At 73.5% G+C, this 55,644-nt stretch carries 53 protein-coding genes and 5 tRNA genes (1 of these 58 only partly in view); 9 read left to right on the top strand and 49 right to left on the bottom strand.

The features are described from left to right. The 9 genes from lepB (ABTX81_RS31110) to proS form a co-directional block, all read right to left on the bottom strand. A protein-coding gene (gene lepB, locus ABTX81_RS31110) for a signal peptidase I (protein WP_350552549.1) crosses the window boundary here: on the bottom strand, nt 1–427 show its beginning. Its footprint begins 557 nt before the window's first position; 427 of the gene's 984 nt are visible here — the first part of the coding sequence; it begins with the start codon at nt 425–427; the stop codon falls past the left edge of the window. After that, on the bottom strand, nt 411–1,268 hold the full coding sequence (gene lepB, locus ABTX81_RS31105; RefSeq protein WP_350552547.1) for a signal peptidase I: 858 nt from the start codon (nt 1,266–1,268) through the stop codon (nt 411–413). Before lepB (ABTX81_RS31105) ends, lepB (ABTX81_RS31110) begins: the two co-directional genes overlap by 17 nt. A 77-nt stretch (nt 1,269–1,345) precedes the next feature. After that, entirely contained in the window at nt 1,346–1,696 is a 351-nt protein-coding gene (rplS, locus tag ABTX81_RS31100) for a 50S ribosomal protein L19 (RefSeq protein ID WP_030306736.1), read from the bottom strand. A 154-nt stretch (nt 1,697–1,850) separates the two neighbouring features. Continuing rightward, entirely contained in the window at nt 1,851–2,669 is an 819-nt protein-coding gene (trmD, locus tag ABTX81_RS31095) for a tRNA (guanosine(37)-N1)-methyltransferase TrmD (RefSeq protein ID WP_350552638.1), read from the bottom strand. Between the two features lie 95 nt (nt 2,670–2,764). Next, nucleotides 2,765–3,385: a ribosome maturation factor RimM gene (rimM, locus tag ABTX81_RS31090; RefSeq protein ID WP_350552543.1), complete on the bottom strand. Its 621-nt coding sequence runs from the start codon at nt 3,383–3,385 to the stop codon at nt 2,765–2,767. Between the two features lie 179 nt (nt 3,386–3,564). Continuing rightward, nucleotides 3,565–3,804 (bottom strand): RNA-binding protein, encoded by a 240-nt coding sequence (locus ABTX81_RS31085; protein WP_030056773.1) that lies wholly within the window; start codon nt 3,802–3,804, stop codon nt 3,565–3,567. A gap of 2 nt (nt 3,805–3,806) precedes the next feature. Next, nucleotides 3,807–4,235: a 30S ribosomal protein S16 gene (rpsP, locus tag ABTX81_RS31080; protein ID WP_344337896.1), complete on the bottom strand. Its 429-nt coding sequence runs from the start codon at nt 4,233–4,235 to the stop codon at nt 3,807–3,809. 402 nt (nt 4,236–4,637) lie between these two features. After that, nucleotides 4,638–5,216: a hypothetical protein gene (locus tag ABTX81_RS31075; protein ID WP_350552539.1), complete on the bottom strand. Its 579-nt coding sequence runs from the start codon at nt 5,214–5,216 to the stop codon at nt 4,638–4,640. Between the two features lie 472 nt (nt 5,217–5,688). Continuing rightward, nucleotides 5,689–7,101 carry a proline--tRNA ligase gene (proS, locus tag ABTX81_RS31070; RefSeq protein WP_350552536.1) on the bottom strand — a complete coding sequence of 471 codons (1,413 nt, stop codon included), beginning with the start codon at nt 7,099–7,101 and terminating at the stop codon, nt 5,689–5,691. Between the two features lie 199 nt (nt 7,102–7,300). Between proS and ABTX81_RS31065 the strand changes: the two genes are divergently transcribed. After that, nucleotides 7,301–8,101, top strand: coding sequence for a methyltransferase domain-containing protein (locus ABTX81_RS31065; RefSeq protein ID WP_350552533.1), 801 nt, complete (start codon nt 7,301–7,303; stop codon nt 8,099–8,101). A 124-nt stretch (nt 8,102–8,225) separates the two neighbouring features. Here ABTX81_RS31065 and ftsH read toward each other — a convergent pair whose 3' ends face one another. The 7 genes from ftsH to nsdA all read right to left on the bottom strand — a co-directional run bounded on the left by ftsH (nt 8,226) and on the right by nsdA (nt 18,441). Next, nucleotides 8,226–10,145, bottom strand: coding sequence for an ATP-dependent zinc metalloprotease FtsH (ftsH, locus tag ABTX81_RS31060; protein ID WP_350552530.1), 1,920 nt, complete (start codon nt 10,143–10,145; stop codon nt 8,226–8,228). A 58-nt stretch (nt 10,146–10,203) separates the two neighbouring features. Then, a complete protein-coding gene (locus ABTX81_RS31055) occupies nt 10,204–10,743 on the bottom strand; it encodes a GNAT family N-acetyltransferase (protein WP_350552527.1) in 540 nt (179 codons plus the stop codon). Between the two features lie 105 nt (nt 10,744–10,848). Next, nucleotides 10,849–12,408 carry a signal recognition particle protein gene (ffh, locus tag ABTX81_RS31050; protein ID WP_350552636.1) on the bottom strand — a complete coding sequence of 520 codons (1,560 nt, stop codon included), beginning with the start codon at nt 12,406–12,408 and terminating at the stop codon, nt 10,849–10,851. A gap of 134 nt (nt 12,409–12,542) precedes the next feature. Beyond that, complete coding sequence (locus tag ABTX81_RS31045) at nt 12,543–14,990, bottom strand: [protein-PII] uridylyltransferase (RefSeq protein WP_350552524.1); 2,448 nt, start codon at nt 14,988–14,990, stop codon at nt 12,543–12,545. A gap of 12 nt (nt 14,991–15,002) precedes the next feature. Further along, the gene (locus ABTX81_RS31040; RefSeq protein WP_350552522.1) at nt 15,003–15,341 is read right to left on the bottom strand and encodes a P-II family nitrogen regulator; all 339 of its coding nucleotides are present in this window, start codon (nt 15,339–15,341) and stop codon (nt 15,003–15,005) included. Then, on the bottom strand, nt 15,338–16,762 hold the full coding sequence (locus tag ABTX81_RS31035; protein ID WP_350552520.1) for an ammonium transporter: 1,425 nt from the start codon (nt 16,760–16,762) through the stop codon (nt 15,338–15,340). The genes ABTX81_RS31040 and ABTX81_RS31035 overlap by 4 nt, the downstream gene beginning before the upstream one ends. A 224-nt stretch (nt 16,763–16,986) precedes the next feature. After that, nucleotides 16,987–18,441 carry a transcriptional repressor NsdA gene (gene nsdA / locus ABTX81_RS31030; RefSeq protein WP_350552517.1) on the bottom strand — a complete coding sequence of 485 codons (1,455 nt, stop codon included), beginning with the start codon at nt 18,439–18,441 and terminating at the stop codon, nt 16,987–16,989. Nucleotides 18,442–19,018: 577 nt separating this feature from the next. Here nsdA and ABTX81_RS31025 point away from each other — a divergent pair. Next, the gene (locus ABTX81_RS31025; RefSeq protein ID WP_350552514.1) at nt 19,019–19,690 is read left to right on the top strand and encodes a bifunctional DNA primase/polymerase; all 672 of its coding nucleotides are present in this window, start codon (nt 19,019–19,021) and stop codon (nt 19,688–19,690) included. 185 nt (nt 19,691–19,875) lie between these two features. Here the strand turns inward: ABTX81_RS31025 and ftsY are convergent, their stop codons facing one another. From ftsY to ABTX81_RS30995, 6 genes are all read right to left on the bottom strand, one after another. After that, nucleotides 19,876–21,075, bottom strand: a complete 1,200-nt coding sequence (gene ftsY, locus ABTX81_RS31020) for a signal recognition particle-docking protein FtsY (protein ID WP_350552509.1) — start codon at nt 21,073–21,075, stop codon at nt 19,876–19,878. 66 nt (nt 21,076–21,141) lie between these two features. Further along, complete coding sequence (gene smc / locus ABTX81_RS31015; RefSeq protein ID WP_350552506.1) at nt 21,142–24,708, bottom strand: chromosome segregation protein SMC; 3,567 nt, start codon at nt 24,706–24,708, stop codon at nt 21,142–21,144. Between the two features lie 178 nt (nt 24,709–24,886). Then, nucleotides 24,887–25,090, bottom strand: a complete 204-nt coding sequence (locus tag ABTX81_RS31010; protein ID WP_270143783.1) for a hypothetical protein — start codon at nt 25,088–25,090, stop codon at nt 24,887–24,889. Between the two features lie 414 nt (nt 25,091–25,504). Further along, entirely contained in the window at nt 25,505–25,804 is a 300-nt protein-coding gene (locus tag ABTX81_RS31005) for an acylphosphatase (RefSeq protein WP_350552503.1), read from the bottom strand. Between the two features lie 122 nt (nt 25,805–25,926). Next, entirely contained in the window at nt 25,927–26,073 is a 147-nt protein-coding gene (locus ABTX81_RS31000; RefSeq protein WP_350552501.1) for a hypothetical protein, read from the bottom strand. A gap of 108 nt (nt 26,074–26,181) precedes the next feature. After that, nucleotides 26,182–27,543, bottom strand: coding sequence for a hypothetical protein (locus ABTX81_RS30995; RefSeq protein ID WP_350552498.1), 1,362 nt, complete (start codon nt 27,541–27,543; stop codon nt 26,182–26,184). A gap of 313 nt (nt 27,544–27,856) precedes the next feature. On the opposite strand from ABTX81_RS30995, the gene ABTX81_RS30990 reads away from it, so the two are divergent. Then, complete coding sequence (locus ABTX81_RS30990) at nt 27,857–28,780, top strand: DMT family protein (RefSeq protein WP_350552495.1); 924 nt, start codon at nt 27,857–27,859, stop codon at nt 28,778–28,780. 13 nt (nt 28,781–28,793) lie between these two features. On the opposite strand, the gene mutM is transcribed toward ABTX81_RS30990, so the two are convergent. The 10 genes from mutM to ABTX81_RS30940 all read right to left on the bottom strand — a co-directional run bounded on the left by mutM (nt 28,794) and on the right by ABTX81_RS30940 (nt 38,657). Beyond that, nucleotides 28,794–29,672, bottom strand: coding sequence for a bifunctional DNA-formamidopyrimidine glycosylase/DNA-(apurinic or apyrimidinic site) lyase (gene mutM, locus ABTX81_RS30985; RefSeq protein ID WP_350552493.1), 879 nt, complete (start codon nt 29,670–29,672; stop codon nt 28,794–28,796). 57 nt (nt 29,673–29,729) lie between these two features. After that, nucleotides 29,730–30,518, bottom strand: a complete 789-nt coding sequence (gene rnc / locus ABTX81_RS30980; RefSeq protein ID WP_350552490.1) for a ribonuclease III — start codon at nt 30,516–30,518, stop codon at nt 29,730–29,732. Between the two features lie 20 nt (nt 30,519–30,538). Beyond that, nucleotides 30,539–30,712 carry a 50S ribosomal protein L32 gene (rpmF, locus tag ABTX81_RS30975; protein ID WP_097236113.1) on the bottom strand — a complete coding sequence of 58 codons (174 nt, stop codon included), beginning with the start codon at nt 30,710–30,712 and terminating at the stop codon, nt 30,539–30,541. Nucleotides 30,713–30,714: 2 nt separating this feature from the next. After that, nucleotides 30,715–31,359, bottom strand: coding sequence for a YceD family protein (locus ABTX81_RS30970; protein WP_350552486.1), 645 nt, complete (start codon nt 31,357–31,359; stop codon nt 30,715–30,717). A 142-nt stretch (nt 31,360–31,501) separates the two neighbouring features. Continuing rightward, nucleotides 31,502–32,668: a F0F1 ATP synthase subunit B gene (locus ABTX81_RS30965; RefSeq protein ID WP_350552483.1), complete on the bottom strand. Its 1,167-nt coding sequence runs from the start codon at nt 32,666–32,668 to the stop codon at nt 31,502–31,504. 198 nt (nt 32,669–32,866) lie between these two features. Then, nucleotides 32,867–33,358 (bottom strand): pantetheine-phosphate adenylyltransferase, encoded by a 492-nt coding sequence (gene coaD, locus ABTX81_RS30960; RefSeq protein WP_350552480.1) that lies wholly within the window; start codon nt 33,356–33,358, stop codon nt 32,867–32,869. 49 nt (nt 33,359–33,407) lie between these two features. Further along, a complete protein-coding gene (rsmD, locus tag ABTX81_RS30955; RefSeq protein WP_350552477.1) occupies nt 33,408–33,995 on the bottom strand; it encodes a 16S rRNA (guanine(966)-N(2))-methyltransferase RsmD in 588 nt (195 codons plus the stop codon). Nucleotides 33,996–34,104: 109 nt separating this feature from the next. Beyond that, a complete protein-coding gene (locus tag ABTX81_RS30950; protein ID WP_350552474.1) occupies nt 34,105–34,638 on the bottom strand; it encodes a hypothetical protein in 534 nt (177 codons plus the stop codon). Nucleotides 34,639–34,743: 105 nt separating this feature from the next. Further along, nucleotides 34,744–36,984 carry an ATP-dependent DNA helicase RecG gene (recG, locus tag ABTX81_RS30945; protein ID WP_350552471.1) on the bottom strand — a complete coding sequence of 747 codons (2,241 nt, stop codon included), beginning with the start codon at nt 36,982–36,984 and terminating at the stop codon, nt 34,744–34,746. Between the two features lie 41 nt (nt 36,985–37,025). Beyond that, a complete protein-coding gene (locus ABTX81_RS30940; RefSeq protein WP_350552468.1) occupies nt 37,026–38,657 on the bottom strand; it encodes a DAK2 domain-containing protein in 1,632 nt (543 codons plus the stop codon). 300 nt (nt 38,658–38,957) lie between these two features. Between ABTX81_RS30940 and rpmB the strand changes: the two genes are divergently transcribed. After that, nucleotides 38,958–39,143 carry a 50S ribosomal protein L28 gene (gene rpmB / locus ABTX81_RS30935; RefSeq protein ID WP_073813963.1) on the top strand — a complete coding sequence of 62 codons (186 nt, stop codon included), beginning with the start codon at nt 38,958–38,960 and terminating at the stop codon, nt 39,141–39,143. A 135-nt stretch (nt 39,144–39,278) separates the two neighbouring features. Here the strand turns inward: rpmB and thiD are convergent, their stop codons facing one another. The 3 genes from thiD to ABTX81_RS30920 form a co-directional block, all read right to left on the bottom strand. Continuing rightward, the gene (gene thiD / locus ABTX81_RS30930) at nt 39,279–40,076 is read right to left on the bottom strand and encodes a bifunctional hydroxymethylpyrimidine kinase/phosphomethylpyrimidine kinase (protein ID WP_350552465.1); all 798 of its coding nucleotides are present in this window, start codon (nt 40,074–40,076) and stop codon (nt 39,279–39,281) included. Nucleotides 40,077–40,093: 17 nt separating this feature from the next. Beyond that, nucleotides 40,094–41,119 (bottom strand): 6-phosphofructokinase, encoded by a 1,026-nt coding sequence (locus ABTX81_RS30925; protein WP_350552462.1) that lies wholly within the window; start codon nt 41,117–41,119, stop codon nt 40,094–40,096. Between the two features lie 141 nt (nt 41,120–41,260). Further along, nucleotides 41,261–42,226, bottom strand: coding sequence for a thiamine-phosphate kinase (locus tag ABTX81_RS30920; RefSeq protein ID WP_350552459.1), 966 nt, complete (start codon nt 42,224–42,226; stop codon nt 41,261–41,263). A 219-nt stretch (nt 42,227–42,445) separates the two neighbouring features. Here ABTX81_RS30920 and ABTX81_RS30915 point away from each other — a divergent pair, with 219 nt between their 5' ends. Together ABTX81_RS30915 and ABTX81_RS30910 are read left to right on the top strand one after the other, a co-directional pair. Further along, nucleotides 42,446–42,679 carry an Lrp/AsnC family transcriptional regulator gene (locus tag ABTX81_RS30915; protein ID WP_344334132.1) on the top strand — a complete coding sequence of 78 codons (234 nt, stop codon included), beginning with the start codon at nt 42,446–42,448 and terminating at the stop codon, nt 42,677–42,679. A 20-nt stretch (nt 42,680–42,699) separates the two neighbouring features. Beyond that, nucleotides 42,700–43,218, top strand: a complete 519-nt coding sequence (locus ABTX81_RS30910; RefSeq protein WP_350552455.1) for a DUF3515 domain-containing protein — start codon at nt 42,700–42,702, stop codon at nt 43,216–43,218. 66 nt (nt 43,219–43,284) lie between these two features. Here ABTX81_RS30910 and ABTX81_RS30905 read toward each other — a convergent pair whose 3' ends face one another. The 3 genes from ABTX81_RS30905 to ABTX81_RS30895 form a co-directional block, all read right to left on the bottom strand. After that, entirely contained in the window at nt 43,285–44,427 is a 1,143-nt protein-coding gene (locus ABTX81_RS30905) for a D-alanine--D-alanine ligase family protein (RefSeq protein WP_350552452.1), read from the bottom strand. 156 nt (nt 44,428–44,583) lie between these two features. Further along, complete coding sequence (locus ABTX81_RS30900) at nt 44,584–45,585, bottom strand: NAD(P)H-dependent glycerol-3-phosphate dehydrogenase (protein WP_350552449.1); 1,002 nt, start codon at nt 45,583–45,585, stop codon at nt 44,584–44,586. Next, nucleotides 45,582–46,409, bottom strand: a complete 828-nt coding sequence (locus ABTX81_RS30895; RefSeq protein ID WP_350552446.1) for a lysophospholipid acyltransferase family protein — start codon at nt 46,407–46,409, stop codon at nt 45,582–45,584. Before ABTX81_RS30895 ends, ABTX81_RS30900 begins: the two co-directional genes overlap by 4 nt. A gap of 214 nt (nt 46,410–46,623) precedes the next feature. Here ABTX81_RS30895 and cofC point away from each other — a divergent pair, with 214 nt between their 5' ends. Beyond that, nucleotides 46,624–47,319: a 2-phospho-L-lactate guanylyltransferase gene (gene cofC, locus ABTX81_RS30890; protein WP_350552443.1), complete on the top strand. Its 696-nt coding sequence runs from the start codon at nt 46,624–46,626 to the stop codon at nt 47,317–47,319. Between the two features lie 43 nt (nt 47,320–47,362). Next, complete coding sequence (locus ABTX81_RS30885) at nt 47,363–47,584, top strand: hypothetical protein (RefSeq protein WP_350552441.1); 222 nt, start codon at nt 47,363–47,365, stop codon at nt 47,582–47,584. 136 nt (nt 47,585–47,720) lie between these two features. On the opposite strand, the gene ABTX81_RS30880 is transcribed toward ABTX81_RS30885, so the two are convergent. From ABTX81_RS30880 to leuC, 4 genes are all read right to left on the bottom strand, one after another. Then, entirely contained in the window at nt 47,721–48,446 is a 726-nt protein-coding gene (locus ABTX81_RS30880; RefSeq protein WP_350552438.1) for an HU family DNA-binding protein, read from the bottom strand. Nucleotides 48,447–48,579: 133 nt separating this feature from the next. Beyond that, on the bottom strand, nt 48,580–48,927 hold the full coding sequence (locus ABTX81_RS39735; protein ID WP_502892895.1) for an SCO5555 family protein: 348 nt from the start codon (nt 48,925–48,927) through the stop codon (nt 48,580–48,582). Between the two features lie 183 nt (nt 48,928–49,110). After that, entirely contained in the window at nt 49,111–49,707 is a 597-nt protein-coding gene (gene leuD / locus ABTX81_RS30870) for a 3-isopropylmalate dehydratase small subunit (RefSeq protein ID WP_350552436.1), read from the bottom strand. 5 nt (nt 49,708–49,712) lie between these two features. Beyond that, entirely contained in the window at nt 49,713–51,134 is a 1,422-nt protein-coding gene (gene leuC / locus ABTX81_RS30865; RefSeq protein ID WP_350552433.1) for a 3-isopropylmalate dehydratase large subunit, read from the bottom strand. Between the two features lie 231 nt (nt 51,135–51,365). On the opposite strand from leuC, the gene ABTX81_RS30860 reads away from it, so the two are divergent. Then, nucleotides 51,366–52,079 carry an IclR family transcriptional regulator gene (locus ABTX81_RS30860; RefSeq protein ID WP_030306825.1) on the top strand — a complete coding sequence of 238 codons (714 nt, stop codon included), beginning with the start codon at nt 51,366–51,368 and terminating at the stop codon, nt 52,077–52,079. Between the two features lie 159 nt (nt 52,080–52,238). Here ABTX81_RS30860 and ABTX81_RS30855 read toward each other — a convergent pair. The 7 genes from ABTX81_RS30855 to ABTX81_RS30825 all read right to left on the bottom strand — a co-directional run bounded on the left by ABTX81_RS30855 (nt 52,239) and on the right by ABTX81_RS30825 (nt 55,265). Beyond that, nucleotides 52,239–52,313 (bottom strand) — tRNA-Gln (locus ABTX81_RS30855). A gap of 48 nt (nt 52,314–52,361) precedes the next feature. Next, nucleotides 52,362–52,434 (bottom strand) — tRNA-Glu (locus ABTX81_RS30850). A gap of 26 nt (nt 52,435–52,460) precedes the next feature. Beyond that, a tRNA-Glu gene (locus ABTX81_RS30845) sits at nt 52,461–52,533 on the bottom strand. Between the two features lie 27 nt (nt 52,534–52,560). Next, nucleotides 52,561–52,633: transfer RNA gene (locus ABTX81_RS30840), tRNA-Glu, on the bottom strand. Between the two features lie 42 nt (nt 52,634–52,675). Continuing rightward, a tRNA-Gln gene (locus ABTX81_RS30835) sits at nt 52,676–52,747 on the bottom strand. Between the two features lie 228 nt (nt 52,748–52,975). Beyond that, nucleotides 52,976–54,472, bottom strand: coding sequence for a glutamate--tRNA ligase (gene gltX, locus ABTX81_RS30830; RefSeq protein ID WP_350552431.1), 1,497 nt, complete (start codon nt 54,470–54,472; stop codon nt 52,976–52,978). Next, the gene (locus ABTX81_RS30825; protein WP_350552428.1) at nt 54,465–55,265 is read right to left on the bottom strand and encodes a fumarylacetoacetate hydrolase family protein; all 801 of its coding nucleotides are present in this window, start codon (nt 55,263–55,265) and stop codon (nt 54,465–54,467) included. The genes gltX and ABTX81_RS30825 overlap by 8 nt, the downstream gene beginning before the upstream one ends. Nucleotides 55,266–55,644: the final 379 nt, after the last annotated feature.

Genomic DNA, 55,644 nt, shown 5'->3' with positions numbered 1-55,644 from the left:
GCGCGTTCTCCAGCCAGCCGCCCGGGTCCTTGAACACCACCACCTCGCCGCGCTCCGGCTCGGCACCGAACCAGGGGGTGAGCTTGTCCACCAGCACCCGGTCCCCGACCTGGATGGTCTGCTCCATCGAGCCGGAGGGGATCACGAAGACCTGCACCAGGAAGGTCTTCATCACCAGCGCCACGACCAGCGCGACCACGACGATCAGCGGGATCTCGCGCAGGCGGGAGCGTCTGCGGCGGCGGGCGGCCCGGCGGGCGCTGCGCCGGCGCTCGGCGCGCCCGCGCACCACGGGAGCGGGGGCCGCGGCGGGCGCCGGGGCCTCCTCCGTCCCGGTCTCGGGGCCGGGCGGGGTGCCGGTCGGGGAGGCGGGGTCGGGTCCGGCGGGCGGGCGGTCGGCGAGCCGTCCCCTACCTCTGGTCCCCATGGCCACCGGTCCCCCCTGTCGCGGCAAAGGCCGCCGGCCGGTCCACGGTGGTCCAGTGTCCGACCGGGTAGACCACCCAGGCGGCCCGGCCGATCACCTTGGACTCGGGGACGAACCCGCCCCCGGGGTCGCCGAGGTGGTCGCGGGAGTCCCGGGAGGCACTGCGGTGGTCGCCCATCACGAAGAGCTTGCCGGCCGGCACCACCACGTCGAAGGCCACGGCGGAGGGCTCGTCGCCGGGGAACAGGTAGCCGGACTCGTCGACCGGCACGCCGTTGACGGTGAGCGGGTCGCCCGGTCCGGCGCTGGTGACCCGGTCACCGCCGACGCCGATCACCCGCTTCACGTAGACCGAGTCTCCGGCCGGGAGCAGCCCGATGTCCCGTCCGAAGGAGCGCAGCGACTTCCCGAGGCCGTCGCGCTCCAGCGGCTTGCGCAGAAAGGAGCCCGTACCGTCGAACACCACCACGTCACCGCGCCGCGGGTGGCCGCCGAAGGCGTAGGAGAGCTGGTTCACGACCAGCCGGTCGCCCGGGCGCAGGGTGTTCTCCATCGACCCGGAGGGCACCGAGAACGGCCGCGCCACGAAGGCGTTCACCAGCAGCAGCGCGAGCAGGCAGATCCCCACCAGCAGCAGCAGGTCCCGCGAGCGCGAGCGCCCGCCGGCGGACTCCGCCTCCTCCGCCTCCTCGGCCCCCTCCGTGCCGGCCCCCTCCGTGCCGGAGTCCTCGGGGTCGCTCCCGGAAACGGCCGCGGAAACGACCGCGGACCGCGTCGGCGAGTCCGCACCGGTGGGTGCGGGACTGCCGTCGCGGTCCGCGGGTGGTTCGTGCGTGCTCATCGGGGGCTGAGCCTACCGTGCGGCAGCCCGGCCCCCCAGAGCGATCCGATCCCCCGGCAGTGCCGGGGGCCGGTGGATCAGCGGTCGCGCTTCTCCTTGATCTTCGCGGCCTTGCCGCGGAGGTCACGCAGGTAGTACAGCTTGGCGCGGCGAACCGCACCGCGGGTCACGACCTCGATCTTCTCGACGACCGGGGTGTGCACCGGGAAGGTGCGCTCGACACCGACGTTGAAGCTGACCTTGCGAACGGTGAAGGTCTCACCGATGCCGGCGCCGTGACGGCGGATGACGACGCCCTGGAAGACCTGGACACGGGAGCGGTTGCCCTCGATGACCCGGACGTGAACCTTCAGGGTGTCACCGGCGCGGAAGGCCGGGATGTCGCTACGCAGCGAGGCCGCGTCGACAGCAGCGAGCTTGTTGCTCATGTTGCTCTCCATCGCAGGCGCCACGGGCCGCCCACGGAAGTCGTCACAAATGGGGTCTGCTGCGGGCCGCACCGGCTACCGACGATCCCCCCGTGGCGGGGGCGCCGAACCACGTGACCCCTACGGGAGGAGCCCAGCGACAGACAGCAGCGGCCTATTCTTCCACACCACCGGCCGCGGACCGAAATCGGCCGAGCCCCTCGTCCCAGGCGAGGCCGAGCACGGAGAGCGCCTCGCGGTCCTTCTTGTCGAAGTCCGCGTGCCGCCAGCGCGCCACCAGGTCCGGCCGGTTGGCCAGGGTGCGGGCGAAGGCCTGCTCCCGGCGCCAGCGGGCGATCCGGCCGTGGTTCCCGCTCAGCAGGACGTCCGGCACCGTGCGGCCGCGCCACTCGGCGGGCTTGGTGTAGACCGGGCCCTCCAGCAGGTCGGCCATCGCGCCGGGCGCGAAGGAGTCGTCCCGGTGGGACTCGGCGTTGCCGAGCACCCCGGGCAGCAGCCGGGCGATCGCCTCGACCATGACCAGCACCGCGACCTCGCCGCCGGCCAGCACGTAGTCGCCGATCGACGCCTCGACCACCGGCATCCGGGTGGCCGCCTCCTCGATCACCCGCCGGTCGATGCCCTCGTACCGGGCCGGGGTGAACGCCAGCCACGGCCGGCCGGCCAGCTCCTGCGCGAGTTCCTGGGTGAAGGGGCGGCCGCTGGGGGTGGGCACCACCAGGGTCGGCAGCTCCCCCTCCGGCCCCCCGGCGAGCACCGCGTCGAGCGCCTCGCCCCACGGCTCGGGCTTCATCACCATGCCCGGGCCGCCGCCGTACGGACTGTCGTCGACGGTCCGGTGCACGTCGTACGTCCAGTCGCGCAGGTCGTGGACGTGCACGTCGAGCTGGCCGCGGGCGCGCGCCTTGCCGACCAGCGAGATGTTCAGCGGCTCCAGGTACTCGGGGAAGATCGACACCACGTCGATCCGCATCCCGTGCCGCACCGGCGGCGCCGCCGCCCCGACGGCCTCAGCGGTCCCGACGGCCTCCACGGTCCCCTCGGAGCTCACCACGGTCTCCTCGGAGATCACCGCGACTCCTCCGCAGCGTCCCCGGCGTCCCCGGCGTCCCCTGCGTCCCCGGTCTCAGCGGCGCCCCCGGCTCCAGCGGCCTCCCCGGCGCCCGCGACCTCGGCGTGCTCCGGGTCGATCAGCCCGGCCGGCGGGTCGATGACGGCGCGCTGGTTCTCCAGGTCGACGGTCGGCACGATCCTCGTGACGAACGGCACCAGCACCTCCGTCCCGTCCGCCTTCCTCACGGTGAGCAGGTCCTGGTAGGGCAGGTGGATCACCTCGGTGAGCTCGCCCACCGGGGTGCCGTCGAGCAGGACCACGTCCAGGCCGATCAGCTGGTGGTCGTAGTACTCCTCCGGGTCCTCCGGACGCTCCTCCGGGTCGACCTCGGCGATCAGGAGCGTGCCGCGCAGCGCCTCGGCGCCGTTGCGGTCCTTGACGCCGGCGAAGCGCAGCAGCAGCCGTCCGCTGTGCACCTTGCCGGACTCGACGGTCAGCGGACCGGCCGAGGCCGGGTCGGTGAGCAGGACGGCACCGGGGCCGAGCCGGAGCTCCGGCTCGTCGGTGCGGACCTCGACGCTGACGTCCCCCCTGATGCCGTGGGCGCGGCCGATCTTGCCGACGACGAGCTGCACGGTGATCGTTCTCCTGGATGAGTGCTGCGGAGTGTTACGGAGTGCTGCGGAGTGCTACTGACTGCTGCAAAGCGCCGCGGGAACGCCACGGGGGCGCCCGCGAGAACGGCGAAGGCCGGCCGGGACGACATGCGTCCCGACCGGCCTCGAAAACCCTGACGGCTGAACGAGCAGCCTGGTCAGCGAATGTTGTCCACGTCGACCAGGTCGACCCGGACGTTGCGACCGCCGAGGGCGCCGACCACGGTGCGCAGGGCGCGCGCCGTGCGGCCACCCCGGCCGATCACCTTGCCGAGGTCATCGGGGTGCACCCGCACCTCGATGGTGTTGCCCCGGCGCAGGTTGCGCGAGCGCACCTGCACCTCGTCGGGGTGCTCGACGATGCCCTTCACCAGGTGGTCGAGGGCGTCCTCGATCACGCTCAGGCCTCGGCGGCGGCGTCGGCCTCAGCCTCGGCCTTGTCCGACTTCTTGGCCTTCGGGGTGATGGCGACACCGGTGGTGGCGTCCTCGAAGCCGGCGACGGCCTTGGCGAACAGGTGCGAGAAGTCCTCGACCTTCGGCTCGGCGACCTTCAGCGGCTCCGGAGCCGGCAGGCCCTTGAACTTCTGCCAGTCGCCGGTCAGCTTGAGGATGGCGAGCACCGGCTCGGTCGGCTGGGCGCCGACGGACAGCCAGTACTGGGCGCGGTCGCCGTCGACCTCGATCTTCGAGGGGTTGTAGGTCGGCTGGTAGATGCCGATCTCCTCGATCGCGCGACCGTCACGCTTGGTGCGGGCGTCGGCGACGATGATGCGGTAGTGCGGGGAGCGAATCTTGCCGAGACGCTTCAGCTTGATCTTGACTGCCACGGGAGTGGAATCTCCTGGAGTTGACGTGGGTGAGCGGCGCCGACCTCGCGTGGGGTTGCGCGGCGGGCCGTTCAAGGGACACGCCAGCCGAAGGAGAGAGGGGTCCTGCCCGGCTGCCGAGTACTCAGCGGTCCATTCTGCCACACGGGGCGCCGACCCCCGAAAACAGGTCGACCGGGAGCCCCCGCTCCCGGTCAGCCCAACACGCACCTGCGCGGTGCACCTCACTGGCGAATCATCGGTGGATCATCGGTGGTTCTGTACTGAATCTCTGCTGATCTGAGCCGGGTCGCTCCGGCCGGGCCACTGCCCGCACAGCCGCCCGCCGGCTTCCCTCGGTTCCCCGAGCCGCGAGGCTCCCCGAGTTGTACGACGAGTTGTACGACGAGATGCGAGCCGAAGCTACGCGATCTTGAACGGCTGCTGGCACGCGCCGCAGACGATGGACGCCTGCGCGAGCACCGACGGCACGACCCGGACGTTGCGCCCGCAGCCGCAGACCGCCTTGACCCGGACGCCGCCCCCGGAGGAGCCGTGCCGGGCCGCCGGACCGCGGAAGGCCCGCGAGGCCCCGTCGCCGGCCACCGCTTCCTGGTGCGCGCCGAGGGCGCGGTCCAGGCGCTCGATGGTGTCGGCGTACCGCTCGCGGGTCTCCTTGAGCATGGTCACCTGGGAGAAGCCGCTGCTGGCGTGCGGTTCGACCGGGTGCGCCAGGCCCAGCTCGGAGGCCAGGAGCAGGAAGCGCCGGTTGTGGTAGCGGCCGGCCCGCGAGGTGTCCCGGATGTCCCGGGCCGCGGCCAGACCATGGGCAGCCTCGTGGAGGAGCCGCTCGAAACCGAGCCGGGTGCCACAGGCCGAGGAGGACTCGCCGATCAGCGCCTCGGGCGAGGCGAGGTCGGGGAGGTCCTGGTGGTAGGCCTGGATGTCACTCCAGGCGGCGGCCAGTTCGGCCGCGAGAACGAGGGGCTGTGTCGTGCTCACGCTAGACCAACGATGGAGTAGGAGCCGATGTTCCGCGTGTTCCGGTTCCCCGGGATTTCCCAGGAAACTCTCAGGAATGTGTGACCACGCGCGAAATGCGCGTTCCGGATCTGACGCAAGACCAACCCCCTGCAGGTTTGGGCCCGCCGGCTCGGCGGGCGCCTCGTCAATTCCGTCCGGGAGCGGGCTGTCGCCCCCAGGACGTACGGCCCGTGGTCCTGTCGAGTTGACAGGGCCACGGGCCGTACACCGTACCGCTATTCCGTTAATACCGGCAGTTGACCGACCAGTAGGGATGTCGGTATGTGAGACATGTTCGGAACAACGCCGGTCACCGGCCGTCCGAATTTCCCGTCAACCGGGTCGACAACCGTCAGAACACGTCACCGGACCTCGTTTTGCGGCGAGATCCTTCGTGATCGTCCCCTGTCCGGGGAAGCCGCGGGGAAGCCACCGGGAAGCCACCGAACGGTCAGTAGGCACGCGCGACGAGCGCGACGTTGCCCTCCTGGTCGTCCGCCTCGGGCACCGAGCCGTCGGCCGCCACGATGCAGCGCACCGAGACGCCCTGCTCGGCCAGCTTGGCCTCGCCCTCCGGGCCCAGCTCGGCCCAGGAGATCCGGCCCCAGCCGGTGGCGGCGGCCTCGGCGGCCTCCTCGATGGTCTTCACGTCGACCGTGCGGGACTCGCGGCGCTCGCGCGACTGACGCAGCAGCAGGGCCTGGTCCTCCTCCAGGATGGCCGGGAGGGTCGCCGCCAGGGCGTCGATCGAGACCGGCTCCTTGCCGCCCGGGATCCGGCGGGCCAGCATCGCGGTGCCGTTCTCCAGGTCGCGCGGGCCGACCTCGATCCGCAGCGGCACGCCCTTGAGCTCCCAGTCGACGGCCCGGCGGCCGAACGGGGTGTCGGTGCGGTCGTCGACGACCACCCGGATGCCGGCGGCCTCCAGCGCGGCGCCGATCTCGCGGACCTTGGCGATCACCGCGTCGTCGCCCTTGATGGCGAGGACGACGGCCTGGACGGCGGCCAGCCGCGGCGGGACGCGCAGGCCGCTGTCGTCGCCGTGGGACATGATCAGGCCGCCGACCATGCGGGTCGAGACGCCCCAGGAGGTCTGCCAGACGTGCTCGCGCTCGGCGCCCTGCAGCTGGTAGGTGGTGTTGAACGCCTTGGCGAAGTTCTGGCCCAGCTCGTGGCTGGTGCCCATCTGCAGCGCCTTGCCGTCGCCCATCATGCCTTCGAGGGTGAGGGTGTTGATGGCGCCGGCGAAGCGCTCCTTGGCGGTCTTGCGGCCGAGCACGACGTCGATGCCGAGCACGTTGGTCATGAAGTCGCCGTAGACCTGGGTGTGGATCATCGAGGCGTAGTCGCGGGCGTCCTCGTACGTGGCGTGGGCGGTGTGGCCCTCCTGCCAGAGGAACTCGGTGGTGCGCAGGAAGACGCGCGGGCGCAGCTCCCAGCGGACCACGTTGGCCCACTGGTTGATCAGCAGGGGCAGGTCGCGGTGGCTCTGCACCCACTTCGAGAAGTACTCGTTGATGATCGTCTCGGAGGTGGGCCGGACGACGACCGGCTCGTCCAACTGCTTGCCGCCGCCGTGGGTGACCACCGCGAGCTCGGGGGCGAAGCCCTCGACGTGCTCCGCCTCCTTGGTCAGGTAGGACTGCGGGATGAACATCGGGAAGTAGGCGTTCTGGGCGCCGGCCTTCTTGATCCGGGCGTCCATCTCCTGCTGCATCCGCTCCCACAGACCGTAGCCGTACGGTCGGATGACCATGGTGCCGCGCACCGGACCGTTGTCGGCCAGCTCGGCCTTGTTGATGAGGTCCTGGTACCAGCGCGGGAAGTCTTCCGCCTGGGGGGTGAGAACGGGTGCCTTAGCCATGGGCGAATCGTACGGGGAGCGGGCCCCCGACTTCGAATCCGTTCCACCCGGCGGCCCGCCCGGGGGCGCACGACCCCGACACGCGCGCACCACCCCGCACCCCTCTGGACGCCGCGCCCGAGCCGCTGTTCGCTGGAGTGGGGGCGGGACGTCGAGGGGGGTCGGAGCAGCACACCGAGGGACCGGATGGGAGGCCGCGATGGCTTCAGCGCGGGTGACCGGCACGACCGCAGCACCCCCCGGCGCGGGGCGGGCCACCGCCCGGGCCCGGGACTGGGCGGAGATCCAGGAGCGGATGCTGGTGCCGCTCTACGAGGCCGTCCACGACCGCCTGGAGGTCGGTCCGGCGACGAGCGTGCTGGGCCTGGGCTGCCGCTCCGGCCTCGCCCTGCTGCTGGCCGCCGGCCGGGGCGCGCAGGTGGCCGGGCTGGAGCCCGACGACGAGCTGCGCGCGCTGGCCCGGGAGCGCCGGCTGCGGGTGCGGGCGCACCACCGGCCGGAGGCGGACGTCGCCCGCTCGGCCTATTCGCTGGTCACCGTTTTCGAGCAGCCGCCGCCGGGCAGCGAACCGCGCCGGACGGTGGCCGGCGCGGCCCGGCTGGTGCTGCCCGGCGGACACCTGGTGCTGGCCGCCTGGGGGCCGCGGGAGCGCTGCGAGAGCGCGGCCGTGCTGGACGTCGCCCGGCGGATGGCCCGGCGCAGCAGGGCCCGCGACCCGTTCGAGCTGAGCCCGCCCGGCGCGCTGGAGGACCTGCTCGCCGGGACCGGCCTGCGCCCGGCCGGCGGCGGCCGGGTCGGCTGCCCGTTCGCCTACCCCGACCCGGACAGCGCGGTGCGCGGGCTGCTCTCCACCGGGCTGTACGACGCGGCGGCGGAGTTCTCCGGGCCGGCGCTGGTGACGAAGGAGCTGGAGGAGGCGCTGCAGCCGTTCCTGCGGCCGGACGGGTCGGTGCGGATGACGAACGTCTTCCGCTACCTGATCGCCGAACGCCCCCGCTGAGCCCGGGCCGGGTCCACGGCCCGGACCGGCGGGGCGGGAAACGACCCGTGGCACGGGACGACGAAGGGGCGCGCACCACCACGGCGCGCGCCCCTCACAGCGGGGCCCTCAGGCAGCGGGGCCCTCAGGCCTGGTCGAGCGCCTTCCGGGGCACCCCCGCCGCCCGGTAGGCCGCCTCCTCGTCCAGCGTCTCCGCCTCCAGCAGCGCCGCCGCCAGCGCGTCCAGCCGGGCCCGCTGCTCGGTCAGCAGCCGCACCGCGTCCTCGTAGCACTCCGCGACGATCCGCCGGGCCTCCTCGTCCACCGCGTCCAGCGTGGTCGGCGCCGCGGAGAGCCCGTAGGCGCCCTGCGGGTCGGACGGGACGGCGGTGAGCCGGCCGACCCGCTCGCTCATCCCCCACCGCCCGGCCATGCCGCGGGCGATGTTGGTGACCTGCTCCAGGTCGCTCTCCGCGCCGGTGGTGACGACCCCGTAGACGACCTGCTCGGCGGCCATCCCGCCGAGCGCGCCGATGATCCGGCCGCGCAGATAGGGCTCGGTGTAGGAGTACCGGTCGTTCTCCGGGGTGGAGAGGGTGACGCCGAGGGCGCGCCCGCGCGGCACGATGGTGACCTTGCGGACCGGGTCGGCGCCCGGCTGGAGCATGCCGAGCAGGGCGTGGCCGCTCTCGTGGTACGCGGTCCGCTCCCGTTCGGCCTGCGGCATCACCAGCGGCCGGACGGCGCCGAGCTGGACCTTCTCCAGCGCGTCCGAGAGGTCCCGGTCGTTCACCGCGTCCTGGCGGCGCTTGACCGCGAGCAGGGCCGCCTCGTTGACCAGGTTGGCCAGCTCGGCGCCGGTCATCCCGGGGGTGACCTTGGCGAGCCGGTTCAGGTCGGCGTCGCCGGCCAGCGGGACCTCCCGGGAGTGGATGCGCAGGATGGCCGCACGGCCGTCGCGGTCCGGCGGGCTGACGGTGATCCGCCGGTCGAAGCGGCCGGGGCGCAGCAGCGCCGGGTCGAGCACGTCGGCCCGGTTGGTGGCGGCGATGACGATGACGCCCTCGGATCCGCTGAAGCCGTCCATCTCGGTGAGGATCTGGTTGAGCGTCTGCTCGCGCTCGTCGTGGCCGCCCATGCCGCCGCCGCTGCCGCGCTGGCGGCCGATGGTGTCGATCTCGTCGATGAAGACGATGGCCGGGGCGACCTTGCGGGCCTCGGCGAACAGCTCGCGCACCCGGCTGGCGCCGACGCCGACGATCATCTCGATGAACTCGGAGGCCGAGGCGGAGAAGAACGGCACGTCCGCCTCGCCGGCGACGGCCCGGGCCAGCAGGGTCTTGCCGGTGCCGGGCGGGCCGCTGAGCAGCACGCCGCGCGGCATCTTGGCGCCGAGCCGGCGGTACTGCTGCGGGTTCTTCAGGAAGTCGACCACCTCGGTGAGCTCGGCCTCGACCTCGTCGATGCCGGCCACGTCGGCGAAGGTGGTGCGCCGTCCGGACTCGGCGGTGACCGGCTTGGGCGGGGCCTTGCGGCCGAGCGCCCCGCCGCCGAGCCCGCCCGCCATCCGCCGGGCGAGCAGCACCCAGATGACGATCAGCAGCAGCATCGGCGCCAGTGAGATGAGCAGGTTGGCGAGGAAGCTGCGCTGCTGGACGACCGGTTCCGCGGTGACCTCGACGTCCTGTTTCTGGAGGGTGCTCCAGAGGTCGTCCCCGGCGAAGACCGGCCGCTGGGTCTCGAACTCGGTGTACGTCCCCTTGCCGCCTCCCGGCTTGGGCTCGGCGTTCTTGAGGGTGCCCTCGATCGAGTCGCCCTTGGAGTAGATCTTGGTGATGTTGCCCTTGTTCAGCTGGTTGTTGAACTCGGTGTAGGAGATCGTGGTGGCGCCGCCGGGGCCGAAGAAGGACAGCAGCACGTCACTGATCAGGAACACCACCAGGGCGGTGAGGATGAGGCCGGTCCAGCCGCCGGGCATCTTGCGCCGCGGGGGCGGCGGGGGTGGGGCACCCTCCGACCGCCATGGCTGGTCGGGGGTCTGGCGCGGTGGCACGGGATCAGTCACCCATCGGACAATACGGACATCCGCTCGGCTCCTCCAACCGCAACGCCGCCCCGCCGGGTCAGCCCCGCTCCTCCTCGGCGGCCGACCCCGGCCACTCCTCGGCGGTCAGCGCGAACCGCTCGTGGTCCCGCCAGGCCCCCTGGAGGAACAGCATCCGCGGGGTGAACCCCTCGTGCCGGAAGCCCAGCCGCTTGGCCAGGGCGATCGACCGGTCGTTGTCCGGCTGGACGTTGATCTCCAGCCGGTGCAGGCCGAGTCCGCCCGCCGTCAGCGGGGCGAAGCAGCGGTCCAGCACCAGCCGCAGGCCCTCGGTCATCCGCCCGGTGCCGGCGAACGGCAGGAACGAGTCGTAGCCGAGCGCGCCGTTGCAGAACCGGCCCATCACGATGTTGGCCACGTTGACCTTGCCGACCAGTCCGCCGGTCTCCCGGTCGACGATCAGGAAGGTCCGCAGGGCGGGACCCTGGCGCTCCATCAGGTCCGGCAGCGCGTCCGGCTCCACCGGGTTCCACCGGCCGATGTGCTCGGCGGACCGCCGGACCGCCTCGGCGTACGCCACCTCGTCCCCGGCCCGCGGGGCCCTGATCGTCACTCGCATCGGACCATCATCTCGGATGACCACCGGGCGTGCGAACGGCCCGCCGCCCGCAGGGAACCGGGTGGCGGGCCGTTCGCCCCGCACGTTCCGAGGAACGGAGCAGGACTACAGCAGGTCCTTGAACTCCTTGGGCAGCTCGAAGTCGGCCGGGCCCTTGCCCGCGCCGAGGCCGAACGCGCCGCCCTCGGCGGGTGCCTGGCCGGCGCCGAGTGCGCGGCGCTCGGCGGCCGCGGCCTCCTCCTGCGCCCGCTTCAGCGGGTTGCCGCTCTTGCGCTTGCCCTTGGCGACCGGGGCCTTCTTGGCGGACTTCTTGCCGCCGCCGCCCATGCCCGGGATGCCCGGCATGCCGGGGACGCCCTTGCCGGAGGCCATCGCGGACATCATCTTGCGGGCCTCGAAGAACCGCTCGACCAGGTTCTTCACCTCGCCGACCTGGACGCCCGAGCCCTTGGCGATGCGGGCCCGGCGGGAGCCGTTGATCAGCTCCGGCTCGGCACGCTCGGCCGGCGTCATCGACTTGATGATCGCGCCGACGCGATTGACGTCCTTGTCGTCGATGTTGTTGATCTGCTCGCGGATCTGGCCCATGCCGGGCAGCATGCCGAGCAGCTTGGAGATCGAGCCCATCTTCTGGACCTGCTCCAGCTGGGACAGGAAGTCGTCCAGCGTGAACTGCTTCGGGCCGCCGCGCAGCTTGGCGGCGATCTTCTCGGCCTCGGCCTGCGAGAAGGTCTGCTCGGCCTTCTCGATCAGCGAGAGGACGTCACCCATGCCGAGGATGCGCGAGGCCATCCGGTCCGGGTGGAAGGCGTCGAAGTCGTCGACCTTCTCGCCGTTGGAGGCGAACATGATCTGCCGGCCGGTGACGTGCGCGACCGACAGGGCGGCACCGCCGCGGGCGTCGCCGTCGAGCTTGGAGAGCACCACACCGGTGAAGTCGACGCCCTCGAGGAAGGCCTGCGCGGTGGTGACCGCGTCCTGGCCGATCATCGCGTCGACGACGAACAGGACCTCGTCGGGGTTGACGGCGGCCCGGATGTCGGCGGCCTGCTGCATCAGCTCGGCGTCGATGCCGAGGCGGCCGGCGGTGTCGACGATGACGACGTCGTGCTGCTTCTGCTTGGCGTACTCGATCGAGTCCCGCGCCACCTGGACCGGGTCGCCGACGCCGTTGCCCGGCTGCGGCCCGTAGAACGCCACGCCCGCGCGGTCGGCGACGACCTGCAGCTGGTTGACGGCGTTGGGGCGCTGGAGGTCGCAGGCGACCAGCAGCGGGGTGTGCTTCTGCGTCTTCAGCCAGTGCCCGAGCTTGCCGGCGAGGGTGGTCTTACCCGCACCCTGCAGACCGGCGAGCATGATCACCGTCGGGCCGTTCTTGGCGAACCGCACCCGGCGGGTCTCGCCGCCGAGGATGGCGATGAGCTCCTCGTTGACGATCTTGATGATCTGCTGGGCCGGGTTCAGCGCGCCGGAGACCTCGGAGCCGAGCGCGCGCTCCTTCACCTGCTTGATGAAGGCCCGGACGACCGGCAGCGCGACGTCCGCCTCCAGCAGCGCGATGCGGATCTCGCGGGCGGTGGCGTCGATGTCCGCCTCGCTCAGGCGGCCCTTGCCCCGAAGGTTCTTGAACGTCGCTGCGAGGCGATCGGAAAGGGTGTCGAACACGTCGTCGCGGGTCCTCTGCGGCATCGGTCTGAGTACGGTCGTCGCCCCCAAGGGTATCCGGCCGCCCCGGGGACGGTCTCCACCCGGGTTCGACCGGACCTCGGCGGACCCTCCCGGCGGCCCGGCGGAGGGCCTCAGCCCAGCGCCGCCCGGACCGCCGCCGCCACCTCCCCGGCCCGTCGCGCGGAGAGCGGACGGCCCGCCGCGTCGGTCAGGTAGAAGGCGTCCACGGCGTCCGCGCCGAGCGTCGAGACGTGCGCGGTCCGCACCCGCACCCCGGTTCCGTCCAGTGCCCGGCCGATCCGGTGCAGCAGCCCGGGGGCGTCGTGCGCGCGCACCTCCAGCACCGTCGCGCTCGCCGAGGCCACCGGCGGCGCCACCGCGACCACCGGGGGCGGGGCGGGGACACCGCGCCGGCGCGGCGCCGCCGCGTCCCGCTCGGCCAGCCGGCGGGCGACGTCCAGCGAGCCGTCCAGCGCCCGGCGCAGGTCCGCCCGCAGCCGGGCCGCCTCCGGCAGCTCGCCGAACTCCGCGGCCACCGTCCAGGAGAACAGCAGCACCGGCCCGGCGCCGATCGGGTCCAGCCCGCGCAGCCCCGCCGAGCGGACCGCCAGCCGGTGCAGGGCCAGCACCCCGGCGACGGTGCCCAGCAGGCCCGGCCGGTCCGGGACGGCCAGCAGCAGCCGCACGCCCATCGGCCCGGTGCCGTCGCCGCCGGCCCGCGGCGACGCCGTCGCCGACAGCGACAGCGCCGGCCCGCCGGTCCTGGCCGCCTCCACCGCCAGCCGCTCCTGCTCGGCGGTCGGCTCGGCCTCGACCGGGCCGGGGCCGGCACCGGGCGCCCCGGTCAGCCGGGCGGCGGCCCGGGCGGTCAGGCCGTCCACCAGCGAGGCCCGCCAGGCGCTCCACGCGGCCGGGCCGGTGGCCAGCGCGTCCGCCTCGGTCAGCGCCCGCAGCAGCTCCAGCCGCGCCGCCGTGCCGACCGCCTTGGTGACGGCCTCCACGGTGGCCGGGTCGTCCGGGTCCCGCCGGGTCGCGGTGTCCACCAGGGTCAGGTGGTGGCGGACCAGCACCGCCAGGGTCTCCACCGACTCCGGGTCGAAGCCCATCCGGGCGGCCAGCACCCGGACGGCCGCCTCGCCCGCCTCGCTGTGGTCGCCCGGTCGGCCCTTGCCGATGTCGTGCAGCAGCGCGGCGACCAGCAGCAGGTCCGGGCGGGCCACCCGGCGGGTCATCGCGGCGGCCCGCGCCGCGGTCTCCACCAGGTGCCGGTCCACCGTCCAGCGGTGCACCGCGTTGCGCTGCGGCCGGCAGCGCACCCATTCCCACTCCGGCAGCAGCCGGGTGATCAGCCCCTGCGCCTCCAGCGCCTCCCAGACCGGCAGGCAGGCCTCCCCCGCGCCGAGCAGGGTGACCAGCCGCTCGCGCGCCTCGTCCGGCCAGGGCACCGGCAGCGGACGGCACTCCGCCGCCAGCCGGCGCACCGTCGCGTGCGCGAGGGCGAGGCCGTTCTGCGCGGCGGCGGCCGCGGCGCGCAGCGGCAGCACCGGGTCCGCGGCCGGGCGGGCGCCCCGGGCGAGCACCGCCTCGCCGTCCTGCTCGACCACGCCCTCGGCGAGCGGCCGGCGCTCCACCGCGCCCCGGGCCACCGCGCCCCGTCCGGCGACGGCGGCGGCGAACGGGAAGCGCCGGGGCGGGCGGCGGCCCCGGCCCGAGCGGGCGGCCAGCACCCGCTCCACCGACCGCCAGGCCACGTCGGAGGCGTAGGCGACGGTCCGCGCCGCCCGGTAGACCTCGCGCAGCAGGGCGTCCGCGTCCGGCACGCCCAGCCGCTCGGCGACCTGGTCCTGGTCCTGCAGGGCGAGCCGCTCGGTGGCCCGGCCGGTCACCAGGTGCAGCGCGTCGCGGACGTCCGCCAGCCGGAGCGCGGCGGCGTCCAGCCCTTCCCGGGGCGCGTCCGCCAGCCAGCTCGCCGCGACCGCCCGGAGCGCGACGACGTCCCGCAGCCCGCCGCGGGCCTCCTTCAGGTCGGGCTCCAGCAGGAAGGACAGCTCGCCGTGCCGCTCGGCCCGCTCCCGGACCAGCTCGCGCAGCTCCGGCAGCCGCCGCGGGGCACCCGCCCGCCAGTCGGCGAGGACGGCGGAGCGCAGCGCGGCGGTGAGCGCCGGGTCGCCGGCCACGTGCCGGGCGTCCAGCAGGCCGAGCTGCGCCTTCAGGTCGGCGGCGGCCACCGACCGGGCCTCGGCCGGGGTGCGGACCGCGTGGTCGAGCGAGGCCCCGGAGTCCCACACGGGGTACCAGAGGCGCTCGGGCAGGGCGGGGTCCAGCCGGCCCTCGTGCAGCAGCAGGACGTCGAGGTCGCTGCGCGGGGAGAGCTCGCCGCGCCCGTAGCCGCCGACCGCGACCACGGCGACCCCGGACGGGGCGCCGGCCTCGGCGAACAGGCCGGCCAGCCAGTCGTCGGTGAGCGCGGACAGGGCCGTGCGCCGGCCCCGGCCGCCGGGGCCGGGAGCGGCGAGCAGCTCGGCCCGGGCGGCGGGGCCGACGGGGCCGGGCTGCGGGGCGTCGGGGGCGGTGGCCATCCGGTCGGGCCCTCAGAGGGCGTCGGGGCCGCGTTCGCCGGTGCGGACCCGGACGGCCGTCTCGACCGGGACCGCCCAGACCTTGCCGTCGCCGATCTTGCCGGTCCGGGCCGCGGTGACCAGGACGTCGATCAGCGGCTCGGCGTCGTCGTCCTCGACCAGGACCTCGACTCTGACCTTGGGCACCAGGTCCACGGTGTACTCCGCGCCCCGGTAGACCTCGGTGTGGCCGCGCTGCCGGCCGTAGCCGCTGGCCTCGGAGACGGTCAGGCCGTGCACGCCGAAGGCCTGCAGGGCGGCCTTCACCTCGTCCAGGCGGTAGGGCTTGATGACGGCGGTGATGAGCTTCATCGGGCGTCCACCTCGGTCTTCTCGATGCTGTCGGCCGCGACCGCGGTCGCGGGTGTGGCGGGTGTGGCGGGTGCGGCGGGTGCGGCGGGTGCGGCGGGTGCGGCGGGTGCGGTCACGGACGCCGCGGCGAGCAGCGCCGCGGCCGGGGCGGCCGTCCGGCCGAGGCCCGAGCCCAGCGCGCTGAGGTCGTACGCGGACTCGGCGTGCTCGGCCTGGTCGATGCCGGCCAGCTCGACCTCCTCGGCGACCCGGAATCCGATCACCCGGTCGACCGCCTTGGCCAGCAGCCAGGAGAGCACGAAGGAGTAGCCGGCGACCACCGCCACGCCCATCGCCTGCTTGCCCAGCTGCGCCGGCCCGCCGCCGTAGAACAGCCCCTTGGCGCTCTGGCCGACCGTCCCGGTGGCGAACAGGCCGACCAGCAGCGAGCCGACCACCCCGCCGACGGCGTGCACGCCGACCACGTCGAGCGAGTCGTCGAAGCCCCAGCGGTACTTCAGGCTGATCGCGGCCGCGCAGGCGGCACCGGCGACCAGACCGATCGCCACCGCGCCGAGCGGGGAGACCGAGCCGCAGGCCGGGGTGATCGCCACCAGGCCGGCCACCGCGCCGGAGGCGGCGCCCAGCGTGGTGAACGCGCCGTGCCGCAGCTTCTCGTAGACCAGCCAGCCGACCAGCGCGGCACCGGTCGCGACCTGGGTGTTCAGCAGGGCCATCGCCGCCACGCCGTTGGCGGCCAGCGCCGAGCCGGCGTTGAAGCCGAACCAGCCGAACCAGAGCAGCCCGGAACCGAGCATCACCAGCGGCAGCGAGTGCGGGCGCATCGGGTCCTTGCGGAAGCCGATCCGCTTGCCGAGCACCAGGCAGAGCGCCAGGCCCGCGACCCCGGCGTTGATGTGGACGGCCGTCCCGCCGGCGAAGTCGATCACGCCGTTGCGGTCGCCGAGCCAGCCGCCGCGGCCGCCGTCGAAGAAGAACACCCAGTGGGCGACCGGGAAGTACACCACGGTCACCCAGAGCCCGACGAACAGGCCCCAGGCCGCGAATCTCGCGCGGTCCGCGATCGCCCCGCTGATCAGCGCCGGGGTGATGACCGCGAACATCAGCTGGAAGGCGGAGAACGCCGTCACCGGGATGGTCCCGGCGAGGTCGGTGAGGCCGACGCCGCGCATCCCGAGGAAGTCGAGGTTCCCGATCAGGCCGGCGCCCGCGTCGGGACCGAAGCTCAGCGAGTAGCCGTAGAGGACCCACAGCACGGTGACGATGCCCAGCGACAGGAAGCTCATCGCCAGCATGTTCAGGGTGCTCTTGGCCCGGACCATCCCCCCGTAGAAGAACGCCAGCCCCGGGGTCATCACCATGACCAGGGCCGCACTGATGAGTACGAACGCGGTGTCGCCCGCGCTGAAGCCGTCCGGCATCGGCTCTCCTCCTGACTGGAAGCGCCGATCCGCACCCGGGTCCCTGTCCCGTGCACCCGGGGCGTCGGCGTTGTGCAGGAGCGTGCCGAAGGCCGGTTTCGGCCGATGCGGCCCGGTGTTTCACCACCGTGACGAGGGCGACCGCGGGGTTACGCCCACGTGAACGCGGCACCGACCGTGCCGGCGGCGGCCGGCACGGTCGGCGAGGGGGTCGCGGTGGCGGCTCAGACCACCGAGACGTACTCGGGGATGTCCTGGACCACCCGCTCCTTGAGCCGGCTGACCGCGTCCACGCCCTTGAACCGGGAGGCGGCGGCCTCGGTGGTCTTGCGGACCCGCGAGTTGAGCCGCTCGGAGCGGACCTTGGTGGCGATGTCCACCGCCTGCTCGGCGAAGACCGCCGCCTCCTCCGGCTCGTTCTGCAGCAGGTGCACGCTGGCCATCCCGACCAGGTTGAAGGCGTACGAGCGGACGTGGTCGCCGTCCTGCCGGAACAGGTCGACCGCGCGCTCCATCACCGGCGCCGACATCGAGGCGTACAGCTCGGAGTTGTCCGAGTGGTAGGCGAGGTCGCGGAAGGAGTGCGCGTTCTCCGCGTTCAGCTCGGCCGGCGAGAAGAACTTCAGCCAGTCCGGGTCGCCGTCGCCCTCGCGGATGTCGGTGAAGGTGTCCTCGGCCAGCCGGATCGCCCGGGCGCACCGGTTCACCTCGCCGATCGTGGCGTACGCCCGCGCCTCCATCGCGTACAGCAGGGACTGCTGGCGCGGGGTGGCGGTGTCCCGGCTGCCGTACTGGGCGAGGTGGATCAGCTCCAGCGCGTCCTCGCCCCGGTTGAGGTGGATCATCTGCCGGCTCATGTCGGTCAGGATCAGGGCGCCGAACGGGCGGTCCCCGGCCTCCTTGGCGGCGTGCAGCGCCAGCACGTAGTACTTCTGCGCGCTGGGGTGCATGCCGACGTCGTAGGACATCCAGCCGGCCAGGTGGGCCAGCTCGGCGGTGAGCCGGAACAGCCGCTTGGTGGTCTGCTCGGGGTAGGTCTCCTGGAGCAGGTCGGTGACCTCGTGGAGCTGGCCCACCACGGCCTTGCGGCGCAGCCCGCCGCCGTTCTGCGCGTCCCACTGCCGGAACATGACGGTGGTCTGCTCCAGCAGTTCCAGCTCGGGCTCGGAGAGCCGGCCGGTGAACGGCTCGCCGCCGTTGGCCGCGGTCAGGATCGGGGTGGGGGCGCCGGTCGGGCCGGGCGCCAGCCAGCGCTGCATCGGCTCGATCAGCGCGGCGCCGGCGGTCAGCGCGAGCGAGGTGCCCAGGAAGCCGCGCCGGTTGAGCATGAGGTCGCTGCGCGAGTAGTCGCTGATCAGCTGGACGGTCTGCGGCGCGCTCCACGGCAGGTCGACGCCGCCGCCGACGGTGGAGACCGGCACGGCGGCGCGCAGGCCGAGGTCCTCGATCGAGACCACCGAGCCGAACCGCTCGGAGAACAGCTCCGACATGATCTTCGGGATCGGCTCGCGCGGCTGCTCGCCGTCGAGCCAGCGCCGCACCCGCGAGGTGTCCGTGGAGACGTGGTGGGCCCCGATCTGCCGGGCCCGGCGGTTGACCTGGCGGGCCAACTCCCCCTTGGACCAACCGCTGCGGGCGAACCACGTGGTCAGCTTCTCGTTGGGTTGCTTCTCTGCCATGGGTCCGTCCCCATCCCGCCCGGGCCCCGGGGCCCCGATCGTGACCGCCCGACGGTTGCGGGCTCTTGCCAGACGTGTCGTACCGGACTGCGGCGCTGCCGCCGCAGACGAACCGTCAGTTCCCCAACTCCCGGCCCGCCATGGCCGGCAGCGGACTCCCCGACGAGGTCCGTGTGCTGAACGTAACGCCCCGCGCACCGCCCCGGGGAGCGGCCCTGGCGAAACGCCACCTTTCGCCACCCCCAGGAGTGAACCGAACCGAGTCGGCAGACGGTTCACTAGGAAGTCCCGGCGGCCCGGCATATGCAGGCCGCCAAGTCCCCGACAGCACCCGGCTTTTCAGGCGAACCGCCGCCGCCACAGGCGGATTTCGCACCCGCACCGAACGACGGCCCTCCCGCGCACCGACGATCCGGCATCGGCACCGCCGACCACAAGGCGGCGCACGAGGCGCATCAGGGCAACTGGCGCACACCGCGCGCTGCGCGCCGCCACCGCACCACGCACCACGCACAGGAAAAACAACACACAGTCACCATCCCGTAACCATAGGCAACGAGATCCTGTTGGGGGAGGCATGGACAACCTGTTCGGCGTACTTCGACTGGGGCACCTGCGGCTGGCACCGCTGGGCGCGCGCCACCGCACCCGCGCCACCGCGAGTCAGGCGGCCGCGGAGTACACCGGCCGGTGGGGCTGGCCCGTCGTCGTCGGCGAGCCGGCCCGTACGACCGCCGCCCCGAGCCGCTGCCACTGCGGCGCGCCGCGCTGCGCCGCCCCCGGCCTGCACCCCGTCCCCGGCGCCGGACCGGCCACCCGTCCCGGCACCGACGTCTCGGTGCTGTTCCCCACCGGCCGCGCCTTCGACGTCCTCGACGTCCCCGAGCAGGCCGGCCTGCAGGCCCTGGTCCGGCTGGAGCGGATGGGCACCCAGATCGGCCCGGTACTCGCCTCGCCCACCGGCCGGCTGCAGTTCCTGGTCGCCCCCGGCACCGCCCGCCGGCTGCCCGACCTGCTCTACCGGATGGGCTGGGACGACGCCGCGCTCGACCTCACCTGCCACGGCGAGGGCAGCTTCGTCGCCGCGCCGCCCACCGTGCTCACCGGCCTCGGCCCGGTCCGCTGGCTGCGCCGCCCCACCCGCGACAACGCCGGCTGCCCGCCCGAGGCCCGCCTGCTGCTCGGCACCCTCGCCTATGCCTGCCACCGCGGCCGCGAACGCACCCGCGAACCCGCCTGGATCGCTTGACCGCATGGTCGCCCGCTCGCCTCCGGGGCCCTCTTGTCCGGCGCCGACGGTCGTCGCTCCGGCGCTCCCTCCTCGGTCGGTCTCCCTCCTTGCCCGGGGCGGGCGGGATTCCGTAACTCCCCGGGCATGCCGAAGGGCCCGCTCCTTGCGGGAGCGGACCCTTCACCGGTGGCACCGGAAGGTGCTCAGTCCCCGATCAACGCGTCCACGAACGCGCCCGGCTCGAACGGCGCCAGGTCGTCGGCACCCTCGCCCAGCCCGATCAGCTTGACCGGCACGCCCAGCTCGCGCTGGACGGCCACCACGATGCCGCCCTTGGCGGTGCCGTCCAGCTTGGTCAGCACAATGCCGGTGATGTCGACCACCTCGGCGAAGACCCGGGCCTGGATCAGCCCGTTCTGACCGGTGGTGGCGTCCAGCACCAGCAGCACCTCGTCCACCGGGCCGTGCTTCTCGACGACCCGCTTGACCTTGCCCAGCTCGTCCATCAGGCCGGTCTTGGTGTGCAGCCGCCCGGCGGTGTCCACCAGCACGGTGTCCGCGCCCTCGGCGATGCCCTCCTTGACCGCGTCGAAGGCGATCGACGCCGGGTCGCCGCCCTCGGGCCCGCGCACGGTGCGCGCGCCGACCCGCTCGCCCCAGGTCTGCAGCTGGTCGGCGGCGGCGGCACGGAAGGTGTCGGCCGCGCCGAGCACCACCTTGCGGCCGTCGGCGACCAGCACCCGGGCCAGCTTGCCGGTGGTGGTGGTCTTGCCGACGCCGTTGACGCCGACGACCAGGACGACCGCGGGGCCCTCCTCGTGCTTGGTGGAGTGCACGGTGCGGTCGGAGTCCTTGCCGATCAGCTCGACGAGCTCCTCGCGCAGCAGACCGCGCAGCTCGTCCGGGGTGCGGGTGCCGAGCACCTTGACCCGGGTGCGCAGCCGCTCGACCAGCTCCTGGGTGGGGGCCACGCCGACGTCGGCGGTCAGCAGGGTCTCCTCGATCTCCTCCCAGGTGTCCTCGTCGAGGTGCTCGCGGGAGAGCAGCGAGAGCAGGCCCTTCCCGAGCGAGTTCTGCGAACGGGAGAGCCGCGAGCGCAGCCGGACCAGGCGGCCGGCGGTGGGCTCGGGGACCTCGATGGCGGGGGCTTCCTCGACCGTCTCGGGGACGGCCTCGACCTCGGCCTCGGGGAGCTGGACCTCCTCGACGGTGCGGCGCGGTTCCTCGGTCGGCGGCGCGGCCTCCTCGCCGACGGCGGGCTCGCGCGGGGTCGGGGGCGCCGTGATGACCGGCGCCTGCGACTTCGGGGGCAGCTGCTGGCGTCGTCTGCCGGAAACGACGAGTCCGGCGATCGCTCCGACGGCGACCACCGCGATGACTACGGCAAGAATCACGTATTCCATAACCCCCCCAGTATCCGCGACAGCGGTCCCCGTGAACCGCAGGCGGTGGAGTGGATCACCGGCGGTTCAGTGCCGCCGCTCCTTGCGGTCGTCCCGCAGTCGCTGGCTGATCACCTGCGAGATGCCGTCGCCCTTCATGGTCACCCCGTACAGGGCGTCGGCGGACTCCATGGTCAGCTTCTGGTGGGTGATCACGATCAGCTGGGAGCTCTCCCGCAGCTCCTCCATGATCGCGACCAGCCGCCGCAGGTTGGTCTCGTCCAGCGCCGCCTCGACCTCGTCCATCACGTAGAAGGGGCTGGGCCTGGCCTTGAAGATCGAGACCAGCAGCGCCACCGCGGTGAGCGAGCGCTCACCGCCGGAGAGCAGCGACAGCCGCTTGACCTTCTTGCCGGGCGGACGGGCCTCCACCTCGACGCCGGTGGTCAGCATGGACTCCGGGTCGGTGAGCACCAGCCGGCCCTCGCCGCCCGGGAACAGCCGGGCGAAGACGCCCTCGAACTGCGCGGCGGTGTCGTGGTAGGCGGCGGTGAACAGCTGCTCGACCCGCTGGTCGACGTCCTTGACGATGTCGAGCAGGTCGCGCCGGCTGCGCTTGAGGTCGTCCAGCTGCTCGCCGAGGAAGGTGTGCCGCTCCTCCAGGGCGGCGAACTCCTCCAGCGCCAGCGGGTTGACCTTGCCCAGCTGCTGGTACGCCCGCTCGGCCGTGCGCAGCCGCTTCTCCTGCTCGGCGCGGACGTACGGGCGCGGCTCGCCCGGCTCCTGCCCCTCCTCCGGGGTGGACGGCGGGACGAGCTGGTCCGGCCCGTAGGAGGCCAGCAGTTCGGTGCCCTCGATGCCGAACTCCTCCAGCGCCCGGCTCTCCAGCTGCTCGATCCGCAGCCGCTTCTCCGCCCGCAGCACGTCGTCGCGGTGGCCGGCGTCGACCAGCTTGTCCAGCTCGTCCTTGAGCGCGCGCCCGTGCTCGCGGTGCTCCTTCAGCTCCGCCTCGCGCGCCGCCCGCGCCTGCTCGACGGCGGCCCGTTCGGCGTCCGCGCGGGCCAGTGACACCTCCAGGCAGGCGAGCAGCTGCCGGGCTCCGGCGGCGACGGCGCCCGCGACGGCGGCGTCGTGCTCGGCGCGCCGGCGGCGCTCGGCGGCCCGGGCGCGCGCCTCGCGCTCGGCGCGGGCGGCCCGGTCCAGCTGCTCGGCCCGGCCGGCCAGCGCGCGGACCCGCTCCTCGTGGGTGCGCACCGCGAGCCGGGCCTCCAGTTCGGTCTGCCGGGCGGCGGTGGCGGCCGCGGCCAGCCGCTGCTGTTCGGCGGCGTCCGGCTCGTCCTCCCCGTCGGCGGCGGTCTCCTCGGCGACGGCCAGCCGTTCGGCCAGTTCCTCGGCGGTGGCGAGCAGTTGGGCCAGGCCGTCCTCGGCGCGGCCGGCGGCGGCGGTCAGCCGTTCGGCCTCGCCGGCGGCCGCCCGGGACTGTCCGCCGAGCCGGCCGAGGGTGCCCGCCACCTCGGCCCGCTCGCGTTCCAGCTGCCTCCGCCGGACGGCGAGTTGCTCCAGTTCGTTGGCCGATTCCCGGCGCTGCTCGGTGAGTTCGGCCAGCCGCTCGGCCGACTCGGCGCAGCGGACGTCGAGTTCGGCGATCGCCCGGGCCGCCTCGTCCACCGCGGCCTGGGTCTCCAGCAGGCTGGGGGCGGCGCCCGAGCCGCCGTGTGCGAAGCCGGCGCCGAGCCGGTCGCCCTCGGCGGTGACGGCGCTCAGCCCGGGGTGCGCGGCGACCAGCCGCAGGGCCCGGTCGAGCGTGTCCACCACCGCGACACCGGCCAGCAGCCGGGCGACGGCCGCCCGCAGCCCGGCCGGGCCGTCGACCAGTTCGGCGGCCCAGCGGGCACCGGGCGGCAGCTCCCCCGCCGGGTCGGCCGGTTCGGGGGCGCCGGCGATCAGCAGGGCGGCCCGGCCGGCGTCCTCCTTGCGCAGCAGCCGCAGGGCCTCGGCGGCGGTGTGCGGGGAGTCGACGGCCACCGCGTCGGCGGCGGCGCCGAGGGCGGCGGCGACGGCGGTCTCGTGGCCGGGGGCGATCCGCAGCAGCGCGGCGGCCGGTCCGAGCAGCCCGGCCAGCCGGTCGCCGGCGCCGAGCAGCGCACCGCTGCCGTCCTTGCGGCGCAGGCCGAGCGCGAGCGCCTCGCGCCGGGCGGTCAGCGCGGCCCGTTCGCGCTCGGCGGCGCCGGCGGCCTCGCGCGCGGCCGCGAGTTCCTGCTCGACGGCGGCGAGCCGCTCCCGGGCGCTCTCGTGCGCGGTGTCGGCCCGCTCGCCGTCCTCACCGTCGGCGTCGACCCGGGCCCGCAGCTCCTCGTACTCCAGCCGGGCGGCCTCGGCGCGGTGCAGCGCCTCGTCGCGGGCCTCGGCGAGCCGGCCGATCTCCGCCTCGGCGGCGGCGGCCTTGGAGCGGGCGGCGGCGGCCTGCCCCTGGAGCCGGGCCAGCCCCTCGCGGCGGTCGGCGATGGCCCGGGCGGCGTCCTTGAGCCGGCGCTCCTCGGCGGCGAGGGCGCGCTCCAGCTCCGCCTTGGCCTCGACGGCCTCGTCGAGCGTCTCCTCGGCCTGCTCCAGCGCGGCGCCCAGCGCGGCCTCCTCCTCCCGGACGCGCCCGGCCTCGCGCTCCAGCTCCTCCGGGTCCCGCCCGCGCCGTTCCTCGGCCTGCCCGCCGGCGGCGGCGTGCCGGGCCCTGGCCTCGGCCAGTCCGACGGTGCCGCGGGTGCGCTCGGCCAGCGCGGAGAGCCGGTACCAGGTCTGCCGGGCGGTCTCCAGGCCGGGGCCGAGCTGCTGGACCTGCGCCTCCAGCACGGCCTCGCGTGCGATCGCCCGGCCGAGTTCCTGCTCGACGGTGGAGCGGCGCAGCCGCAGTGCCAGTTCGTCGGCGATCTCCGCCTCGACGGCGGAGCGCAGCGCGAGCAGGTCGTCGGCGAGCAGCCGCAGCCGGGCGTCGCGCAGGTCGGCCTGGATACCGGCGGCGCGCCGGGCGATCCGGGCCTGCCGGCCGAGCGGGCCGAGCTGGCGGCGCAGCTCGGCCACCAGGTCCTGGACGCGGTTGAGGTTGACCTGCATCGCGTCCAGCTTGCGCAGCGCCTTCTCCTTGCGCTTGCGGTGCTTGAGGACGCCGGCCGCCTCCTCGATGAAGGCGCGCCGGCCCATCGGGTCGGCGTGCAGGACGGAGTCGAGCTGTCCCTGGCCGACGATGACGTGCATCTCGCGGCCGATGCCGGAGTCGGAGAGCAGTTCCTGGATGTCCAGCAGGCGGCAGGTGTCGCCGTTGATCGCGTACTCGCTGCCGCCGTTGCGGAACATCGTCCGGGTGATGGTCACCTCGGAGTACTCGATCGGCAGGGCGCCGTCGGTGTTGTCGATGGTGAGGCTGACCTCGGCGCGGCCGAGCGGGGCGCGCCCGCTGGTCCCGGCGAAGATGACGTCCTCCATCTTGCCGCCGCGCAGCGACTTGGCGCCCTGCTCGCCCATCACCCAGGAGAGCGCGTCGACGACGTTGGACTTGCCGGAGCCGTTGGGCCCGACCACGCAGGTGATGCCGGGCTCGAAGCGGAGCGTGGTGGCGGAGGCGAAGGACTTGAACCCGCGCAGCGTCAGACTCTTCAGGTGCACGCGCCGGTCTCCTCACCTCGCTCACCAGGGGCTCCAGCGGTGACTGTATCCCCAGGTGGCCCGGCGGCCCGGCCCCGGACACGACGAAGGGACGCCACGCGGGGCGTCCCTTGCAAGCTGCGTCCCTTTCGGGGCGGCTCAGTGCACAGCGGCGTCGATCGAGGGGATCGGGCGGGACTCAGGTGAGAGCCGGCTCCCGCTGATCCAGATCGATGCTGTTGAGCAGCGAGTGCTCGCCAGCGACAGCGGTGAGTGCGTCGTTCTCAGCCTGCATCCTGAGGAGCTCGGCTTCGAGGTCCTGGACGCGCTGCTGCAGCCGTCGCATCTCGGAGAGCATTCGCGGGTCGGGGCCGCCGACGTACCCGAGAAGCGCCTTTGCCATGATGAATGGTCCTCCACGCTGAGTGACCGAACCGGAACGGTACAGGTCTAGGGGGAAGGGGGACGCACGCGCGGCGCGCACCGGCAGTGCTGGCTGGGCACTACGGCACAACCACCGTGAGCTGGGCTCACGGGGGCGTGCGCCTACCGGGATGACGCGGTCGTGTGCGCGGGCTTCCAGCGTCTCACCAAAGACGGTACGGGTCAACACGATCACCGCACGCTACCGCGCCCCTGTCACCTGCCTGGCGGTGTCGTCACGCCGGGCGGCACGAGAAGGGGGGTCCACCACATGCTCGTGGATCATCGTTCGATGCGGAGTCAACCACGAGTCTGCCCGGATGGCAACCGTACGACACCGCCGGTTGCCGATCGTTTTCCGGCGGCCCGCTCCGGGCCCGGCCCGCGGGGGCGGTCAGCGGATCTCGAAGGTCCCGTACCCGGGCCCGACGGCGGTCCAGATCTCGGTCACCCCGCTGACCCGGCCCGGCGTGTCCGGGCCCCTGAGCAGGGCGAGCAGCCGCTCGCAGTCCGGGGCGAAGCCCTCGGCCACCACCTGCACCCGGCCGTCGCCGAGGTTGCTCGCGTAGCCGGTCAGGCCGATCTCCAGCGCCCGCGCCCTGGTCCACCAGCGGAACCCGACCTGCTGGACCTTGCCGCGCACCCAGGCGGTGACCCGGACCGGCTCGTCACTGTGGGCGTCGCGACCGTGCATGCCTCCGACCCTATCCGCCCCGGCGGCGGCGCGCGGCACGGGCCGCCGGGGGCCGGGTGCTCGGAGCGGGCCGCTCAGGGAGGCCGGTCCGGCCGGTGTCTTGGACCCCTCGGACGCCACCGTCACGGCCACGGTCGAGCCGTCCGCGAACCGCAGGCCCGGCCGGCGCGGCCGGAGCGGGCGAGCGCGCTCAGCCGGACCTCGACCAGCCCGGACAGGTCCTCTCCCGCCCGCAGCCACGGCTCGGCCGGCGCTCGGTCCGGTGCCACTCCCCCGCCCCTCCGACGACACCCCGCGCCGACACACCACGGCCCCCGCCGGTCGCCCGACGGGGGCCGTGGGCCGATCATCGCATCGGCCGACGGCGTGGAACAGGGTCAGAAGCCGCCACCGAAGTCGCCACCGCCACCGAAGTCCCCGCCCCCGCCGAAGTCCCCGCCGTCGAAGCCGCCGCCGAAGTCGGAGGAGTTGAAGTCGGCGCCGGAGTAGTCACCGCCGTCGTAGCCGGCGCCCGGGTCCAGCGAGCCGGCCGCGTACGCCGGGCTGGCCATCATCGAGCCGAGCATGGTGCCGACCAGCAGCCCCGGCAGCAGGCCGCCGCCACCGAAGCCGCCGAAGTAGCCGCCAGCCCAGGGGCCGTACGCCGGACCCGCGTTCCAGTACGGCTGCGGGCCGTGCTCGGTCGGCACGGTCCGGATGTCCGGGTCCTGGCCGGCCGCCAGCCGGTCCGCGTCGGCCCGGCAGACCGGAACGGAGCGGGCGGCGCCGCCCGCCGGGGACCACTCGGCGTCCAGCACGGACGGACCGTGCCGCGGGTCGAAGAAGCACGGCGGCCGGCGCTCCGGCAGCGCGCGCCCCTCCCGCCGGGACGCCAGGGTGGCCAGCGCGAACCGGCCGTCCTCCAGCGCCTCGGTGACCGGCTTGACGTCCTCCGGCCCCTTGGCCTCGTCCATCAGCCGCTTGGCCTTCTCGTACGAGTCCAGGGCGTGGGTGTAGTCGCCGCGCTGCACGTCGTCGGCGTCCGGCGCGGACGGGACGAAGTCCAGCCGGTCCAGCTCCTCGCCGTAGGCGGTGATGTCCTCGTCGACCACCAGGCGCAGCTGCGCCAGCTCGGCCCGGCGCTGCTCCTCCTTGCGCCGCTTGGCCCGGCGGAACAGCAGGAGGACGCCGGTGCCGGCGAGCGCCAGCAGGGCCAGCGGGACGACCACCGCGGCGGTGGAGACACCGCCCTTGTCACTGTTCACACCGTGCCCCTTGATCTGCGGGGCGGCGGTGTCGACGAAGTCGTTCAGGGTGGCGTCGATGTCGCCGGGGTGGGAGCGGAAGGACGCGCCGGCGATCCGCTCGGCGCTCGCGCTGGGCAGCGCGGCCTTGTCGGAGCGGGCCTGGAACTGGTCACCGCGCCAGACCGCGTAGGTGCCGGTGATGCCGACCTTGGTGCGCAGGTCCTCGAAGACGGTCCTGGCGCCGTACGGGTCGGCGGCCGGAACGACCGCCACGAAGATCGGCTTGTCCGCCTTGCGGATCTTCGCCGTCAGGGCGTCGGCCTGGCCCTGGTCGAACCGGCCCGCCATCGCCGGGTCGACGTACACCCGGCCCTGCTTCAACGCGGCGGCCGCGTCGTCGAGACCGCCGGCCGCCGAGGCCGCCGGCGCCAGCAGGAGCAGCAGCCCGAGCAGCGCCGCCACCAGGGCCAGCGGCCCGGCGCCCCGGGAACGTCGTCGTGCAAGGGTTCTCATGCCTCGACGCTACCCCGGGCGGCCCCGTGACAGGACATACCGGTCGGGTACGGCGGGGCCCGGCACCCCCACCGTCCGCCGGGGTGGGCCCCCTTCTCCGGGATGATCTTCCGCCCGGCCGCCCCTGAGCCGTCCCCGGGGCGGGAACCCGGCCCCCGGCCCGCGCGTACCTCCCGGCGGACGCCGGAGCGGACCGGCCGTCGGGGCAGGGCGTGCCGACCGTACCGCGCGACCGGGCATAGTGGTGGCCGTACCGCCGCCCCATGACCATCTCTTGACCATCCAGCCCCACCTCTCCTGATCGGAGCTCCGCGTGTTGATCGGCCTCGTGACCGCTGTGGCGGCCTCCGCCTGCTACGGCACCGGCTCGGTGCTGCAGGCCGTCGGCTCCCGGCGCTCCGCCCGCGAGGAGGCCGCCAAGGGCGGCGGCTCCGCCGGCACCACCGCGCACGGCGGGCCCAGCCTCGCCTCCACCGCCAAGGCCGCCGTGACCTGGGAGTTCATCCTCGGCACGGTGCTGGACTTCATCGGCTTCGGACTCGGCGCGCTGGCCGCCCGGCTGCTGCCGCTGTTCCTCTCCCAGACGATCATCAGCGCCAACCTGGTGATCACCGCGGTGCTCTCGATCAAGCTGCTCGGCATCCGGCTCAAGCAGCTGGAGTGGGCCTCGATCGGCGTGCTCTGCTCGGCGCTGGTGCTGCTCGCGGTCTCCGCCGGACCGGAGGGCGGCCACCACGCCGCGATGGCCTTCCACTGGTGGCTGCTGGCGATCACCACCGTGCTGCTGGTCGGCGGCGGCCTGCTGGTGCGCCGGATGGGCGCCAACGGCGCGATCGTGGCCGGTCTGCTCTCCGGCCTCGGCTTCGGCGCGCTCGGCGTCGGCGTGCGCATCCTCAACGGCATCGAGCCGTTCGACCTGGCCCGGCTGCTCTCCGACCCGGCCCTCTACGCGATCCTGGTCGGCGGCGTCGGCGGCATGTACGTGCACACCGTGGCCCTGCAGATCGGTTCGGTGAACGGCGCCACCGCCGCCCTGGTGATCGGCGAGACGGTGCTGCCCGGCGCGGTCGGCGTGATGTGGCTCGGCGACTCCTCCAAGGCCGGGCTGGGCTGGCTCGGCGTGGCCGGCTTCCTGATCGCGGTGGTCGCGGCGGTCGGCGTCGCCTACTTCGGCCAGGACACCCACGGCGGACTGCCGGAGGCCGCCCCGGCCGAACCGGAGCTCGCCAAGAGCTGAGGGGCCCGGAGAGTCAGCGCCCGCCGCGCAGGCGCGGCGGGCGCTGGCAGCGGGGGCAGAAGTAGCTGGAGCGGTTCATCCAGGCGGCCCGGCGCAGCGCGGTGCCGCAGCGGCGGCAGGGCTCGTGCTCGCGGCCGTAGGCGTCCAGGTCGCGGGAGAAGTAGCCGCTCTCCCCGTTCACATTGACGTAGAGGCTGTCGAAGCTGGTGCCGCCGACGGCCAGCGCCGCCGTCATCACGTCGCGGGCGTGGGACAGCAGCAGCAGGGCCTGCGGCCGGGTCAGCGTCGCGGTCGGCCGGTCGTAGTGCAGCCGGGAACGCCACAGCGCCTCGTCGGCGTAGATGTTGCCGACGCCGCTGATCAGCGTCTGGTCCAGCAGCGCCCGCTTGACCGTGGTGCGCCGGGCGCGCAGCGCCGCCGCGAAGGCGGCGTCGTCGAAACGGGGGTCGAGCGGGTCGCGGGCGATGTGCGCGATGGAGACCGGGGTGCTCTCCGGATCGCCGTCCTCGGCCTCCTCGACCGCCAGCCCGCCGAAGGTCCGCTGGTCGACGAAGCGCAGCTCGCGCCCGCCGTCGGTGAACCGCAGCCGCACCCGCAGGTGGGTCTCGTCCGGCACCACCGGGTCCTGGACGAGCAGCTGGCCGCTCATCCCGAGGTGGCCGATCAGCGAGAAACCCTCGCCCGCGCCGGACAGCGGCACCCAGAGGTACTTGCCGCGGCGCTGCGCCGCGCCGAGGGTGGTGCCGGTGAGCCGGGCCGTGAAGTCGGCCGCGCCGGCCGGCTGGCGCCGCACCGCGCGTGGGTGCAGCACCTCGACGCCGGCGACGGTCCGCCCGGCGACCCAGTTCGCCAGACCGCGGCGGACGACCTCGACCTCGGGAAGTTCGGGCACGGGAACACGCCTCCAGCGGAACGGACTCGGCTCTGCAGGAGGAAGGCTACTGCGTGGTCAGGCGCCGCTCGGCAGCCGGTCGGCGTACTTCTCCTTGATCGCCCGCCAGGCGCTCTCGGCGGCCTTCTGCTCGGCTTCCTTCTTCGAGCGGCCGACGCCGCTGCCGAAGTCCTCGCCGGCCACCCGGGCCGCGGCGGTGAAGGTCTTCTCGTGGTCCGGACCGGACTCCTCGACCACGTACTCCGGCACTCCGATGCCCACCGAGGCGGTGAGCTCCTGGAGGCTGGTCTTCCAGTCCAGACCGGCACCCAGCTGAGAGGATTCCTCGATCAGCGGGTCGAACAGCCGGTGGACGAACTCGGTGGCGGCGTCCAGGCCGCGGTCGAGGTAGACGGCCCCGATGACCGCCTCGACCGTGTCGGCGAGGATCGACGACTTGTCGCGGCCGCCGGTGCCCTCCTCGCCCTTGCCGAGCCGGATGAAGGTGCCCAGCTCCAGGCCCCGGCCGACGTCGGCGAGCGCGCGCGAGTTGACCACCGCGGCGCGCAGCTTGGCGAGCGTGCCCTCCGGGACGTCCGGGTGGACGCGGTAGAGGGTGTCGGTCACCACCAGGCCCAGCACCGAGTCGCCGAGGAACTCCAGGCGCTCGTTGGTGGGCAGACCACCGTTCTCGTACGCGTACGAGCGGTGGGTCAGGGCACGTACCAGAAGGGCGCGCTCGAGCGTGTACCCGAGGCGCCCTTCCAGAACGTCGTATTCGGTCGAAGCCGGCCCGCCGGCCTTGCCACCGCCCGAAGGAGCCTTCGGAGCCGTGGTCGCCTTGCGGGAGGAGTTACCGTCCGACATCGATCCGTGCACCCCGCCGATCAGACCGAGAGGACCTGGCGACGGTTGTACGTGCCGCAGCTCGGGCACGCGATGTGCGAGAGCTTCGGCTCGTGGCAGCGGTCGCACGCCACGAGGGCCGGGGCAACGGCCTTCCAGTTGGACCGGCGGTGGCGCGTGTTGCTGCGCGACATCTTCCGCTTCGGAACAGCCACGGCTACTTCTCCTGGTTCTCGGCGAGACCCTCACGGGTGTCGCTGTTCTTGATTCCGTCACCCTCGTCGCCGTGGGCGGCGGAGAGTCCCTGCAGAGCCGCCCACCGGGGGTCGGCGGCATCGTGGTGGTGCGCCGGGTCGTCACTCAGGCGCGCTCCGCACTCGGAGCACAGGCCCAGGCAGTCTTCCTGGCACACCGGCTGCAGCGGCAGTGCGAGCACCACCGCGTCACGCAGCACCGGCTGGAGGTCGAAGAAGTCGCCCTCCAGACGGTAAGTCTCTTCCTCCGAGTCCTCGTCGAGGTCCTCGGCCCCGGCGGTCCGGGCGCGGTGGCGCTCGTCGGACTCCGGGTAGTAGTACAGCTCCTGGAAGTCCACGTCGAGGTCGAACTCGACGGGCTCCAGGCACCGGACGCACTCGCCCTCGACCCGGGTCTCGGCGGTGCCGGTGACCAGCACGCCCTCGACCACGGACTCCAGGCGGAGCTCCAGCGCGATCTCGCTCTTCTCCGGGACGCCGATCACATCGATGATCCCGAGGCCCTCGGGGGCCTCCAGGGTCCGGGTCACCCTGCGCAGCGCACCCGGACGACGGCCCAGCTCGTGCGTGTCGAACACGAGGGGGTCGCGGTGGTCGAGGCGGTTCAAGGTGTCCTGACTTCCTGGGGGGTACCGGTTGCGCGGCGCTGCTCGTCGGAGGATGCGCGGGCAGACCGACGGCCCGACGCGGAGAGGCCGGAGTGGTCAGACTACCCGAGTCTCCCGCCAGGCCCAACTTCGTGCCCCGGCGCTACCGGCCGCCGAGCTCCCGCAGCCGGGTCATGTCGATCATGCTGGTGTCGAAGAAGCTGGTCTCGTCCAGCCCGGCCTGGGCCTGCTGCGGCACCGGCGCGGGCGGCTCGGCCGGCTGCTGCGGGTAGCCGTAGCCGGCGCCGTACTGCTGCTGCTCCGGGTAGCCCTGCGGCTGGGGCGGGTAGCCGTAGCCGGGCTGCTGGCCCTGCTGCTGCCCCTGCTGCTGGTAGCCGTACTGGGCCGCGCCGTACGGATCCGCGGCCTGGCCGCCGGCCGGGTCGAAGCCGCCGCCGTACACCTCGGCGTACTGGGCGCCGCCCTGCTGCGCGGCCGCGTACTGGTCCGCGCCGGGCGCCTGCCAGCCGGCCGCGGCCGGGGTCTGCTCCGGCCAGGTCTGCTGCTGCGGCACCTCCTCGCGGTACCAGGCCAGCTCGCTGCCGTCCGCGTCGGCGGCGAAGCCCGCCGCGACCGCCTCGGCCCGCTCCTTGGCCTGCTGTGCCTCGTCGGCGGCGGCCAGGTAGGCGCCGAGCTCGTCGATCGGCCGCTTGCCGGTCAGCTTGTCGCGCCCCTTGCCGACCGCGTCCAGGGTCGCGCTGAGCACGTTCTCCAGGGTGGCGAGCTTCACATCGACATACTCGTCGACCTCGGGGCTGGGGCTGATCCGCTGCGGCTGGAACTCCTCGCCGTCGCTCTCGCCCTCGTACTCGGTCTCGAAGACGCTGGAGTCGCCGCGCAGCTTGGTGCGGCCGCGGCCGACGGCGCCGAGGGTCTTGGTGAGCACGACCTCGAAGTTGGCGAGCTTGCTGTCGACGTAGTCGTCGGCCTCGGCGCGCTTGGTGTCGATCTCGGCACGGGCCTCGGCCAGGATCCGGTCCGCCTCGGCCTGGGCGCGGCGGACGACCTCGGTGTCGGAGATCAGCGAACCGCGCTCGGCGTGCGCGCCCTGGATGATCCGGTCGGCCTCGGCCTGGGCGTCCGCGACCACCGACTCGTGGTCGGCCATCACCGACTGGGCCTGGGCCAGCTCGGCCGGCAGCGCCGCCCGGAGGTCCTGGAGCAGTCCGATCAGCTCGGCACGGTTCACCACGCAGGAGGCCGACATGGGCATCGAGCGGGCGTTCTCGACGGCCGCCACGATCTCGTCGACCTTGTTCTGCACGTCCACGGGGCTTCGTCTTTCCGTGTGCCGCCGAGGTCCGGCGGAGGCAGCGCCCGGCGCGGTGGACGTCACCGCAGGGCAGGAATACAGACTGTACGGCCACTGCCGGGCGCGGTCACAACGCCCGGACGCGGCCGTCCTCCCATCCCTCGGGCAAATCGTGATGAACCGGCAGAAACGGACGGCCGGTCACCCGAAGGGCCGCTACTGCTGGGCGCGCCGCTCGGCGATCCGCTCGACCAGCCGGCGGTGCACCACCTCCGGCAGCAGGTGCGAGACGTCGCCGCCGTAGGAGGCGACCTCCTTCACCAGCGTGGAGGAGAGGAAGCTGTACGTCGGCGAGGTCGGCACGAAGAGCGTCTCCACGCCGGTCAGGCCGTGGTTCATCTGGGCCATCTGCAGCTCGTAGTCGAAGTCGCTGACCGCGCGCAGGCCCTTGATGATCGCCGGGATCTGCCGCTCGCGGCAGTAGTCCACCAGCAGGCCCTGGTACGACTCGACCACCAGGTTCCCGTACTGGGCGGTGGTCTCCTCGATCAGCGCGATCCGCTCCTCGGTGCTGAACATGCCCTGCTTGTTGCGGTTGACCGCCACCACGACGTGCACCACGTCGTACAGCTTGGAGGCCCGCTCGATGATGTCGAGGTGACCGTTGGTGATCGGGTCGAAGGACCCGGGGCAGACGGCGCGGCGCATGGTGTGTGCTCCCTCGTGGGGTGACGGGAATCCGGCGGGCCCGGGCCCGCTAGGGGTGTCGGCGGGCCTCGGCGGCGGCGCGACCGTACCAGAGCGTGCCCTCGCCGTAGCGGCGCGAGCGCAGCACCTCGAAGCCCTCCGGCCAGCCGAACTCGCCGCCGCGGGTGCTGCGCTCCACGGTGACGAGTGCGTCCTCCGCGAGCCAGCCCCCAGCTGACAGTGTGATCAGCATCTCGCGCACCTCGTCGTCGGTGACGACGTACGGCGGGTCGAGGAAGACCAGGTCGTACGGGGCCTCCGGGGCGGGCCCGGCGATCACCTTCTCCGCCCTGGCCGCCTTGACCAGCGCGCCCGGCAGGCCGATGCTCCGGACGTTCTCCCGGATCACCCGGGCCGCCTGGGCGTCCGCCTCGACCAGCAGCACGTGCCCGGCGCCCCGCGAGAGCGCCTCCAGCCCGACCGCGCCCGATCCGCCGAACAGGTCCAGCATCCGGGCGCCGTGCAGGGTGGTGCCGCGCAGCGCCTCCAGGGTGGAGAACATCGCCTCGCGGGCCTTGTCGGAGGTCGGTCGGGTGCCCCGGCCGGGCGGTACGGCCAGCCGGCGGCCGCCGGCCGCCCCGGCGATCACGCGGGTCATGGTGGTGGGAGGTCCTTTCGTCGCTGCCCGACCACGCTATACGGCCGTGGCCCCCGCCGGTCCGCCCGGCGGGGGCCACGCTCACGCACTCAGGTGACCGGTCCCGGTGTCAGCTCGCCTCGGAGCCGGCCGTCTGGACCGGGACGGCCGCGCCCAGCAGCGACGGCGAGGCGTAGCGGGACCAGGAGAGGCAGCCGTCGGGCGGGCAGTACTCGGGGCGGCGCGGGTCGTGGCCGAGCTCGCGCAGCTTGGTGCGGACGGAGTCGGGCGTGCGGCCGAAGCGGGCGGCGATCCGGGCGACGGTCTCGCTGTCGTGGAAGCGCCGGACCAGCTCCTCCTCGTGCTGCGGCACCCAGGGGGCGCCGTGGCCGGGGTAGAGCTCGCGCAGCACGTCGCGGTCGGGGATGGGCTCGGAGACGTCGGCGACGATCGCCAGCGCCCGGAGCGCGCGGTTGAGCGCGATCCGCAGCGAGGCGACGTCCTCCACCGGCAGCCGCAGCCTGCCGGAGGCCAGCGGGTCCGCCGCCGCCCCCTCGCGCCAGCCGGTGAGGGTGAGGGTGACCTCGCGGTCGTCGTCGCTGGCGAGTTCGATCCGGAAGACCTTGTCGCCCAGCGGGAGCTCGTTGAGATGACGGAATGCCATGGCTAAACCCCCAAGTGTCGCGTCAGGAACGCACCTTGGGGGTGCGCCCTGAACACCTTCATTCTCTCCCGGGGGTCTGACAATCGAGCCCGTCCGGCGGCCGGCTCAGCCCTTCTCCATGTAGGCCGCGCGGTCCTCGTCGAGCAGGCTCTCCAGGACGGTGCGCAGATCCGGATGGGCGGCGAGGTCCGGGTCCGCGGCGACCAGCCGGGTGGCCTCGGCGCGGGCGGTGACGATGACCTCCTCGTCCTCCAGCACCGAGAGCACCTTGAGCGAGGACTTCACCCCGGACTGCGCCTGGCCCAGCACATCGCCCTCGCGGCGCTGTTCGAGGTCGATCCGGGACAGCTGGAAGCCGTCCAGGGTCCCCGCGACCGCGTCCAGCCGGGCCCGGGCGGCACTGGCCGCCGGCATGTCGGTGACCAGCAGGCAGAGCCCGGGGGCGGAGCCTCGGCCGACCCGGCCGCGCAGCTGGTGCAGCTGGGAGACGCCGAACCGGTCCGCATCCATGATCACCATCGCGGTGGAGTTCGGGACGTTGACGCCGACCTCGATCACCGTGGTGGCGACCAGCACGTCCACCTCGCCGGCCGCGAACCGGCGCATCACCTCGTCCTTGGCCTCCGGCGCGAGGCGTCCGTGCAGGATCTCCACCCGCAGCCCGGCCAGCGGCCCGGAGACCAGCTTCCCGGCGGTCTCCACCACGGACAGCGGGGGCCGCCGGTCGCCCTCGGTCGCGGCGCCCTCGTCCGGCGCGTCGTCGAGCAGCTCCTCCAGGTCCTCGGCGCGGCGCTTCCCGCGCGCGCCCTTGGCGCCCTTCCGCTCCTCCGGCTCCTCGTCGCCGATCCGCGGGCAGACCACGTACGCCTGGTGGCCCTTCTCGACCTCCTCGCGGACCCGCTCCCAGGCCCGGGTCAGGAAGTTGGGCTTCTCGACGGCCGGCACGACATGGGTGGAGATCGGCGAGCGGCCGGCCGGCAGCTGGTCCAGGACGGAGGTCTCCAGGTCCCCGAAGACGGTCATCGCGACCGTGCGCGGGATCGGGGTGGCCGTCATCACCAGCAGGTGCGGCGGCTGGTCGCCCTTGGCGCGCAGCGCGTCCCGCTGCTCGACGCCGAAGCGGTGCTGCTCGTCGACCACCACCAGGCCGAGGTCCTGGAACTGCACCTTGTCCTCGATCAGCGCATGGGTGCCGATCGCGATGCCGGCGTCCCCGCAGGCCATGTCCAGCAGCGCCTGCCGGCGGACCGGCACGCCCATCGACCCGGTGAGCAGCACCACCCGCGTCCCCAGGTCGGACCCGCCGAGCATGCCGCCCTCCGCCAGGTCGCCCATCATCTCGACGATCGACCGGTGGTGCTGCTGGGCGAGCACCTCGGTGGGCGCCAGCAGCACCGCCTGGCCGCCGGCGTCGACCACGGCCAGCATCGCGCGCAGCGCGACCAGGGTCTTCCCGGAGCCCACCTCGCCCTGGAGCAGGCGGTGCATGGGGTGTTCGCTCGCCAGGTCGGCGGCGATCTCGGCGGAGACCTTGCGCTGGCCCTCGGTGAGGGTGAACGGCAGCCGGGCGTCGAAGGCGTCCAGCAGGCCGCCGGGGCGGGCCTCGCGCGGCTTGGCGGGCAGGGCGGAGTCGGCGGCGCGGCGCTGGGCCAGGGCCACCTGGAGGACGAACGCCTCGTCCCAGCGCAGCCGCTCCTGGGCGCGTTCGCGGTCGGCCTGGCCGCGCGGGCGGTGGATCAGTTCGAGCGCCTCGGGCAGCGCGATCAGCCCGTGCCGCTCGCGCAGTTCGGCGGGCAGCGGCTCGCCGACGTCGGACAGGTGCTTGGTGAGCGCCGTCTCGACGCAGAGCGAGAGCTTCCAGCTGGGCATCTGGGCGCTGGCCGGGTAGACCGGGATCAGCCGCCCGGCGAACTGGGCCGCGGCGCTGTCGCCGTCCGCGTCGTCGAGCAGCTGGTAGTCGGGGGAGGCCAGTTGGCGGGTCCGGTTGAACACCCCGACCTTGCCCGCGAACAGGCCCTGCGTCCCCGGGCGCAGCTCCTTCTGCCGCCAGCCCTGGTTGAAGAAGACCAGCGAGAGCCGGCTGCGGCCGTCGGTGACCACCACCTCCAGCCGGTCGCCCTTGCGGCCGCGGAACGGGATCAGGGTGACCTTCTCGATCCGGGCCAGCACGGTGACGTGCTCGTCGATCTCCAGCTCGTCCAGACTGGTGAGCTGGCCGCGTTCGACGTAGCGGCGCGGATAGTGGTGCAGCAGGTCCCCGACCGTGCGCAGCTTGAGGCTGTCGGCGAGCACCTTGGCGGTCCGGTCGCCGACGAGCTTGGTCAGTGGTTCATCGAGAGCGCCCATCAAGGCCCCTGTTTACACCACCGAACCGACAAACCCGGCGCTCACTCCACGCCGATCAGCAGCGGCGCCGACTCCTGGCCGCCGTGGAAGACCACCGCGTCCACCTCGGGGCGGCTGTGCCGGGCGTGCGCGACCAGGCCCTCGGCCAGGCCCTCGGGGGCGCCCTCGCCGAGGATCAGGGTGACCAGTTCGCCGCCCCCGCCGAGCATCCGGTCCAGCACGCTCTCGCCGACCTCGGCCAGCCCGGCGCCGATCACCGCGACGTCCCCGTCGATCAGGCCCAGCACGTCGCCGGCCTGGCAGACCCCGGCCATGGTCCAGGACTCGCCCTCGGCGACGGCCAGTTCGGCGTACCGGGTGGCGCCGGCCGCCGAGGTCATGGCGACCACGTCCTCGTCGAAGCGCCGCCCGGTCTCGTGCACGGCGAGCGCGGCCAGGCCCTGCACCGGCGAGCGGGTGGGCAGGACGGCGATCCGCACGCCCTCCTCGCGCAGCTGGTCGGCGGCGGCGCCGGCGGCGGCCCGCAGTTCGGGGTCGTTGAGCAGCAGCACCACCTCGCGGGCGGCGGCCCGGCGCACCGCGGCGGTGAGTTCGGCGCTGGCCGGCGGACGGCCGGGCTCGGCGTGCAGGGCGACAGCGCCGGCCTGCTCGCAGAGCTCGGCGAGGCCCTCGCCGGAGACCACCGAGAGCACCGCGCGGGCCGGGCGCTCGGGCTCGCCGCGGTCGTCGGCGGCGCCGGAGCGGGCGGCGGCCTCGGCGAAGTGGGTGATCCGGATCTGGTGCGGGCGCCCGGCCTCGACCCCGGCCTCGACGGCGGCGCCCGCGTCGTCGACGTGGACGTGCACGTTCCACAGGCCGTCGCCGCCGCCGACCACCAGCGAGTCGCCGAGCGCCCCGAGGCGTTCCCGCAGCGCGGGCAGCGCCTCGTCGGGCGCGTCCAGCAGGTAGATCACCTCGAACGCCGGGTGGCCCGGCCCCGGCGGCCGCACATGCGCCTCGCAGCTCTCGACCCGGAGGATGTCGCCCCGCAGCGCCACCGGCCCCATCGGCTGGTGCCCGGCCACCGCGTCGGCGAGGGCCCCGAGGACGGCGACCAGGCCGCGGCCGCCGGCGTCCACCACCCCGTTCTCGGCGAGCACGGCCAGCTGCTCGGGGGTGTGCCGCAGCGCCTCGCGGGCGGCCCGGTAGGCGGCCTCGGCGACCTGCCCGAGCCCGTCGCCGGCCCGGCCGGCCTCCCGGGCTGCGATCCGGGCGACGGTCAGCAGGGTGCCCTCGACCGGCTCGGCGACGGCCTGGTAGGCGGCGTCGGAGGCCCGCTGGAGGGCGGCCTTCAGCTGGTCGGCCCCGCCGCCGTCGGCGAGCTTCTCGGCGGTGCCGCGCAGCCACTGGGCGAGGATCACCCCGGAGTTGCCGCGGGCGCCGACCAGGGCGCCGCGGGCCATCGCCCGGGCGGTCTCGGCCAGGCCCGGCGCCGGACCGGGGCCCGGGGCGGCGAACCGGCTCTCCACCTCGGCGGCGGCCGACTCCACGGTCAGGTACAGGTTGGTGCCGGTGTCGCCGTCCGGGACGGGGTAGACGTTGAGTGCGTCGATCTCCTCGCGGGCCTGGCCGAGCGCGCGCAGCGCCAGTTGGCACCAGCTGCGCACGGCCGGGGCGTCGAGCGTGTGCAGCACCAGGTCTCCTCGGGAGTGGGACGCCGTGACGGCCTGAGGGGCAGCAACACATTCAGGCAGCGGCGAGGGGTGGTACCCGCAGGTTATCGGGGGCGGGAAGGCGGCGGCGGACACGGCGGCCGGAGCGATCACCCGGCCGGTCATGGTAGTTTCGTTGAACGGAAGCAAGCGTTGTATGCTCTTCCGGTTGCCTGGAACAGGTCCAGGCTCACCCCTTGGTCCGGTTCGGTTCACGTGAGTGCTCCGCTGGTCTGGCGGGGTTGTCTCATGTAAATGATCTGAAGTCTTGGAGTGACTCCTGTGGCTGCCAACTGCGACGTCTGCGGCAAGGGGCCGGGCTTCGGCAACAGCATCTCCCACTCGCACCGCCGTACCCCCCGTCGCTGGAACCCCAACATCCAGACGGTGCGCGCTGTGGTTGGGCGGACGCCGAAGCGGCTCAACGTCTGCACCTCGTGCATCAAGGCCGGTAAGGTCTCGCGCTGACGCGCAGACCGGCATGCCGGTCCTCCAGTGAGCCGGTTCATCCTCGGGTGAACCGGCTTTCTGTTGTTCCGGCATGCGATCGACCTGCTGTGGGCGGGCCCCCGGGCCCGCCCACGGTCGTTTCCGGCGCCGGACTCAGCGCCAGCGCCAGGCGTGGTCGACCGGCCCGATGCCGGAGCCGAGCGCGAAGCCGCCGGCGATCGCGCCGGTGATGTACTCCTTCGCCGAGGCCACCGCGGCGGGCAGCTCCTCGCCCTTGGCCAGGCCGGCGGCGATCGCGCTGGCCAGGGTGCAGCCGGTGCCGTGGGTGTGCCGGTTGTCGTAGCGCGGCGCCCGGTACCAGTGCTCCTCCCCCGCGCCGCCGTACAGCAGGTCGGCCGCCTCGCCGGCCAGGTGCCCGCCCTTGACCAGCACCCAGCGCGGCCCGAGGTCGAGCATCGCCTTGGCGGCGTCCAGCATCCGCGACTCGTCCTCGACCACCCGGCCGGTGAGCTGCGTCACTTCGTGCAGGTTGGGCGTGGCGAGGGTGGCGACCGGCAGCAGCTTCTCCCGGACGGTGGCGACGGCCTCGGCGGCGAGCAGCGCGTCGCCGTGCTTGGAGACCCCGACCGGGTCGACCACGACCGGCGCGTCGACCCCGGCCAGCAGCTCGGAGACGGTCTCGACCAGTTCGATCGAGGCGAGCATGCCGGTCTTCACGGCCTGGACGCCGATGTCGTCGACCACGCTGCGGAACTGGGCGCGGACGGCCTCGGCGGGCAGCTCCCAGTAGCCCTGGACGCCGAGCGAGTTCTGCGCGGTGACGGCGGTGATCACGCTCATGCCGTGCACGCCGAGGGCGAGCATCGCCTTGAGGTCGGCCTGGATGCCGGCGCCGCCGCCGGAGTCGGAGCCGGCGACCGTGAGAACGCGGGGAGGTGCGATGGAAGGCATGCGCCCAACCTACGCGGTCACAGCACCGCCTCGGACTCCGCCCAGTGGCTCTCGGGGACGGTCTTGAGCCTGGTCACCGCGTCGGCGATCGGCACCATCCGGATGCCGCCCCGGCGCAGCGCGGTGAAGTGGCCGAACTCGCCCCGGTGGACGGCCTCCACGGCGTGCCAGCCGAACCGGGTGGCGAGCACCCGGTCCCGGGCGGTGGGGGTGCCGCCGCGCTGGACGTGGCCGAGGATGACCGGGCGGGCCTCCTTGCCGAGCAGGTTCTCCAGCTCGTGGGCGAGGCGGGTGCCGATCCCGCCGAAGGTCCGGTGCCCGAACCGGTCGATCTCGCCGTGGTCGAAGCTCATGGTGCCGGGCGTCGGGCAGGCCCCCTCGGCGACCGCGATGATGGCGAACTTCTTGCCGCGGGCGAACCGGTCCTCGACCAGCCGGGCCACCGCCTCGATGTCGAACGGCTTCTCCGGGATCAGGATGCCGTGCGCGCCGCCCGCCATGCCGGCGGTCAGGGTGATCCAGCCGGTGTGACGTCCCATCAACTCCACGACCATGACCCGCTGGTGCGATTCGGCGGTGGTCTTGAGCCGGTCGATCGCCTCGGTGGCGACGTGCACCGCGGTGTCGAAGCCGAAGGTGACGTCGGTGGCGTCGATGTCGTTGTCGATGGTCTTCGGGACGCCGACCACCGGCAGTCCGGCCTCGCTGAACATCCGCGCGGCGGTGAGGGTCCCCTCGCCGCCGATGGCGATCAGCGCGTCGATGCCGATGTCGCGGGCGAGGGTCCTGGCGTTCTCCACCGCCCACTGGATCCGCTCGCGCCGCACCCGGGCGGAGCCGAGGATGGTGCCGCCGAGGGTGAGCAGGCCGGTGACGTCGTCGTGCGAGACCGGACGGGTGCGGCCCTCGATGAGACCGAGGAAGCCGTCCTCGATGCCGACGATCTCGTCACCGTGCACATCGGTTCCCCGGTGCACCACGGAACGGATCACCGCGTTCAGGCCGGGGCAGTCGCCGCCGCTGGTCAGGACTCCGATTCGCATGGTGGTGGGCTCTCCCCGCTCGAAGTGGTTCAGACCATAGTGGTCCAGACCACCAGGGAAAGCCGGGCGGCCGGGCCGTGGGTCCAGCCTACGCACCCCCGGCCGGACGGCCGCCCACCGCCGCCCGGCACGGACCGGTCGTCACTCCGCGAAGTGGTCCCAGCCGCCGACCCGGTCCCAGGCCTCGCCGTCCACCGTCACCCGGCCGCCGCGGGCCGCCCGCGCCCGGCCGACGACCTCGCCCACCACCCGCCAGCGGGCGGGCAGTTGGACCCCGCGCGGGAAGGTCGCGGCGATCGCGTGGTCCTCGCCGCCGGACAGCACCCAGACCAGCGGGTCGACCCCGACCGCCTGGCCGATGTCCGCCATCTGCGCCGGCACGTCGAAGTCGGCCGCCCGCAGGTCGATGTCCACCCCGCTCGCCCCGGCCACGTGCCCGAGGTCGGCGACCAGCCCGTCGCTCACGTCGATCATCGAGGTGGCGCCCAGCTCCGCCCCGGCCGGCCCCGCGTGGTACGGCGGCTCCGGACGGCGGTGCGCCTCGACGAAGGCCCGCGGCGAGCGGAACCCGCGCTGCAGCACCGTCAGGCCGGCCGCCGACCAGCCGAGCCAGCCGGTGACCGCGACCACGTCACCCACCTGGGCACCGGCGCGCGTCACCGGCGCGCGCCCCTGAAGGTCCCCGAGCGCCGTGATGGCCAGCGTGATGGTCTCCCCGCGCACCACGTCGCCGCCGACCACCGTCGCGCCGGCCACCTGGCACTCGTCCCGCAGCCCGTCCATCAGCTCGGTGGCCCAGGTGGTCGGCAGGTCCGCCGGCGCGACCAGGCCGAGCAGCAGCGCGGTCGGCACCGCGCCCATCGCGGCCACGTCGGCGAGGTTCTGCGCGGCCGCCTTGCGGCCCACGTCGTACGCGGTGGACCAGTCCCGGCGGAAGTGCCGGTTCTCGATCAGCACGTCCGTGGTGGCCACCACCCGGCCGTCCGGGGCCTTCACCACGGCGGCGTCGTCACCCGGGCCGAGGTCGACCGCGTCGGTGAGCGGTACCCGGGCGGTCAGCTCCCTGATGAGTCCGAACTCGCCGAGCTCGCCCACGGTCCCCTGCATCTGCCGTCCTCTCGGTTGCGCCCGGCCGGGCGCGTACGTCCTGCGGCCACGCCGCCTCCGCGCGCAGCGTACGCCCTTCGGGGGCGCACGGGTCTCCCCTCCCCGGCCCGCCGGGAGGTAGCGTGGTGATCAGTCTGCCGTGAGCCCCTCATCCCACCCCGCGCGCCACCGGGCGGTCACGGCGGCGATCCCCGTACCCAGCCGCCGGGAGGTCCCCCCATGGTCCAGGCCTACATCCTGATTCAGACCGAGGTCGGCAAGGCCAGTGCCGTCGCCGAGTCCATCGCCAAGATCCCCGGTGTCATCCAGGCCGAGGACGTCACGGGCCCGTACGACGTGATCGTCCGGGCCGAGGCCGACACCGTGGACGACCTCGGTCGTCTGGTGGTCGCGAAGGTCCAGCAGATCGAGGGAATCACCCGTACCCTCACCTGTCCCGTCGTCCACCTGTAAGACGCGCTTACCATCGGCGGGTGACCCGAGAACTCCGCGCCCCCCGCTTCCTGTCGGCGCTGCCGGCCCCCGTCCGGTGGCTGGCGGTGCCGACCGCGCTCGCCTGCACCGTCGTCGTGCTGATCGGCAGCTGGGGCCCGCCCGCCGACCCGGATATCGAGACGCCCGAACCGCGCGGCAAGGCCGCCGAGTACTGCCGGGCGCTCGCCGCCGGGCTCCCTCAGGAACTGCTGGGCCACGCCCGCAAGGACCCGTCCCCGGCCTCCCCGTACGTCGCCGCCTGGGCCTCCTCGCCGCGCATCGTGCTGCGCTGCGGCGTACCGCACCCCGAGGGGCTGGTCGACGAGAAGCAGGAGGAGATCGCGCCGACCATCAACGACGTCACCTGGTGGCCCGAGCCGCTCGGCGACGGCGGCTACCGGTTCACCGCCACCCAGCGCGCCGCCTTCGTCGAGGTGACCGTGCCCGGCGGGGCCACCGGCAACCCGCTGGACGCCGCCGCCGCGCTCTCCGACCTGGTCAAGGTCGCCATCCCCTGACCGCGCCCGGCACACACGGAGGGCGGTCCCGGCGTTCCGGGACCGCCCTCCGTGTGTGGCACCGAGTCAGCGCAGACCGGTCGGGCGGCGCAGCGCCGCCTGGAGCAGCCGGTCGATCAGCTCCGGGTACGACAGCCCGCTGGCCTCCCACATCTTCGGGAAGGCCGAGATCGGGGTGAAGCCGGGCATGGTGTTGACCTCGTTGACCATCCAGCCGCCGTCGTCCAGCAGGAAGAAGTCGACCCGGGCCAGGCCCTCGCAGCCGAGCGCCTCGAACGCGGCGATCGCCTGCCGGCGGATCTCGGCGGTCTCCTCCGCGGAGAGCTCGGCCGGGATCCGGACCTCGGAGGAGTCGATGTACTTGGCCTCGAAGTCGTAGAACTCGTAGCCGCCGCCGATCAGGATCTCGGCCGGGACGCTGGCCCGCGGGCCGTCCTCGAACTCCAGCACCGCGCACTCGATCTCGCGGCCGGAGACACCCGCCTCGATGATCAGCTTGGGGTCGTGCCGGCGGGCCTCCTCGATCGCGGCGTCCAGGTCGGAGAGGTCCTTGACCTTGGTGATGCCCATGCTGGAGCCGGCCCGGCAGGGCTTCACGAACAGCGGCAGCCCGAGGCCCGAGACCCGCTCGCGGACGGCGGCGCGGCCCTCCTCGGTCTCCCACTCGCGCGGCCGGACCACGGTGTACCGCCCGACGCCCAGACCGTGCGAGGCCAGCAGCCGCTTGGTGAACTCCTTGTCCATGCCCGCCGCGCTGGCGAGCACGCCGTTGCCGACGTAGGGCACGCCGGAGAGCTCCAGCAGACCCTGCAGGGTGCCGTCCTCGCCCCACGGCCCGTGCAGCAGCGGGAAGACCACGTCCACGTCGCCGAGCGCCTTGGGCGCGGCGCCGGGCTCGCTCCAGAGCACCTCGCGACTGCCGGGGCCGACCGGCAGCGCGACCTGGCCCTCGGTGGACTCGGCGACGTGGTCGACGTCCGGCAGCCGGCCGTCGGTGATCGCCATCCGGGCCGGCTCGTCGCTGACCAGCGCCCAGCGGCCCTCGTGGGTGATGCCGATCGGCAGCACCTCGTACGTGTCGCGGTCGATCGCCTTCAGCACGCTGCCCGCGGTCGAGACCGAGATGGCGTGCTCGGAGCTGCGGCCGCCGAAGACGACGGCGACCCGGGGCTTCGCGGACGGGTTCTGGGAGGTCTGTTCGATGCTCATATCGCGACGAAGGGTACCCCGAGCCATGTTTCGGGAAGGTGACCGACCCGAACCGCCCGGCGCCGGTCAGCGCCCCGCAGTGCCGCTCAGTGCCGCTCAGTGCCGCTCCGTGCCGCTCCGTGCCGCTCCGTGCCGCTCCGTGCGGCTCAGTGCCGCTCAGTGCCGCTCGGGCTTGGCCGAGCGGGACATCAGCGCCTGCAGCGCCTCCTGGGTGGGCCGGCCGTTGTGGACGACGTCCACCACCGCCTCGACGATCGGCATGTCGACGCCGCTGCGCCGGGCCAGGTCGAGCACCGACTCGCAGGACTTGACGCCCTCGGCGGTCTGCCGGGTGGCCGCGATGGTCTCGGCGAGCGACATGCCCCGGCCCAGGTTGGTGCCGAAGGTGTGGTTGCGGGAGAGCGGCGAGGAGCAGGTCGCCACCAGGTCGCCCATGCCCGCCAGCCCCGCGAAGGTGTACGGGTCGGCGCCCAGCGCCAGCCCCAGCCGGGTGGTCTCGGCGAGCCCGCGGGTGATCAGCGTCGCCTTGGTGTTGTCGCCCAGCCCCATGCCGTCGGCCATGCCGACCGCCAGGCCGATCACGTTCTTGACCGCCCCGCCGAGCTCGCAGCCGATCACGTCGGTGTTGGTGTACGGCCGGAAGTACGGCGTGTGGCAGGCCGCCTGGAGCCGCTTGGCGACCGTCTCGTCGGTGCAGGCGACCACACTGGCGGCCGGCTGCCGGTTGGCAATCTCCCGGGCCAGGTTCGGCCCGCTGACCACCGCGATCCGCTCCGGACCGACCCCGGCGACCTCGGCGACGACCTCGCTCATCCGCTTGGCGGTGCCGAGTTCGATGCCCTTCATCAGGCTGACCAGGACGGTCTGCGGCTCCAGCAGCGGCGCCCAGGCGGCCAGGTTCTCGCGCAGCGTCTGCGAGGGCACCACCAGCACCGCGAAGTCCGCCCCGGCCAGCGCCTCGGCGGGGTCGGTGGTGGCCCGGACGGACTCCGGCAGCCGGATGCCGGGCAGGTAGTCCGGGTTGGTGTGGGTGGCGTTGACGGCGTCCGCCAGTTCCTGCCGGCGGCCCCAGAGGGTCACCTCGCAGCCGGCGTCGGCGAGCACCATCGCGAAGGCGGTGCCCCAGGAACCGGTCCCCAGTACGGCGCAGCGGGTCACTTGGCGCCCTCCCCGCTCTCGTCGGTGCTCAGGGCCCGGCCGGGTCGGCGGGCCGCCGCGGCGGCGGCCCGCTTCCGGGCGGCCTCCCGCATGTCGTACCGCTCGGCCGGCGGCTCCTCGCCGCGGATGTCGGCCAGCACGGCGGTGATCGCCGCCATGATGTCCTCGGTGGCGTCCCGGAGCACCTGGGCGGTCAGCTCCTGGCCGTGGTACTTGCTCAGGTCGACGGCCGGCCCGGCCGCCACGGTCACCCGGTGCCGGGGGAAGAGGTTGAACTTGCCCTTGCCCGAACCGCCCCTGCCGTACGGCGGGATGATCTCGTGGGCGCCCCAGTGGGCGACCGGGATGACCGGCGCGCCGGTCATCAGCGCCACCCGGGCCACACCGCTCTTACCGGTCATCGGCCACAGGTCCGGGTCCCGGGTGAGCGTGCCCTCCGGATAGAACTGCACGCACTGGCCCCGGTCGACGGCGTCGATGGCCGCCCGGAACGCCTGCGCCGCGTCGGTCGACTCGCGGAACACCGGGATCTGGCCGGTCTTGCGGAGCATGAAGCCGATGAACGGGACCGAGAACAGCGAGGACTTGCCGAGGATCCGCGGCGGCCGGCCGCTGTTGTACTGCCAGTGCGCGTACACCACGGGGTCGATGATCGAGTTGTGGTTGACCGCGGCGATGAAGCCGCCCTCCTTCGGGAGGTGCTCCCAGCCCCGCCAGTCCGGCTTGACCAGGGCGGTCGTCACCGGCTTCACCAGCACGGCCGCGAAGCGGTACCAGAAGCCGTAGTCGGCGTTGCCGAAGCTGGCGTACGAGCGGCGGGCCACCCCAGGTCCTCCTCTATCCGTGCGGCACGCTGCGGTGCCGCGGTCGATCTCGCCGCCGCGACCTCTCGGGGCGCGGGCGCGGAACAGTCTCGCCCGACCGCTCACCGGCTGTCGAGCAACCCCGCCCGCCCACCGCGCGGGCGTGATCAAACGCACGTCCGCACAGCTCGGACGGCCTGGCGAGGGCTCCGGGACCGGCGTCACAATGACGCCGATGACCCAGGACACCGTACGCCCCAGCGGGCCCGTCGCGCCCGCCGCACCCGCCGCCGGCTGGTCGCTGGTGCTACCGCTCAAGCCGCTCGCCCGGGCCAAGTCCCGACTGGCCCCGTTCGCCGGTCCGCACCGCCCCGACCTCGCACTCTGCTTCGCCCTGGACACCGTCACCGCCGCGCTGGCCGCCCCCGGGGTCGGCCGGGTCCTGGTGGTCACCCGGGACGCCGCGGCCGGCGCGCGGCTGGCCGCGCTCGGTGCCCTGGTGGTCGACGACGAGCCCGGGGGCGGCCTCAACGAGGCACTGGCGCACGGCGCGGCGACCGCGCTGGTCCTCGCGCCCCGCGCGCCCCTCGCCGCACTCTCGGCGGACCTGCCGGCGCTGCGCCCGGCCGAGCTGGCCCGGGTGCTAGGCGCCGTCCCCGCGACCGGCCGGGCCTTCCTGCCGGACACCCCGGGACTGGGCACCACCCTGCTGGCCTGCGCCCCGGGCAGCCCGCTCGCCCCCGCGTTCGGGGACGGCTCGCGCGCCCGGCACGCGGCCGGCGGCGCCCGCGAACTGCGGCTGCCCGGCGTGGAGTCGGTCCGCCGGGACGTCGACACCGGGGAGGACCTGGCCGAGGCCCTGGCGCTCGGCGTCGGCCCGCACACCGGCGCCCTGGCCGCCCGCCTCGGCTACCGGCCGGCGCCGCGCTGAGACGGCACCGGGCGTTGTCGGTGGGCCTCGCTATGCTGCTGCCATGCAGGCCACCGCGTTCACCTTCGACCCCGACACCCGGGCCGGCTCCGTGCTGCTCGACGACGGGACCCCGGTGCCGTTCGACGCGGCCGCCTTCGACGCCGGCGGCCTGCGGCTGCTGCGCCCGGGCCAGCGGGTGCGGATCCGCACCGAGGGCACCGGCGAGGCCCGCCGGGTGGTCTTCGTGACGCTGCAGACCTTCCCGGACCCGGCCGCGGGCTGACCCCGGCCCGCCCCCTCCCCGGCCCGCCCCGGTAAATCCCGGAAAAGCGGAGAGCCGTGGCACCGCCCTTCCCGGAATTCCGGGGGTGGGGCGGCGCCACGGCTCTCGAAGGCCGTCCGGCGAGGACGCGCGGTGACTACTTGGCGGAGGTCTTGCGCGCGGTGGTCTTGCGGGTGGCGGTCTTCTTCGCCGGCGCCGTCTTCTTGGCCGTGGCGGTCGCCTTCTTGGCGGTCGCGGTGGTCTTCTTCGCGGCGGCCGTGGTCGTCGCCTTCTTGGCGGCGGCCGTGGTCTTCTTGGTCGCGGTCGCGGTGGTCTTCTTCGCGGCGGCGGCGGTGGTCTTCTTGGTGGCGGTCGCCTTCTTGGCGGCGGCCGTGGTCTTCTTCGCCGGGGTGGCGGCCGTCTTGGTGGCGGTCGCCTTCTTGGCGGCGGCCTTCTTGGCCGGGGTCGCGGCGGCAGCGGCGGCGGCCGTGGCGGCACGCTTGGTGGCGGCCCGCTTGGCGGCCGGGGTCGCGGCGACGCCGCTCTTGCCCGGGGTGAGGGAGCCCTTGGGGGCCTTCTTCACCGAGGGGCCTTCCTTCGGCAGCTTCTTGGCACCGCTGACCAGGTCCTTGAAGCCCTGGCCCGGACGGAAGCGGGGCACCGAGGTCTTCTTGACCTTGACCTTCTCGCCGGTCTGCGGGTTGCGGGCGAAGCGCGCGGAGCGCTCCACCTTCTCAAAGGTGCCGAAACCGGTGACCGAAACCCGGTCGCCGGCCACGACGGCGCGCACCATGGTGTCGAGCACTGCGTCGACGGCCTCTGCGGCAGCCTTGCGACCGCCCAGCTGCTCGGCCACCGCTTCGACAAGCTGAGCCTTGTTCACGTCTTCCCCTTCGGAAACGGGCGCCGGATGATTCCATCCGTTCATTTCGCACGTTAGGTATGTATCTGCGGACTTTCAATTACCAAACGCGCGAATCACCCTAGTGTCGCAATGGATTTGCGCGTCGGCGACCTCAGTGGACGGGCGGGCGCCCCTCGTCGAGGTCCTGCACAAAGCGACTCAACCGCCGCGCCGCCTCCGGAAGATCGCGCTTGGCGGTCTCCGTGACGATGAGCAGTTGACGGGTGAGAGCGGTCTTTGCATCGGCAGACACGTTCAGCGCATGCACGCGGTCGTGAGCTTGCTTCAACCGCTCGGCCACAAGCGCGAAGAGCGCTGCGACTTCCGGGTCGTCCGGCCCCTCAGCAGGTGAGGTTGCGGCGTCCGGCCGATCGTCAATTCGGCGTTCGGATCCCCGGCCCGTGGACTCCGGTGACGCGGGTTGGCCGCCCGCGTACGGAGGTTCATGGTGCCGGTGCATGCACTGATTGTGCCATCTACGCGCAGTTGTGCATGCTGCGGGGCCCTCTGTCGCAAAACCCAATCCCCAATCCAGGGGCGCCGGACGGGCACAACTCGTGGCCCGGAACGGCGGATGGCCCGCCCCCCCGAGGGGGAGCGGGCCATCCGGCGGTTCGTCAGAATGCTTGTTCAGAAGGGGATCTCAGGCCACCGGCAGGGTACGCGGCTTGAACGACGGACGACGCGCCTCGAACGCGGCGATGTCGGCCTCGTCGCGCAGGGTGATGCTGATGTCGTCCAGGCCGTTGAGCAGCCGCCACCGCACGTTGTCGTCCAGTTCGAAGGGCGTGGTCACGCCGCCGGCGCGCACCTCGCGGGCCTCCAGGTCGACGGTGATCTCGGCGGCCGGGTCGGCCTCGACCAGCTCCCAGAGCCGCTCCACGGCCTCCTGCGGGAGGACCACGGTCAGCAGGCCGTTCTTCAGCGAGTTGCCGCGGAAGATGTCGGCGAAGCGCGAGGAGATCACCGCGTGGAAGCCGTAGTTCTGCAGGGCCCAGACGGCGTGCTCGCGGGACGAGCCGGTGCCGAACTCGGGACCGGCCACCAGGACCGTGGCGCCCTGGCGCTCGGGCCGGTTGAGGATGAACGACTCGTCCTTGCGCCAGGCCTCGAACAGACCGCCCTCGAAACCGGAACGGGTGACCTTCTTGAGCCAGTGGGCGGGGATGATCTGGTCGGTGTCGACGTTGCTGCGGCGCAGCGGCACGGCCCGGCCGGTGTGGGTGGTGAACTTCTCCATGCTGCTCAGACCTCCACAGCGGCGTTGGACGCCAGATCGGCGGGGGCCGCCAGTCGGCCCAGGACGGCGGTCGCCGCGGCGACCTGCGGCGAGACCAGGTGGGTGCGCCCGCCCTTGCCCTGGCGGCCCTCGAAGTTGCGGTTCGAGGTCGAGGCGCAGCGCTCGCCGGGGGCGAGCTGGTCGGGGTTCATGCCCAGGCACATCGAGCAGCCGGCGTGCCGCCACTCGGCGCCGGCCTCGGTGAACACCTTGTCCAGGCCCTCCTCGACGGCCTGCAGGGCGACCCGGACCGAGCCGGGTACGACCAGCATCCGCACGCCGTCGGCGATCCGGCGCCCGCGCAGCAGGTCGGCGGCGGCCCGCAGGTCCTCGATCCGGCCGTTGGTGCAGGAGCCGACGAAGACCGCGTCGACCTGCACCTCGCGCAGCGGGGTGCCGGCCTCCAGGCCCATGTAGGCCAGGGCGTTCTCGGCGGCGATCCGCTCCTGCGGGTCGGCGAAGGAGGCCGGGTCCGGCACGGCGGAGCCGAGCGGGGCGCCCTGGCCGGGGTTGGTGCCCCAGGTGACGAACGGGGTCAGCTCGGCGGCGTCGATGAAGATCTCGTGGTCGAAGACCGCGTCCTCGTCGGTGACCAGGGTCTTCCAGTACGCGACCGCGGCGTCCCAGTCCTCGCCCTGCGGGGCGTGCGGACGGCCCTTGAGGTACTCGAAGGTGGTCTCGTCGGGGGCGATCATGCCGGCCCGGGCGCCCGCCTCGATCGACATGTTGCAGACGGTCATCCGGGCCTCCATGGAGAGGCCGCGGATCGCCGAGCCGCGGTACTCCAGGACGTAGCCCTGGCCGCCGCCGGTGCCGATCTTCGCGATGATCGCCAGGATCAGGTCCTTGGCGGTGACGCCGTCGGGCAGCTCGCCCTCGACGGTGATCGCCATCGTCCGGAACGGGGCCAGCGGCAGCGTCTGGGTGGCCAGCACGTGCTCGACCTGGCTGGTGCCGATGCCGAACGCCAGCGCGCCGAAGGCGCCGTGGGTGGAGGTGTGGGAGTCGCCACAGACCACGGTGGTGCCGGGCTGGGTCAGGCCCAGCTGCGGGCCGACCACGTGCACGACGCCCTGCTCGACGTCGCCCAGCGAGTGGATCCGGACGCCGAACTCGGCCGCGTTCTTGCGCAGGGTCTCCAGCTGGACCTTGGAGACCGGGTCGGCGATCGGCTTGTCGATGTCCAGGGTCGGGGTGTTGTGGTCCTCGGTGGCGATCGTGAGATCGGTGCGGCGGACCGTGCGCCCGGCCAGCCGGAGGCCGTCGAAGGCCTGCGGGCTGGTCACCTCGTGGAGCAGGTGCAGGTCGATGAAGAGCAGGTCGGGCTCGCCCTCCGCGCGCCGCACGACGTGGTCGTCCCAGACCTTCTCTGCGAGTGTCCGTCCCATCGGGTTCCCTCCAGCCGGCCGCGTTGCCGGCCTTCTCGTGTGTCGAGGTCGAAGCTGTCGCCGCCCTGTGCGGGCACGCGTCGCGCGACCTGCACGCCGGATCGGTGTCCACGATGCGGACGCCTCGACGGGGCCGCATCCTGGATGTCTCCCGGGCTGCTGCATCCAGAGTGGCGCTTTTCGCGGAAGATTGAACTTGCGTCTCGCGGAATGAGACTGCAGTCTTAGGGCATGGACAACTCTAGCGGCGTCGGCGTGCTCGACAAGGCCGCTCTGGTGCTGAGCGCACTGGAGTCGGGCCCCGCCACGTTGGCGGGGCTGGTCGCCGCCACCGGTCTGGCGCGCCCCACGGCCCACAGACTCGCCGTCGCACTCGAACACCACCGCCTGGTCACCAGGGACATGCAGGGACGTTTCATCCTCGGTCCCCGCCTGTCCGAACTCTCCGCCGCGGCGGGCGAGGACCGGCTGCTCGCCACCGCGGGCCCGGTCCTCACCCACCTGCGCGACGTCACCGGCGAGAGCGCACAGCTCTACCGCCGGCAGGGCGAGATGCGGATCTGCGTCGCGGCCGCCGAGCGGCTCTCCGGTCTGCGGGACACCGTCCCGGTCGGCAGCACCCTGCCGATGAAGGCCGGCTCGGCCGCCCAGGTCCTGCTGGCCTGGGAGGAGCCCGAGCGGCTCCACCGCGGCCTCCAGGGCGCCCGCTTCACCGCCACCGCGCTCAGCGGCGTCCGGCGGCGCGGCTGGGCCCAGTCGATCGGCGAGCGGGAGCCGGGCGTGGCGTCCGTCTCCGCGCCGGTCCGCGGACCCTCCAACCGCGTCGTGGCCGCCGTCTCGGTCTCCGGGCCGATCGAGCGCCTGACCCGCCACCCCGGCCGCCTGCACGCCCAGGCCATCATCGAGGCCGCCAACCGCCTCACCGAGGCCCTGCGCCGCAGCTGACCCCCACCCCGTTCCCCCGCCCCCACTCCCCCACGCATACCGAGAAGGGCCCCGCTCGATGTCGAGCGGGGCCCTTCGGGTCGGCGGGGCCGGCGGAGCCGGTGGGATTCTGTGTCCGGGAAAAGCAAAAAGACCCCGGGAACCGGGGCCTTCCTTTTCTGGCTGGGGTACCAGGACTCGAACCTAGACTAAATGAACCAGAATCACTCGTGCTGCCAATTACACCATACCCCAACGCAAAGCAATCAGCCGATGAGGTGACCCATCGGCTTCTTACTTCGGTACCCCCGACCGGATTCGAACCGGCGCTACTGCCGTGAGAGGGCAGCGTGCTAGGCCGCTACACAACGGGGGCTTCCTGGCGATCCCTTGCGAGATCAGTACCCCCGACCGGATTCGAACCGGCGCTACCGCCTTGAGAGGGCGGCGTGCTAGGCCGCTACACAACGGGGGCTTTCCAGGCGGTTCCTTGCGGAACCAGTACCCCCGACCGGATTCGAACCGGCGCTACTGCCGTGAGAGGGCAGCGTGCTAGGCCGCTACACAACGGGGGCTTGTTCTTGAATTGTACGGTCCGGATGGACTGCGGTACTGCGCTGGGGTACCAGGACTCGAACCTAGACTAAATGAACCAGAATCACTCGTGCTGCCAATTACACCATACCCCACCAGAGTTGAACCCCTGTCGGGGATCCGCTCGGGCTTGCGCCTCCCGCTCCGGCTCCGGCGGGGGGCTTTCGCTCCCTCGTCGTTGCCCTCCCGGGCGGCGCAGAAAGAACATTACCCGACGTCCGCCCCGGCTCCAAAATCGATAACCCCAGGCAGCGGGCAGGGGGCCGTCGGGTGACGTCCGGGGAGGCCGCGGGCCCGGTGCGCGACCGGGCCCGCGGGCGGTTTCAGGCCCCCGGAAGGGCCGCCAGCGCGGCGGTCAGCCGGCGCAGCGTCTCGGGGCGTCCGAGCAGCTCCATCGACTCGAACAGCGGCGGGGAGACCCGCCGGCCGGTCACCGCCACCCGCAGCGGGGTGAAGGCGAACTTCGGCTTGATGCCCAGGCCCTCCACCAGCGCCTCGCGCAGCGCGGCCTGGATCGGCTCCGGGGTGAAGTCGCCGAGCGCCTCCAGCGCCGCGATGCTCGCCTCCAGCACCGGCCGGGCGTCCGCGGTGAGCACCTTGGCGGCGTCGTCCGGGTCGACGGCGAAGTCCTCGGGCGCGACGAACAGGAAGCCGGCCATGCCGACGATCTCGCCGAGCACCACCATCCGCTCCTGGGTGAGCGGCGCCACCTTCGCCAGCAGTTCCAGCTGCCCGTCGGTCGGCTCGGCCGGCAGCAGGCCCGCGGCCTGCAGGTACGGCACCAGGCGGCGGACGAAGTCCTCCGGGGCCAGCCGGCGCAGGTGGTCGGCGTTGATCGCCTCGCACTTCTTCAGGTCGAAACGGGCCGGGTTGGCGTTGACCTTGGTGATGTCGAAGGCCGCGACCAGCTCGTCCATCGTGAAGACGTCACGGTCCTCGGCCAGCGACCAGCCGAGCAGCGACAGGTAGTTGAGCAGGCCCTCGGGGATGAAGCCGCGCTCCCGGTACAGGTTGAGCGAGGCCTGCGGGTCGCGCTTGGAGAGCTTCTTGTTGCCCTCGCCCATCACGTACGGCAGGTGGCCGAAGCGCGGGGTGGTGCCGTCGCCGACGCCGATCTCGGCCAGCGCGGCGTAGAGGGCGATCTGGCGCGGGGTCGAGGAGAGCAGGTCCTCGCCGCGCAGCACGTGGGTGATGCCCATCAGGGCGTCGTCCACCGGGTTGACCAGGGTGTAGAGCGGTGCGCCGTTGGCCCGCACGATGCCGTAGTCGGCGACGTTCTCCGGCTCGAAGGAGAGCGTGCCGCGCACCAGGTCGTCGAAGGCGATCGTGGTGTCCGGCATCCGGAAGCGCAGGACCGGCTCGCGCCGCTCCAGCTTGTAGACGGCGAGCTGGTCGTCCGTCAGGTCCCGGCAGTGGCCGTCGTAGCCGGACGGCCGGCCGGCCGCGCGGGCGGCCTCGCGGCGGGCGTCCAGCTCCTCGGTGGAGCAGTAGCAGTGGTAGGCGTGGCCGGCCTCGTGCAGCCGGCGGGCGACATCCGCGTAGACGTCCATCCGCTGCGACTGGCGGTACGGCGCGTGCGGGCCGCCGACCTCCGGGCCCTCGTCCCAGTCGAAGCCGAGCCACTTCATGGCGTCGAGCAGCTGCCCGTAGGACTCCTCGGAGTCGCGGGCCGCGTCGGTGTCCTCGATCCGGAAGACCAGCGTGCCGCCGTGGTGGCGGGCGAAGGCCCAGTTGAACAGGGCGGTGCGGACCAGGCCCACGTGCGGGTTGCCGGTCGGGGACGGGCAGAAGCGCACCCGCACGGCGGCGGTGTCAGCCACGCTTGACCACCTTGTTGACGAGGGTGCCGATGCCCTCGATGCCGACCGCGACCTCGTCGCCGACGTTGATCGGGCCCACCCCGGCGGGAGTGCCGGTGAGCACGACGTCGCCGGGCAGCAGCGTCATGGCCTCGGAGATGTGCACGATCAGCTCGGCGACCGAGCGGACCATCTGCGAGGTGCGGCCGGCCTGCCGGAGCTCGCCGTTGACCGTGCAGGTGACGGCGAGGTCGGCGGGGTCGAGGTCGGTCTCGATCCACGGGCCGAGCGGGCAGGCGGTGTCGAAGCCCTTGGCGCGGGCCCACTGGCCCTCGCGCTGCTGGATGTCGCGCGCGGTCACGTCGTTGGCGCAGGTGTAGCCGAGGATCACCTCGGGCACCCGGTCCAGCGGCACCTCGCGGCACATCCGGCCGATCACCACGGCCAGTTCGGCCTCGTGCTGGACGTCCGAGGAGAACGGCGGGTAGGCGATGCTCTCGGTCGGGCCGATCACCGAGGTGGACGGCTTGAAGAAGGTCAGCGGGACGTCCGGGACGTCGTTGCCCAGCTCGGCGGCGTGCGCGGCGTAGTTGCGGCCGACCGCGACGATCTTGTTGGGCAGCATCGGGCTGAGCAGCCGGACGTCCTGGAAGCGGTAGCTCTCGCCGGTCGGCTGGGGCTGGCCGAACGGGTGGCCGGCCAGGGCGTGGACCACCAGCGACTCGGGCCGGGCCGGGTCGCCCTCGACCACACCGAAGGAGACGCTGCCGGCGGCAGGGCTCCCTTCCCGGACGGAAAACCTGGCAATGCGCACGGTTGGGCTACCCCTCGCTTCGACGGCCGCCCGGGGCGCGCCCCGGGCGCTGGCGGGTGCCGCGCCCCCTTCGGGCCCGGCCCCGCTCGATCGTTGCCAGGCTATCGCGTGGGCCCTGACCTGGCCCGCCTCAGCCGCCCCGAGCCGAAGGGGCGCGCCGGTGCCGAGAGGGAGAAGGGCCAAGCCGCCGACGAAGGAGGTGGCGCCGCGCCCGCCGACCGTCGGCACCGGACCCGAGCGACCCGGAGGCGAACGGGCGACAACCCCGCCCCGAGCCGAAGGGACGCGCCGGTGCCGAAAGGGAGAAGGGCCAAGCCGCCGACGAAGGAGGTGGCGCCGCGCCCGCCGACCGTCGGCACCGGGCCGGAGCGACCCGGAG

Origin of the sequence: Kitasatospora sp. NPDC097605 (genome assembly GCF_040302725.1) — a bacterium.
Lineage (GTDB): Bacteria > Actinomycetota > Actinomycetes > Streptomycetales > Streptomycetaceae > Kitasatospora.
This window is presented reverse-complemented; position numbering and strand designations above follow the sequence as displayed.

Excerpts from the sequence above, each read along its gene's own strand:
- lepB (WP_350552547.1), bottom strand. The coding sequence starts at position 1,268 with ATGAGCACGCACGAACCACCCGCGGACCGCGACGGCAGTCCCGCACCC.
- rplS (WP_030306736.1), bottom strand. The coding sequence starts at position 1,696 with ATGAGCAACAAGCTCGCTGCTGTCGACGCGGCCTCGCTGCGTAGCGAC.
- trmD (WP_350552638.1), bottom strand. The coding sequence starts at position 2,669 with ATGCGGATCGACGTGGTGTCGATCTTCCCCGAGTACCTGGAGCCGCTG.
- proS (WP_350552536.1), bottom strand. The coding sequence starts at position 7,101 with ATGGCTAAGGCACCCGTTCTCACCCCCCAGGCGGAAGACTTCCCGCGC.
- ABTX81_RS31065 (WP_350552533.1), top strand. The coding sequence starts at position 7,301 with ATGGCTTCAGCGCGGGTGACCGGCACGACCGCAGCACCCCCCGGCGCG.
- ABTX81_RS31055 (WP_350552527.1), bottom strand. The coding sequence starts at position 10,743 with ATGCGAGTGACGATCAGGGCCCCGCGGGCCGGGGACGAGGTGGCGTAC.
- ABTX81_RS31045 (WP_350552524.1), bottom strand. The coding sequence starts at position 14,990 with ATGGCCACCGCCCCCGACGCCCCGCAGCCCGGCCCCGTCGGCCCCGCC.
- ABTX81_RS31040 (WP_350552522.1), bottom strand. The coding sequence starts at position 15,341 with ATGAAGCTCATCACCGCCGTCATCAAGCCCTACCGCCTGGACGAGGTG.
- ABTX81_RS31035 (WP_350552520.1), bottom strand. The coding sequence starts at position 16,762 with ATGCCGGACGGCTTCAGCGCGGGCGACACCGCGTTCGTACTCATCAGT.
- nsdA (WP_350552517.1), bottom strand. The coding sequence starts at position 18,441 with ATGGCAGAGAAGCAACCCAACGAGAAGCTGACCACGTGGTTCGCCCGC.
- ABTX81_RS31025 (WP_350552514.1), top strand. The coding sequence starts at position 19,019 with ATGGACAACCTGTTCGGCGTACTTCGACTGGGGCACCTGCGGCTGGCA.
- ftsY (WP_350552509.1), bottom strand. The coding sequence starts at position 21,075 with ATGGAATACGTGATTCTTGCCGTAGTCATCGCGGTGGTCGCCGTCGGA.
- ABTX81_RS31010 (WP_270143783.1), bottom strand. The coding sequence starts at position 25,090 with ATGGCAAAGGCGCTTCTCGGGTACGTCGGCGGCCCCGACCCGCGAATG.
- ABTX81_RS31005 (WP_350552503.1), bottom strand. The coding sequence starts at position 25,804 with ATGCACGGTCGCGACGCCCACAGTGACGAGCCGGTCCGGGTCACCGCC.
- ABTX81_RS30995 (WP_350552498.1), bottom strand. The coding sequence starts at position 27,543 with ATGAGAACCCTTGCACGACGACGTTCCCGGGGCGCCGGGCCGCTGGCC.
- rnc (WP_350552490.1), bottom strand. The coding sequence starts at position 30,518 with ATGTCGGACGGTAACTCCTCCCGCAAGGCGACCACGGCTCCGAAGGCT.
- coaD (WP_350552480.1), bottom strand. The coding sequence starts at position 33,358 with ATGCGCCGCGCCGTCTGCCCCGGGTCCTTCGACCCGATCACCAACGGT.
- rsmD (WP_350552477.1), bottom strand. The coding sequence starts at position 33,995 with ATGACCCGCGTGATCGCCGGGGCGGCCGGCGGCCGCCGGCTGGCCGTA.
- ABTX81_RS30950 (WP_350552474.1), bottom strand. The coding sequence starts at position 34,638 with ATGGCATTCCGTCATCTCAACGAGCTCCCGCTGGGCGACAAGGTCTTC.
- recG (WP_350552471.1), bottom strand. The coding sequence starts at position 36,984 with ATGGGCGCTCTCGATGAACCACTGACCAAGCTCGTCGGCGACCGGACC.
- thiD (WP_350552465.1), bottom strand. The coding sequence starts at position 40,076 with ATGCCTTCCATCGCACCTCCCCGCGTTCTCACGGTCGCCGGCTCCGAC.
- ABTX81_RS30925 (WP_350552462.1), bottom strand. The coding sequence starts at position 41,119 with ATGCGAATCGGAGTCCTGACCAGCGGCGGCGACTGCCCCGGCCTGAAC.
- ABTX81_RS30920 (WP_350552459.1), bottom strand. The coding sequence starts at position 42,226 with ATGCAGGGGACCGTGGGCGAGCTCGGCGAGTTCGGACTCATCAGGGAG.
- ABTX81_RS30915 (WP_344334132.1), top strand. The coding sequence starts at position 42,446 with ATGGTCCAGGCCTACATCCTGATTCAGACCGAGGTCGGCAAGGCCAGT.
- ABTX81_RS30905 (WP_350552452.1), bottom strand. The coding sequence starts at position 44,427 with ATGAGCATCGAACAGACCTCCCAGAACCCGTCCGCGAAGCCCCGGGTC.
- cofC (WP_350552443.1), top strand. The coding sequence starts at position 46,624 with ATGACCCAGGACACCGTACGCCCCAGCGGGCCCGTCGCGCCCGCCGCA.
- ABTX81_RS30885 (WP_350552441.1), top strand. The coding sequence starts at position 47,363 with ATGCAGGCCACCGCGTTCACCTTCGACCCCGACACCCGGGCCGGCTCC.
- ABTX81_RS39735 (WP_502892895.1), bottom strand. The coding sequence starts at position 48,927 with ATGCACCGGCACCATGAACCTCCGTACGCGGGCGGCCAACCCGCGTCA.
- leuD (WP_350552436.1), bottom strand. The coding sequence starts at position 49,707 with ATGGAGAAGTTCACCACCCACACCGGCCGGGCCGTGCCGCTGCGCCGC.
- leuC (WP_350552433.1), bottom strand. The coding sequence starts at position 51,134 with ATGGGACGGACACTCGCAGAGAAGGTCTGGGACGACCACGTCGTGCGG.
- ABTX81_RS30860 (WP_030306825.1), top strand. The coding sequence starts at position 51,366 with ATGGACAACTCTAGCGGCGTCGGCGTGCTCGACAAGGCCGCTCTGGTG.